Annotated in this window: 50 protein-coding genes and 8 pseudogenes (1 of these 58 cut by a window edge); 18 read left to right on the top strand and 40 right to left on the bottom strand. The window is 61.5% G+C overall.

Annotated features, from left to right (window positions below; genetic code table 11):
* From ccmE to IB248_RS31770, 9 genes and pseudogenes are all read right to left on the bottom strand, one after another.
* A partial coding sequence (gene ccmE / locus IB248_RS15800) for a cytochrome c maturation protein CcmE (protein ID WP_192241197.1) occupies positions 1 to 424 on the bottom strand: 424 nt, incomplete at its 3' end.
* A gap of 323 nt (positions 425 to 747) precedes the next feature.
* Positions 748 to 1,869, bottom strand: a pseudogene (ccmI, locus tag IB248_RS15790) (c-type cytochrome biogenesis protein CcmI); the annotation flags it as partial.
* 109 nt (positions 1,870 to 1,978) lie between these two features.
* Positions 1,979 to 2,404, bottom strand: a complete 426-nt coding sequence (locus tag IB248_RS15785; RefSeq protein ID WP_192241196.1) for a hypothetical protein — start codon at positions 2,402 to 2,404, stop codon at positions 1,979 to 1,981.
* Positions 2,405 to 2,520: 116 nt separating this feature from the next.
* Positions 2,521 to 3,924, bottom strand: a complete 1,404-nt coding sequence (locus tag IB248_RS15780) for a HAMP domain-containing sensor histidine kinase (RefSeq protein ID WP_018860061.1) — start codon at positions 3,922 to 3,924, stop codon at positions 2,521 to 2,523.
* Positions 3,914 to 4,585, bottom strand: coding sequence for a response regulator transcription factor (locus IB248_RS15775; RefSeq protein WP_018860060.1), 672 nt, complete (start codon positions 4,583 to 4,585; stop codon positions 3,914 to 3,916). The genes IB248_RS15780 and IB248_RS15775 overlap by 11 nt, the downstream gene beginning before the upstream one ends.
* Before the next feature lie 52 nt (positions 4,586 to 4,637).
* Entirely contained in the window at positions 4,638 to 4,886 is a 249-nt protein-coding gene (locus tag IB248_RS15770) for a hypothetical protein (protein WP_018860059.1), read from the bottom strand.
* Positions 4,887 to 5,054: 168 nt separating this feature from the next.
* On the bottom strand, positions 5,055 to 5,270 hold the full coding sequence (locus tag IB248_RS15765; protein ID WP_018860058.1) for a hypothetical protein: 216 nt from the start codon (positions 5,268 to 5,270) through the stop codon (positions 5,055 to 5,057).
* A 177-nt stretch (positions 5,271 to 5,447) separates the two neighbouring features.
* Positions 5,448 to 6,728, bottom strand: a complete 1,281-nt coding sequence (locus tag IB248_RS15760; protein WP_246779250.1) for a phage tail protein — start codon at positions 6,726 to 6,728, stop codon at positions 5,448 to 5,450.
* Between the two features lie 48 nt (positions 6,729 to 6,776).
* Entirely contained in the window at positions 6,777 to 7,037 is a 261-nt protein-coding gene (locus tag IB248_RS31770) for a hypothetical protein (RefSeq protein ID WP_246779249.1), read from the bottom strand.
* 89 nt (positions 7,038 to 7,126) lie between these two features.
* On the opposite strand from IB248_RS31770, the pseudogene IB248_RS15755 reads away from it, so the two are divergent.
* Together IB248_RS15755 and IB248_RS15750 are read left to right on the top strand one after the other, a co-directional pair.
* Positions 7,127 to 7,902 (top strand): annotated as a pseudogene (locus IB248_RS15755) (hypothetical protein).
* Positions 7,903 to 7,999: 97 nt separating this feature from the next.
* A complete protein-coding gene (locus IB248_RS15750; protein WP_018860054.1) occupies positions 8,000 to 8,392 on the top strand; it encodes a GFA family protein in 393 nt (130 codons plus the stop codon).
* Here the strand turns inward: IB248_RS15750 and IB248_RS15745 are convergent.
* From IB248_RS15745 to IB248_RS15710, 7 genes and pseudogenes are all read right to left on the bottom strand, one after another.
* Positions 8,389 to 8,811, bottom strand: coding sequence for a DUF3168 domain-containing protein (locus IB248_RS15745; protein ID WP_192241195.1), 423 nt, complete (start codon positions 8,809 to 8,811; stop codon positions 8,389 to 8,391). The genes IB248_RS15750 and IB248_RS15745 overlap by 4 nt on opposite strands.
* A gap of 99 nt (positions 8,812 to 8,910) precedes the next feature.
* Positions 8,911 to 9,245 (bottom strand): annotated as a pseudogene (locus IB248_RS15740) (phage head closure protein).
* Positions 9,245 to 9,813, bottom strand: a pseudogene (locus IB248_RS15735) (phage head-tail connector protein). The pseudogenes IB248_RS15740 and IB248_RS15735 overlap by 1 nt, the downstream one beginning before the upstream one ends.
* A gap of 77 nt (positions 9,814 to 9,890) precedes the next feature.
* Positions 9,891 to 10,962: pseudogene (locus tag IB248_RS31765) on the bottom strand (phage major capsid protein).
* A gap of 63 nt (positions 10,963 to 11,025) precedes the next feature.
* A pseudogene (locus tag IB248_RS15720) lies at positions 11,026 to 11,342 on the bottom strand (DUF6107 family protein); the annotation flags it as partial.
* Positions 11,343 to 11,494: 152 nt separating this feature from the next.
* Positions 11,495 to 12,665, bottom strand: a pseudogene (locus IB248_RS15715) (phage portal protein); the annotation flags it as partial.
* Positions 12,666 to 12,737: 72 nt separating this feature from the next.
* Positions 12,738 to 13,994 (bottom strand): sensor domain-containing diguanylate cyclase, encoded by a 1,257-nt coding sequence (locus IB248_RS15710; protein ID WP_192241194.1) that lies wholly within the window; start codon positions 13,992 to 13,994, stop codon positions 12,738 to 12,740.
* Between the two features lie 237 nt (positions 13,995 to 14,231).
* On the opposite strand from IB248_RS15710, the gene IB248_RS15705 reads away from it, so the two are divergent.
* A complete protein-coding gene (locus IB248_RS15705) occupies positions 14,232 to 15,212 on the top strand; it encodes an SDR family oxidoreductase (RefSeq protein WP_169682828.1) in 981 nt (326 codons plus the stop codon).
* Positions 15,213 to 15,265: 53 nt separating this feature from the next.
* Here IB248_RS15705 and IB248_RS15700 read toward each other — a convergent pair whose 3' ends face one another.
* The 3 genes and pseudogenes from IB248_RS15700 to IB248_RS15690 all read right to left on the bottom strand — a co-directional run.
* Positions 15,266 to 15,574, bottom strand: coding sequence for a Dabb family protein (locus IB248_RS15700; protein ID WP_018860049.1), 309 nt, complete (start codon positions 15,572 to 15,574; stop codon positions 15,266 to 15,268).
* 19 nt (positions 15,575 to 15,593) lie between these two features.
* A complete protein-coding gene (locus IB248_RS15695; protein WP_192241193.1) occupies positions 15,594 to 16,280 on the bottom strand; it encodes a hypothetical protein in 687 nt (228 codons plus the stop codon).
* A 284-nt stretch (positions 16,281 to 16,564) separates the two neighbouring features.
* Positions 16,565 to 16,837 (bottom strand): annotated as a pseudogene (locus IB248_RS15690) (DNA-packaging protein); the annotation flags it as partial.
* A gap of 230 nt (positions 16,838 to 17,067) precedes the next feature.
* On the opposite strand from IB248_RS15690, the gene IB248_RS15685 reads away from it, so the two are divergent.
* A complete protein-coding gene (locus IB248_RS15685; RefSeq protein WP_169682830.1) occupies positions 17,068 to 17,412 on the top strand; it encodes an MmcQ/YjbR family DNA-binding protein in 345 nt (114 codons plus the stop codon).
* Between the two features lie 6 nt (positions 17,413 to 17,418).
* Here IB248_RS15685 and IB248_RS15680 read toward each other — a convergent pair whose 3' ends face one another.
* The gene (locus tag IB248_RS15680) at positions 17,419 to 18,333 is read right to left on the bottom strand and encodes an SDR family oxidoreductase (protein ID WP_062371600.1); all 915 of its coding nucleotides are present in this window, start codon (positions 18,331 to 18,333) and stop codon (positions 17,419 to 17,421) included.
* A gap of 104 nt (positions 18,334 to 18,437) precedes the next feature.
* Here IB248_RS15680 and IB248_RS15675 point away from each other — a divergent pair, with 104 nt between their 5' ends.
* A complete protein-coding gene (locus IB248_RS15675) occupies positions 18,438 to 19,007 on the top strand; it encodes a TetR family transcriptional regulator (RefSeq protein ID WP_169682832.1) in 570 nt (189 codons plus the stop codon).
* On the opposite strand, the gene IB248_RS15670 is transcribed toward IB248_RS15675, so the two are convergent.
* Positions 19,000 to 19,488, bottom strand: coding sequence for a YcgN family cysteine cluster protein (locus tag IB248_RS15670; RefSeq protein WP_169682928.1), 489 nt, complete (start codon positions 19,486 to 19,488; stop codon positions 19,000 to 19,002). The two genes, IB248_RS15675 and IB248_RS15670, sit on opposite strands and share 8 nt — an antisense overlap.
* Positions 19,489 to 19,675: 187 nt before the next feature.
* On the opposite strand from IB248_RS15670, the gene IB248_RS15665 reads away from it, so the two are divergent.
* The 4 genes from IB248_RS15665 (at position 19,676) to IB248_RS15650 (ending at position 24,148) form a co-directional block, all read left to right on the top strand.
* Entirely contained in the window at positions 19,676 to 21,814 is a 2,139-nt protein-coding gene (locus IB248_RS15665) for a transglycosylase domain-containing protein (RefSeq protein WP_018860040.1), read from the top strand.
* Positions 21,815 to 21,857: 43 nt separating this feature from the next.
* The gene (locus tag IB248_RS15660; RefSeq protein ID WP_192241192.1) at positions 21,858 to 22,826 is read left to right on the top strand and encodes an NAD-dependent epimerase/dehydratase family protein; all 969 of its coding nucleotides are present in this window, start codon (positions 21,858 to 21,860) and stop codon (positions 22,824 to 22,826) included.
* A 187-nt stretch (positions 22,827 to 23,013) separates the two neighbouring features.
* A complete protein-coding gene (locus IB248_RS15655) occupies positions 23,014 to 23,601 on the top strand; it encodes a DUF1214 domain-containing protein (protein WP_025661024.1) in 588 nt (195 codons plus the stop codon).
* Entirely contained in the window at positions 23,594 to 24,148 is a 555-nt protein-coding gene (locus tag IB248_RS15650; RefSeq protein ID WP_018860036.1) for a membrane protein, read from the top strand. Before IB248_RS15655 ends, IB248_RS15650 begins: the two co-directional genes overlap by 8 nt.
* Positions 24,149 to 24,158: 10 nt before the next feature.
* Here IB248_RS15650 and IB248_RS15645 read toward each other — a convergent pair whose 3' ends face one another.
* Positions 24,159 to 24,326, bottom strand: coding sequence for a hypothetical protein (locus IB248_RS15645; RefSeq protein WP_018860035.1), 168 nt, complete (start codon positions 24,324 to 24,326; stop codon positions 24,159 to 24,161).
* A 522-nt stretch (positions 24,327 to 24,848) separates the two neighbouring features.
* Between IB248_RS15645 and IB248_RS15640 the strand changes: the two genes are divergently transcribed.
* Entirely contained in the window at positions 24,849 to 25,055 is a 207-nt protein-coding gene (locus IB248_RS15640; protein ID WP_018860034.1) for a hypothetical protein, read from the top strand.
* Positions 25,056 to 25,230: 175 nt separating this feature from the next.
* Positions 25,231 to 26,241: a DUF2336 domain-containing protein gene (locus IB248_RS15635; RefSeq protein ID WP_169682838.1), complete on the top strand. Its 1,011-nt coding sequence runs from the start codon at positions 25,231 to 25,233 to the stop codon at positions 26,239 to 26,241.
* Between the two features lie 6 nt (positions 26,242 to 26,247).
* Here IB248_RS15635 and IB248_RS15630 read toward each other — a convergent pair whose 3' ends face one another.
* Genes IB248_RS15630 through IB248_RS15620 form a run of 3 tightly spaced genes read right to left on the bottom strand, consistent with a single transcriptional unit; the run spans position 26,248 to position 29,094 of the window.
* Positions 26,248 to 26,604, bottom strand: coding sequence for a DUF1491 family protein (locus IB248_RS15630; RefSeq protein WP_026372176.1), 357 nt, complete (start codon positions 26,602 to 26,604; stop codon positions 26,248 to 26,250).
* Positions 26,605 to 26,657: 53 nt separating this feature from the next.
* The gene (locus tag IB248_RS15625; protein ID WP_169682840.1) at positions 26,658 to 27,590 is read right to left on the bottom strand and encodes a peptidoglycan-binding domain-containing protein; all 933 of its coding nucleotides are present in this window, start codon (positions 27,588 to 27,590) and stop codon (positions 26,658 to 26,660) included.
* Positions 27,562 to 29,094 carry a HAMP domain-containing sensor histidine kinase gene (locus IB248_RS15620; protein ID WP_192241191.1) on the bottom strand — a complete coding sequence of 511 codons (1,533 nt, stop codon included), beginning with the start codon at positions 29,092 to 29,094 and terminating at the stop codon, positions 27,562 to 27,564. Before IB248_RS15620 ends, IB248_RS15625 begins: the two co-directional genes overlap by 29 nt.
* Before the next feature lie 460 nt (positions 29,095 to 29,554).
* On the opposite strand from IB248_RS15620, the gene IB248_RS15615 reads away from it, so the two are divergent.
* Complete coding sequence (locus tag IB248_RS15615) at positions 29,555 to 30,049, top strand: DUF5330 domain-containing protein (RefSeq protein WP_112824466.1); 495 nt, start codon at positions 29,555 to 29,557, stop codon at positions 30,047 to 30,049.
* A 203-nt stretch (positions 30,050 to 30,252) separates the two neighbouring features.
* Positions 30,253 to 30,675: a SufE family protein gene (locus IB248_RS15610; protein WP_113471206.1), complete on the top strand. Its 423-nt coding sequence runs from the start codon at positions 30,253 to 30,255 to the stop codon at positions 30,673 to 30,675.
* A 223-nt stretch (positions 30,676 to 30,898) separates the two neighbouring features.
* On the opposite strand, the gene IB248_RS15605 is transcribed toward IB248_RS15610, so the two are convergent.
* The 8 genes from IB248_RS15605 to IB248_RS15570 all read right to left on the bottom strand — a co-directional run bounded on the left by IB248_RS15605 (position 30,899) and on the right by IB248_RS15570 (position 37,673).
* Entirely contained in the window at positions 30,899 to 31,330 is a 432-nt protein-coding gene (locus tag IB248_RS15605; RefSeq protein ID WP_018859452.1) for a MucR family transcriptional regulator, read from the bottom strand.
* 441 nt (positions 31,331 to 31,771) lie between these two features.
* On the bottom strand, positions 31,772 to 32,104 hold the full coding sequence (gene mnhG / locus IB248_RS15600) for a monovalent cation/H(+) antiporter subunit G (protein WP_192241190.1): 333 nt from the start codon (positions 32,102 to 32,104) through the stop codon (positions 31,772 to 31,774).
* Positions 32,101 to 32,478, bottom strand: coding sequence for a cation:proton antiporter (locus IB248_RS15595; RefSeq protein WP_192241189.1), 378 nt, complete (start codon positions 32,476 to 32,478; stop codon positions 32,101 to 32,103). Before IB248_RS15595 ends, mnhG begins: the two co-directional genes overlap by 4 nt.
* Complete coding sequence (locus IB248_RS15590) at positions 32,475 to 32,948, bottom strand: Na+/H+ antiporter subunit E (RefSeq protein WP_025661036.1); 474 nt, start codon at positions 32,946 to 32,948, stop codon at positions 32,475 to 32,477. Before IB248_RS15590 ends, IB248_RS15595 begins: the two co-directional genes overlap by 4 nt.
* A complete protein-coding gene (locus IB248_RS15585; RefSeq protein WP_192241188.1) occupies positions 32,945 to 34,501 on the bottom strand; it encodes a Na+/H+ antiporter subunit D in 1,557 nt (518 codons plus the stop codon). Before IB248_RS15585 ends, IB248_RS15590 begins: the two co-directional genes overlap by 4 nt.
* Complete coding sequence (locus IB248_RS15580) at positions 34,502 to 34,879, bottom strand: Na+/H+ antiporter subunit C (protein ID WP_192241187.1); 378 nt, start codon at positions 34,877 to 34,879, stop codon at positions 34,502 to 34,504.
* A complete protein-coding gene (locus tag IB248_RS15575; protein WP_018859458.1) occupies positions 34,879 to 35,298 on the bottom strand; it encodes a Na(+)/H(+) antiporter subunit B in 420 nt (139 codons plus the stop codon). The genes IB248_RS15580 and IB248_RS15575 overlap by 1 nt, the downstream gene beginning before the upstream one ends.
* A complete protein-coding gene (locus IB248_RS15570) occupies positions 35,295 to 37,673 on the bottom strand; it encodes a putative monovalent cation/H+ antiporter subunit A (RefSeq protein ID WP_192241186.1) in 2,379 nt (792 codons plus the stop codon). Before IB248_RS15570 ends, IB248_RS15575 begins: the two co-directional genes overlap by 4 nt.
* A gap of 386 nt (positions 37,674 to 38,059) precedes the next feature.
* On the opposite strand from IB248_RS15570, the gene msrB reads away from it, so the two are divergent.
* Positions 38,060 to 38,470, top strand: a complete 411-nt coding sequence (gene msrB, locus IB248_RS15565; RefSeq protein ID WP_018116550.1) for a peptide-methionine (R)-S-oxide reductase MsrB — start codon at positions 38,060 to 38,062, stop codon at positions 38,468 to 38,470.
* A gap of 19 nt (positions 38,471 to 38,489) precedes the next feature.
* On the opposite strand, the gene IB248_RS15560 is transcribed toward msrB, so the two are convergent.
* From IB248_RS15560 to IB248_RS15540, 5 genes are all read right to left on the bottom strand, one after another.
* Positions 38,490 to 38,990 carry a hypothetical protein gene (locus IB248_RS15560; RefSeq protein WP_018116551.1) on the bottom strand — a complete coding sequence of 167 codons (501 nt, stop codon included), beginning with the start codon at positions 38,988 to 38,990 and terminating at the stop codon, positions 38,490 to 38,492.
* On the bottom strand, positions 38,987 to 39,493 hold the full coding sequence (locus tag IB248_RS15555) for a GNAT family N-acetyltransferase (RefSeq protein ID WP_192241185.1): 507 nt from the start codon (positions 39,491 to 39,493) through the stop codon (positions 38,987 to 38,989). Before IB248_RS15555 ends, IB248_RS15560 begins: the two co-directional genes overlap by 4 nt.
* A 138-nt stretch (positions 39,494 to 39,631) precedes the next feature.
* On the bottom strand, positions 39,632 to 40,300 hold the full coding sequence (locus IB248_RS15550) for a hemolysin III family protein (protein ID WP_018859461.1): 669 nt from the start codon (positions 40,298 to 40,300) through the stop codon (positions 39,632 to 39,634).
* Positions 40,301 to 40,500: 200 nt separating this feature from the next.
* Complete coding sequence (locus IB248_RS15545; RefSeq protein WP_018116554.1) at positions 40,501 to 40,818, bottom strand: TraR/DksA family transcriptional regulator; 318 nt, start codon at positions 40,816 to 40,818, stop codon at positions 40,501 to 40,503.
* 38 nt (positions 40,819 to 40,856) lie between these two features.
* Positions 40,857 to 41,273, bottom strand: a complete 417-nt coding sequence (locus IB248_RS15540) for a universal stress protein (RefSeq protein ID WP_018116555.1) — start codon at positions 41,271 to 41,273, stop codon at positions 40,857 to 40,859.
* Positions 41,274 to 41,565: 292 nt separating this feature from the next.
* Here IB248_RS15540 and IB248_RS15535 point away from each other — a divergent pair, with 292 nt between their 5' ends.
* The 3 genes from IB248_RS15535 to IB248_RS15525 all read left to right on the top strand — a co-directional run bounded on the left by IB248_RS15535 (position 41,566) and on the right by IB248_RS15525 (position 44,975).
* A complete protein-coding gene (locus IB248_RS15535) occupies positions 41,566 to 42,426 on the top strand; it encodes a VOC family protein (protein ID WP_018859462.1) in 861 nt (286 codons plus the stop codon).
* 70 nt (positions 42,427 to 42,496) lie between these two features.
* Positions 42,497 to 43,663 (top strand): AI-2E family transporter, encoded by a 1,167-nt coding sequence (locus IB248_RS15530; RefSeq protein ID WP_018859463.1) that lies wholly within the window; start codon positions 42,497 to 42,499, stop codon positions 43,661 to 43,663.
* Between the two features lie 19 nt (positions 43,664 to 43,682).
* The gene (locus IB248_RS15525) at positions 43,683 to 44,975 is read left to right on the top strand and encodes an FAD-dependent oxidoreductase (RefSeq protein ID WP_192241184.1); all 1,293 of its coding nucleotides are present in this window, start codon (positions 43,683 to 43,685) and stop codon (positions 44,973 to 44,975) included.
* A 1-nt stretch (position 44,976) separates the two neighbouring features.
* On the opposite strand, the gene IB248_RS15520 is transcribed toward IB248_RS15525, so the two are convergent.
* Together IB248_RS15520 and IB248_RS15515 are read right to left on the bottom strand one after the other, a co-directional pair.
* Complete coding sequence (locus tag IB248_RS15520) at positions 44,977 to 45,789, bottom strand: polysaccharide deacetylase family protein (protein WP_026372088.1); 813 nt, start codon at positions 45,787 to 45,789, stop codon at positions 44,977 to 44,979.
* A 172-nt stretch (positions 45,790 to 45,961) separates the two neighbouring features.
* The gene (locus IB248_RS15515; protein ID WP_018116560.1) at positions 45,962 to 46,351 is read right to left on the bottom strand and encodes a DUF930 domain-containing protein; all 390 of its coding nucleotides are present in this window, start codon (positions 46,349 to 46,351) and stop codon (positions 45,962 to 45,964) included.
* A gap of 236 nt (positions 46,352 to 46,587) precedes the next feature.
* Between IB248_RS15515 and IB248_RS15510 the strand changes: the two genes are divergently transcribed.
* A protein-coding gene (locus IB248_RS15510) for a S9 family peptidase (protein ID WP_192241183.1) crosses the window boundary here: on the top strand, positions 46,588 to 48,313 show its 5' portion. It continues 383 nt past the right edge of the window; only the first 1,726 of its 2,109 coding nucleotides appear in the window; it begins with the start codon at positions 46,588 to 46,590; the stop codon falls past the right edge of the window.

Here is a 48,313-nt window from a genome sequence, read left to right as displayed (position 1 = left end):
GCCCCTGCTCTTTCAACTTGTCGGCAACTTCCTTCGGCATGTATTTCTCGTCGTGCTTGGCGAGTACCGTATCGGCGACGAATTCATGGCTCGCCCCTTCGAACCGGCCTTCGGTCACCACGCCCTGCCCCTCCCGGAACAGATCTGGGAGAATGCCGGCGTACCTGACGCTGACGCTCTCTCCGCTGGGGTCGGTGACCGCGAATCGAACTGTCGATCCTTTCCCGCGCACGATACTGCCCTCGCCCACGAGGCCACCGAGACGTATGCGGGTTTCCGGTGCCACCGGCGTTTTCGCCAGATCGGAAGGCATATAGAAATAGGCCACCGACTGGCTGAAGGCGAACATGACGAGCAGCACCGCCGCAATGATGAAGCTCATGCCGCCGCCGATCACCGCCAGGCGCTTTTGCTTGCGCGTCATTCCGTCATTCCTTCTGTCGCAATGTCGAGCTCTCGCGCCAGCGCCAACAGTTGCTTGCCTTGCTCGCCGGTTGCAGGGAATACCGCGAGTCCACGCTGCAACGCGTCGACCGCGTGCGCCTTTTCGTTCAATACGGCATAAGAACGCACAAGCCGCAGCCAGCCTTCCAGATTGTTCGGGTCCTGGGTAAGCTTGGCATCAAGACTTTCCACCATGCCGCGGATCATCTGTTGCTGGTCACCGGCACTCATGCTCTCGGCTGCGGCAACCTCAGCCTGGGTGGGATTACCGGGCGCGCTCGCGGCGCCGCTCGGCGACACGCCGCCATCCATCGCAATGCCAAGTTCTTGCGCCAGCGCAAGGAGTTGCTTGCCTTGTCCGCTGCTGGCCGGAAACGTTGCCAGTCCGCGCTTCAGAGCCGCAACTGCGCGATCCGTGTCTTTCAATACGACATAAGAGCGGACAAGCCGTAGCCAGCCTTCCAGATTGTTCGGGTCCTGGGTCAGCTTGGCATCAAGGCTCTCCACCATGCCGCGGATCATCTGTTGCTGGTCGCCCGGACTCATGCTCTCCGCAGCGGCAACCTCAGCCTGCGTCGGATTACCCGGCACGCGCGCGGCACCGCTCGGCGGCGCGCCGCCATTCTTCGCAATGTGTTCGGCGACCAGCGGCAACCAGGGCGCGTCGGCCGGCGATTGCTTCGCGAGCGCCTCGAAGGCGACCTTGGCCTCTGCTGCCTGACCAGCCTGCTCCATGCTAAGCGCAATGTAGAACCGGGCCTTCGGATTGTCGGGATCTAGCTGAAGCGACTGCTCCAACACCTTGCGCGCATCTTCGGTGACCACACCGTCCGAGATCGCCATCAGCGTCTCGGCAAGGCCGTCCAGCCGCGCCGGGCTCGGCCCGAGCAGACGGATCGCGCGGCGATAGGCATTCTCGGCATCGGCGACACGCATAGTGTTGAAGTATATCGGTGCCAGGACGTCCCAGCCCTTGCCGTCATCGGGATTTTGCGCCAGGTGCCGCTCGGCCTTGGCGACCAGGATCGCCATATCGTTGCCGGGATTCTCAAGTCTGGCTTGCAGCGGCTGCGACGGCAAATCGGGTCGCCCAACAAAAATGTAAAGACAGAGCCCCACCATCGGCAGGAGCAACAGCACGAACGCCTCGGAAAGACGGTGATGTTTCGAGGCCTTGCGATCGGTGACCGGCGCGGCCGAGACAGTGATCAGGCGCCGGCCAATTTCGGCTCGCGCGTAATCGGCCTCATCCTCTGAAATCAGCCCACCAGAGAGATCGCGATCGAGTTCCCGCAACTGATCGCGATAGACGGCAGCCTCCCCGGCATGCGCGTCATCGACCGCTCTCGTGTCACGCAGAAGCGGGTAAAGCAGAACGGCAGCGACGGCGGCCGTCAGAGCGGCCACAAGAATCCAGAAAAGCATAGATGCCAAATACTCGAAGCGAACATCTATTCCAACAAGCAAAGCCGCAATGACGATTATTTGAGGCGTTTGGCCGCAACATGGCCCGAGCAGTTAATTCTGCCGTCGCTCAGCCGAGGGGCGACCAACTGCCATTATCGTTTCGGCAGGCGGAACCGCGCGCCACCGTTTCCTTGCCGCCGATCGTCACGCTATGGGTATACTGACGGCAGTTCTGCGAGCCGACCTGGTAGGGTGCAGACGCGACGACCCTGCCGCTGACATTGCGCCCGCTCCAGACAACAGGCTGTCCGACTGCAGCACTTTCCAGCGCGCGATACTCGGCTTCAAGGGCGCGCTGGAGGTCGCTGTCGCTGATATCCACGCCGCTGCGACCGATGATGCCGCCCTGCAACGCCGCGATATAGGTAGCCGAAGCAGGAGGTTTCCTCGAGAAAAGACCGCCGGAGCCACCGCTTTTTGTCGATTGGCACGCTGTAAGCGTGATGGCGACAAGAAGCGAGGAAACGATCATGCCTTGCGAACGTAGCATCATTCAGCCGAACCAGAATTAGGTGTCAATTACGCAGCCACACGCTCACCAAGCCGTGTCGGCAATAAGGCAAAGCATGCTATGCAATCGCCTATGTCTATGTGACATCAAGCAAATGCTCACGCAACATCCTTTGTGATGCCAGGCAAAATAAGCCGGGCCTTCAATCCCTGCCATTCGCCGCGGGACAATTCGAGCCGCCCCTGATACTCGTTGGAAATCTCCGTCACGATCGAAAGTCCAAGGCCGGTGCCCGGTTTGCTTTCGTCCAGCCGCTTGCCGCGCTTCAGCGCCTCGCGAACCTGATCCTGCTCAAGTCCTGGCCCATCGTCCTCGACAACGAGCTCGACCCAGTGGCGACGCCCGCTGCCTTCCGTGCCCTTGACCTCCTCCGGTGCTTCCGCGACGGAAACGCGAACCTTGGTCGCCGCGAAACGGGCAGCGTTCTCCAAAAGGTTACCGACGATCTCTTCTAGGTCCTGCTGTTCCATGGCGACCGCAACATGTGGCTGCGCCGCCGTGAGTTCAAACTGCTTGTCGGGGTTCAAGCGTCGCATCACGCGCACCAAGCGCTCAAGAGCGGGTTCGGCGTCGGTGCGGGCAAGCACGGATTCGCGTTGCGCCGCAATGCGGGCACGGTTCAGATACGACTGCACCTGGCCTTGCATCGCCTCCGCCTGGCCGCGCACGAGATCGCCGTGCGTGCGTTCCAGCACGCGCGCCTCGTTGAGCAGCACGGCAATCGGCGTCTTCAGGGAGTGGGCAAGGTTGCCGACCTGCATGCGCGCCCTCTCGACAATGCGGCGATTGCTGTCGATCAGCGCGTTGACCTCGTTGGCGAGCGGCAGGATTTCGCGCGGAAAATCGCCCTTCAACTGCTCGCTCTCGCCGGCGCGAATTCGCTCGAGCGCGGCGCGCGCCTTGTCGAGCGGCTTGAGGCCGTAGAGAATCGCCAGTGCGTTGACGATCAGGCTGCCGACACCGAAGCCGGCTAGCGCCAGGTAAAGGCTATGGGAGAAATTGCGAACGTCGTTCTCGACAACATCGACGTTGCCGGTCACGCGGAAGCGGGCGGCGCGACCGTCAGTATCCAGCACGACCTCGGTCTCGGCAACCTGGATCCGATTCCCCGCAGCATCCGTCACCTGATAGTAGCGCTCATAATTCTTGTCGAAGGGCGCTTCGAGAACAGAGGGTACAGGGATCGACGCGGAACCCAGCGAGGGCGACACGAGCGGCGGCGCCGTGTAGGTGCCGAGTGGTTCGACGACCCAATACCAGCCCGTCTTCGGCTGCGCAAAACGCAGGTCGCCAAGTTGCGGGCTGCCGCTGAGCGCCCCTTGGTCGCCGATCGTAACGGAATTGACGACGTTATAGAGCTGGGCGCGCAAAAGGTCCTGGAAGCCGCGCTCCGCGCTCTTTCGGTAGAGCGTCGAGATCAGCAACCCGATGACGACAAGCGCGACAGTCGACCAGATCGTGGTCAGCAGCAGGACGCGTGCAGTAAGCGATTTAATTCGCATTGTTCGGCGCTTGGATGCGGTAGCCGAGCCCGCGCACCGTTTCGATCAGATCGACGCCCATCTTCTTGCGAAGGCGCCCGACGAAAACCTCGATCGTATTGGAATCGCGGTCGAAATCCTGATCGTACATATGTTCGACCAGCTCGGTACGCGAAACCACTTCCCCCATGTGATGCATGAGATAGGACAGCAGCCGGTACTCATGCGAGGTCAGCTTCAGCGCCACACCATTGACTGTCGCCTTTGAGCTCTTGGTATCGAGCCGCACGGGGCCGCAGATGATCTCGGACGAGGAATGCCCCGCCGCGCGGCGGATCAGGGCGCGGATGCGTGCCAGCACTTCCTCGACATGGAACGGCTTGGTGACGTAGTCATCCGCGCCGGCGTCGATGCCCGCGACCTTGTCGCTCCAGCGGTCGCGCGCCGTCAGGATCAGCACGGGCATGCCGCGACCTGCGCCACGCCACTTTTCGAGCACCGTGACGCCATCCAGTTCCGGCAGTCCGATATCGAGAATGATCGCGTCATAAGGCTCGGTATCGCCGAGGAAGTGGCCCTCCTCGCCGTCAAAGGCCTGATCGACGACGTAACCGGCTTCCTTCAACGTGTCGCTGAGCTGCCGGTTCAGGTTGACATCGTCTTCGACTACCAGAATGCGCATCGGTCCGCTTTGCTCCGCTTGATCTCTTGGCGTCTAGATAGGGCGATTCTGCCTACATCGGAACCTTGACGGTCACTTTACGCGGGCGCTGTCCGTTGCCTTGGACGAGGACGGTGATGATGCAGCTGTCGCCAGCAGGCTGAACGGAAAGGAGCTGACCTCCCGTTTTTTCCACAACCTCACGCGCGGCCTCGCTGCAATCGCCTGCAACACGCACCGTCAAGGTACGCGGATTATCCGGTGAGGGCGACGTTATCGCCAGCCCGGCGGCTAGCGCTGCGACGCTCAAGGGAGAGGCCATGTGCAATGCTTTCAATGGATACTAACTTGGCCCAGACTATGTACTCAAGAGACCTGAATGGCAAATGAATGCCTTGTAATCCTTGATATTTAGAACAATTCCGAATTCACGCCAGGCGTGTTCAAAAGTCCGGTCGGCGAACGAAGCTTTCCGCTCGCCGCGCCGGATTCAAGAAACGGACTTGATGGTCGCCTTGGCGGTGACACGCCCGTAAGCAGCGAGCAGGCCGCCGAGTGCGCCAGCTATGTTGACGACTGTGTCGACCAACTGGCTCTTGTCCGTCGCACCAAGGTCGATACTGACAAAATGCAACACAGATGCGACGATTGAAATCAGCGCGCCCCAAATGGTCTTCGAACTGTACCAATTCTTCAGATCTATCATTTTCTCTCCTTCAAGATGAAATTCACACAACACATGTCGCGTGCGCCGGAATGCCGAGCGACACACGTTCCCCAAGTTGCCGGACACGCAGGCTGAGGCTGTTTTGCGGATGGCCGAAATCGGCGAGTTCGTCAGCGGTGGGATAAACCCACTCCGCCCTGTCGGATTCGCTTACTCTCAGAACCGCGTCACCGTCCATAATCTCGACGCGGTAGCGTTCAAACGGCTCATCCAGCGGAATTTCGGCGGCGAGCCAGTTGTCGGCGCTGTCGCGCCCGCGCCGGATCCAGGGACCTTCACGCCATCGTCGTTGCGCGCGCATCTGATGTGGACGGGGGCAAGCGGCGTCAGTGCCCGCAGGCCTCCCTCGAAGGCAAAGGGGCCGGCCTTCCCAGCCGACGAGGCCGTTTCGGCGATCCAATTCAACCGCAGGTCCATTTCGTCGCTGCCGAGGCCGAGCGGCTTGACCGCTTCGTCGAGCAGCACGACGGCCGAGCCAACTGCTGCCCCGGAAAGCATCGCATCCTCGGTGCCGGCAAGCGCCCGTAACAAGCCATGCAGTGCCCAACGCCCACTCTCTACCTCCTCGGCCTCCCGGAACGCCAGGACTTCCCAGGCACCGTTGACCGACAAGAGCGCCATAAGGTTGGCGCCATTCATAACTGAGGTCGCCGGTGCCGAAGCCAGGCCGCCATATGGCAGATCAAGTTCGAGCGGCAGTGACCAGTCAAAGCGGCCGACAACCCCTGCCGCGAGCGCGCATGTCAATGAGCCAATACGGGCCGGCCGATCGAGTAGCACCCTGCCCTTGTAACCCTCGCTCGTAGCAGACGACGATAGCCCGATTGTTGTCCACGGTTTTGCAAAGGCTGCGCCTCGGGCGAAGCTCGAAGGATCGCTGCCATCGAATCGCGGCAGATCCATCAGCTGAACGACGGGAGAAAACAGGTTCGAGCCGCCCTCGCCGCTCGGCTTTGCACCAGTAACCGTCCCTGCACTCCTATCGACCGAGGCCGCAAATTCGCGCGCCTCGACCCGGCGGGCGTCCCCATCTTCGACGCGGGTGATCAGGAAGCGACCGTGGGGTCCGTCTGGGAGTGTAACGATATCGCCAGTCTGGATACGCATCTCATTCGGCGGCAGTGAGAACCGGATGGAGCGCCAGGCAATGCGATTGTCGCGCAACAACGCCTCGTTAGCGGCAAGCGCCGTCTCCTCAGGTACGACGGCTGTGAGATGCTGCTGAATGATCCGGTTCGTCGATTGCGCCACGCGATGGGAACGGGCGCTCGCCTGCTCATAATCGAGGTCGGGGTTGTAGAAGCTCAGCAAGGCTTCGGCGGCAAAATCGCTGTCATGACCACGCGTCTCCTGCCACAGCGGCTCGTCTTCGCGGTCCACAAGAATTTCGACTGGCAGCGCCGGCAGGCTTGTCCGCATGCGGGACCGGAAACGCAAAAGCCCCGCATCTTCGATCGCATCGATCCGAAACGCTTCCTGGAGTGGCTAGATCAGGCTGCGCGCGGAGTCCCCCTGCACATACCCCGACAGATCGCCGCTGACCTCCGATACGTCGAAATCGTCAAAGCCGTGTTCCCGCAGCACCGCGGCCACGACCTCCGCCGGAGTGCCACCACCGAGCCTGCCGTTCAGCCAATCCCCAATCCTCCAGTTGGCGCCGTCACTCCATGTCGATGTATTCAGCGGAAAGGCCGGAAAAGGCCGCGCGTCCCACGACCAGACGAAAAGGTGCGCCGGATCGACCATTCCGGCCGGAGGACCACCGCTACTTTCAACCAGCCGGCGAAGCTGCTACGACCTTGCCCGCCCCTACCCCGTTCGCGTCAAAGCCCTCCATGTCTCGATCCATCCCCCTGCGCTCGGTGCAGACGATTGCCGTGCCTGCCGTCACCCAGCTGATTGGCTGGGGCAGTACCTTCGACATGCTCGGTGTCATGGGGCGTGTCATCGCGCCGGATCTCGGCTTGCCGAATGAGGTGGTTTTCGGCGGGTTGAGCATCATGATGGTCGTCAGCGCCCTTGTGGGCCCTGCGACGGGCCGCCTGCTCGCCCGGCATGGAGCCGCCCGCGTGCTCGCCGCCGCGTCGATTACCTTCACGATCGGCCTGCTGCTGTTGTCAGCCGCGCACGGCCTCGTCCTCTATGGACTTGCCTGGATTGCGATCGGCGCCGGCGGCGCCTTCGGTCTTTCCGCCCGCATCCTGGATATGCTCCTCGGGCGTCGCGGCAATCCGATCCTCAGCGCCGCAATGGGCGTGAGCCTGATGGTCTCAAGCTTCGTGATGATGCTGCTGATCCCGCCCTCGACGCCACTGCTCGTCACCTTCATCCTGCTCTATGGCTTCGGCTCCGGTGTCATGACCGTTGCGCGCACCCTGCTGCCGCTCGCCCTGTTCTCGCCGCGCGAATTCGGGCTGCAATCAGCCCGCCTGTCGCTGCCGCAGAACCTCGCCAATGCCATCGCACCCGTCGTCTTCACGGCGATCCTCGATCGCGCCGGTGCCGAACCGCAATCGCGACATGCGCCGCGCTCGCCGTCATCTCGCTCGGCTTCGTGCTGACGCTGGCTGCGCAGGTCAAGGCAGCGACCAGGGTATACGAACCGGCCTGAGAGATGCAGGCAGTTGCTGCGATGGGCGGGACATTTCAGGTCACCTTCCCATCTTCTTCATAAGCAGCCCACCGCTTGATCTTGGAGGAGAAACAACATGGACCGGTTCACTGGCGGTTGCCGCTGCGGCAATGTCCGCCTCGTGGCTATTGGACGCCCCTATCGGGTCGGCATTTGTCATTGTCTCGACTGCCGCAAGCATCATGGCGCACTCTTTCACGCATCCGCGATCTTTCCTCAGGATGCGGTGACGGTCGAAGGCGAGACAGGTGAGTACGACGGGCGGTTCTTCTGCCCCCGCTGCGGCTCCCCGGTTTTCGGGCGCTCCGGGGATGAGGTCGAAGTGAACCTCGGATCGCTCGATGCTCCCGACCAGTTACAGCCAACTTACGAACTCTGGACCATCCGCCGCGAGTCGTGGCTGCCGCCGTTTCCGCTGGCGAGACGATACGAAGGCGACCGCGACGCCACGAGCCGCTTCGAGGCCTAGGTTGCGTCGCTATGCAGCGGCGGCTCCGTCACAGCCCGAAAGAGCAACTCGGCGACATAGAGCTTCGTCTTCGGTTCGCGGCGGCTCTGCGTCCTGAGATGCAGCAGGCTGACGAGGTGATACGCTCCAAGATCGAGCGCCACATCCTGCAGCAGGGCGTGGAGACGCGAGGCCACCAGCTGCGCCTGCCTTCGCCCACCCACGTCGAAGCAGATTTCGAGCGACACCAAATGCTCCTCGCCTCTCTCGGTCGAAGTCGAATAGTCGTTGCTGACGAGTTCGCCGATCAGCACGCAAGGAAGCTTTCGCCCGGTCACCAGCCGATCGCGGATACCGTCGTCGCCGATCATGACGAGAAGCTCTGCGTCGCCGGTCAGGCGTGCATGGATAGCCGTCAGCAGTTCATTGGCTGCGCTCATGGCTCTCGCCTCCGTTTGCCGGCGAATTACCTGCGGTATCTCTAGCTAGCCGCGCCAGGATCGCCGCCAGATCGCGGAGCGTGATCGAAAGGGCAGTGCTCATCGTAACTCTTCCTCGCAGAGGCAGCAGAGGTAGCGGCCGGTCTCATCCGGATCGCGCCAGGTGCCGATGGCAAACAGCCGATCGCCCTTGCGCAGCCGCATCCCGGCCCTGATGTCGCTGCGGAACCGCAGCCAGATACGGTGGGTCAGCGTGAAAACATCCGCGCCCGCCCGCTCCTCGCGCACTTCGCTCACCGGCTCGATCCGCGCCCACATGGAAGCAATTGCGGCAAAGGTGACGGTCGCGCCACCCTGCCCGTCCGGCGCTTCTTCCGGCGCCTCCAGGTCGAGCGCGCGGTCATCTGGCCGGGACCGAAGAAGACGGATCGCATCAGAGCCTCCGCATCAGGAACGGCGCCACCAATCGGTCGTAACCAGCGGGTACGTCTGCTGGCTGGTCCTCGACGGCGACGGCGCCCCTGAAGGCGAACATCTGGGCGACATGCATCAGCATCGCCCGCTTCAGTGTGTCGGGCACCTCGGCACCGCTCTCGCCGAAGCCGGCGGAAAAATCGATCTCGATGCCGCTTGCGGCAATGGCAGGGTTCAAGTTTCGAGCCAGCACAGACGCGCCGGCCGGGCAGTACCGTCAAGCACATGGCCGGCCGCGGGCAAGACCACTTCCTCGCCCACCTCATCGTAAATGCTCAGGCTTTCAACCGCTTGCACCGGTCCCTTGGCAATCTGAATCACGCGATCTTCAGGTAACGATTCAAGATGGAGGCGCCAGACCTGGGTGATCAGGCAGAGGCCCGTCGTGCGCTCCGGATGCTCGCGGGCGACGCTGATCAGCGAGGCCAGCAGCGCATCTTCGCTGCCGTCATCAAGCCGCAGATGGGCCTTCACTTCCGCAAGCGTCAGCGCTTCCGCCGAAGGTGGGGTAATCAGTGCAAAAGTCATGGACGATCTTGGATTGGTTTGATGCAGGCATATTCGGCAGGCGGATACGGATAGTGGCCGCACCCGCCTTGCCCCGATCAACTCACGGCGAACTTGATGAGCTTGATCGCCTCGAAATTCTGCACTCCGCCGCCGACTCGCTTGGTTGTGTAGAAGAGCACGTAAGGCCTGGCGGCATAGGGATCGCGCAGCACGCACGCCGGTGCGGTCGACGACGAGATAGCCGGCGCGGAAGTCCCCGAAGGCGATCGACAGCGCGATGGCCGCGATATCGGGCATGTCCTCGGCCTCGACAACAGGGAAGCCGACGAGCGAAGCCGCCTCGCCTGCCGTTGCCGGCGGCTGCCAGAGATAGCGGCCGTCACCATCCTTCAACTTGCGGACCTCGGCCTGCGTCTTGCGGTTCATGACGAAGTTGGCGTTCGGCCGATGCCCCGCCTTCAGCGAATAGATCGTATCGATCAGCGTGTCGGAAGCACCCGTGGTCTTGAAGGCGCCGGCCGCACCCGTCGCGATATAGCCGAGATTGCCCCAGCTCCAGGCGCTGTCGGCGACTGTAGTGTAGGCAAGGAAGCCCTTCGGTTTGCTGGTGCCGTCGCCGTTGACGAAGGCGGTACCCTCCTGCTCGGCAAAGACGGTATCGACCTCGCTGGATATCCAAGCCTCGATATCAACCGCGGCATCGTCAAGCAGCGCTTGCACGCGCGCCGACGGAAGCATCGGGAAGGTCACAACAGAGATCTCCCAGAGGTCGGCTTCAAAAATGCGGCGCACGCCCGACTTCGCATCGGTCTTTGCCCGCACGGTGCGGAAGCCGATCGAAAGCCCGTCGAGCGCGCCTCTCTTCAGGAGCTGGTGCACCTCGCGCGCCCGGGCCACACCCTCGGCAAGCATGCCCTCGACAAAGAGACCGCGGCTATCCTCGCGGATGGTCTTCCAGGCGCCGATCGGCTCTGCCGGGTCATGCTGGAAGAGCATGCGCACGCCGCACGCCCCGCGTTCAGCCAGCGACTTGCGGAAGGCGCCGCGCTCGATGGCATCCTTGCCGGGATCGACTTCGCCAAAGACGCTGGCATAGCCGGAGAAGCTGCCGTCGCGCTTCAGCCCCCTCAGCTCCAGATTGGCGAACTTGCGCGTATCCGCGCCCATGGGTGATCGCACCAGCGCGCGGCTTGCGGTCATGATATTCTCCTCGTTGTAAACTGTTATTCCGGCTAGCGCCCGCGCGCCGTATCGTCCGGCGAGGCGCGACAGGATGCCGAGACCCCACCAGGCACAGATGCCTGCCGCCGCCGACCCGACAGCACGACCTCAGAGGCCGAGAGGCGATCCGCCAGCGCCAGCCTTTCGGCAATCCAGATACCCGTCGGGCCGCCGAAGATCGTCCCGCAGGCAAGGCCGGTGAAGAAACGGCTCGCAGCCTCCCGTTGGCTTTTCGGCAGGAGATAGACGAGCGACACCGCTGCCCCCGCCGACGCGCCGAGCGCCCTGGTCGCCCAGAGCCCGGCATCGTTGGAAAGGTCTGTCATCGCAGGGATCCTTGGTTGGCGAAGAACGGCAGCCGACCGGCGGTCACGACTTCGCGCCGCCGTATTCGGGGTGCCGTCCTCGCACTTCAGCGAATCTTTTGAATCGCTTGGGTGCGTTTGCTCGAACATTGAGTCCAGGCGCTCAGAGTTTGATTCATGCGCCGGCGCAGGCTTTCAATACCCACCGCCTGGCGCTTCTCCTCGTCCGTGAAGAACGCCGCGCTTCCCAACCTTGTCCATAGTTGATCGCGTTCCGCCGCAAGCCCGGCCACCTTGTCGAGATCGGACTCAAGCCGCAGGCGGTCTTCGTAATGTCCGGAGAGCCAGGCGGAAAGCGAGGCCGCGGTGCGGGTCAGCATCGGCAGCACGGTCAGCCGATAGAAGGCGCGGTTCGCCTCCTGGTAATAGGCATAGGTGTTGTCGCCGGGAATGCCGAGCAGCATCGGCGGCACGCCGAAGGCAAGCGCGATGTCGCGGGCAGCGCGCCTCGACGAAATCCATGTCCTTCGGCGACAGCCCCATCGACTTCCAGTCGAGCCCGCCCTCGAGGAGTAGCGGGCGTCCGGCGCGCATCGGGCCGGAATAGCCTTCGTCGAGTTCCTGTTTCAGCCGCTCGTACTGGTCGGGCGAGAGGTTGCCGCCCTCCTTCGGCTGGTAGACCAGCGCGCCTGACGGGCGGGCCGAATTGTCGAGCAGCGCCTTGTTAAAGGTCGCCCCCGCATTGGAGAGATCGAGCGCCACCTGGGCGGCCGCAAGCGGCGGGAAACCGAGATGATGTCGAGTGGATGGAAGAGCTTCAGATGCAGCAGCCCCAACCCCTCCGTCTCCGCCGGAAAGGGGCGCACGGAACCGCCGGCGCGATAGTCGTAAGCCTCGGGCCACCACCCATCCCTGCCCTCGACGATACCGATGCGATCAGGCCGCAGCAGGTGCAGCTCACGCACATTTCCGCCGACCATCAGCGGCTCGACATAGGCATTGCCCGACAGCAGCAGGTGCCCATAGAGCGCCTCGAAGAAATCGGGGACCCATGCGTCCGTTTGGCTGGCCGAGCAGCGAGAGGATGGCATGATCCGGCCGCTCATGATCGCCCTCGTAGAGCAGCCACGGCACCGAGGCTGCGGCTTCCGCCACTAGCCTGACACTGCGGTGTGCGACCGGGTTCTTCATGAAGCCCTCGCGCGACAGTGCCGCATAGGAGCGCCCCGTCCAACTCGCCCGCCCCCCTGCGGCAAGCGACATGAAGCCACCTGCGGCCTTCTTCTCGGGCACGGTCCTGCGACCCGCCGCGGAGCTCCACGGCAGCAATGATCTCAATCTCATGGTTGGTATCCCGGAGTTAGGCGGACTCTCAAGCCTGCGGCGTGGCGACAGCCAATCGCAGGTGGAGCCCGATCAGGCCTTGAAGGCGACTTCTATGGTTTGCCGGTCCTGCGCCACGATCCGGCACTTGGTCTCGAAACCCTCGCCCTTGATGATCAGGACGAATTCCGCAGGTATGCCAGCGGAATTGGAGACGGAGAGCCCGGCGCTGTCGGTACCGAGCGAGCGTATGGTGCAGTCGATCGTCGAGCGGCGGTCGTTGAACATGATGGACCCCGCTTTCAGGACGCGACGGCGCGAACCAGTCGGACCATCAGCGCCGATAGAGTTCCACGACACGCATCGGTTTCGACCGTTGTGCTTGGCGTGGTACATTGCGGCATCGGCCTGAGCCAACAGCGTCTCGATATCCCTGGTGATGATCGAAAGCGCCGAAATGCCGAAACTTGCTGTCACGTTCAAGTCGCCGAAAGCTCCTCGGATCGGCCGGGACGCGATCGCCATCCTTACCTTTTCGGCGACCGCGAACGCCTCTTCGCGATTGATATGCGGAAGGAGAATGGCAAATTCCTCTCCCCCGAGCCGGCCGAACAGATCTCCCGCCCGCAGGTTCGCCTTGCAGGTTTCGGTGACCGCATGGAGCACCTGATCCCCCGCGGCGTGGCCATGGGTGTCGTTGACGCTCTTGAAGCGGTCGATGTCCAGAACAATGCAGGACAGGTCATGCTGGTGTCTCAGGGCAAGCGACAGAAGTTGATCGGCCTCCTGCCGGAAGGCACGGCGGGTAAGCGTGCCCGTCAGGCTATCGGTCGCGGCCGACTGCAGCAGCTCGATCCGGTCCATCGCCACGCCCGCCAGTTCGTGGAGAACAGAAAGATCCCTGGACCCGAACGATCTGGGGCGGCGATCGATCGCACATACCGTTCCGATAACGTGGCCACTCTTGGTTTTCAAAGGCACCCCGGCGTAAAACCGCACGTGGCTTTCTCCCGTTACGGCCGGGTTGTGCGCGAACCGCGGATCGCGGGTCGCATCCTGTACGAAAATCGGTTCCTCATGGTCGACCACGTAACGGCAGAACGTATCTTCGAGCGGAACCTCGTCCGCCGCCAGCCCAGAACATGCCTTGTACCATTGCCGATGCGCGTCGATGAGGGACACAAGGCCGATCTCGACCGCGAAGATCTCCTTGATCAGCCGCACGATGCGATCGAAACCTTCGTCCTTCGGGGTATCGAGGAGGTCAAGCTGCTCCAGCGCCGCGAGACGCTCGATTTCCCGCTTTTTCGGGTCCAAGCACGACGTCCCGAAAGCCCTCACAACCACCATGCAGCATCGCTCCTAGCCCAGCTGAGATAGCATGCGTCTCATACATTCGTGAAGAAATTCAATACCGCTTTCCCCATCACATTATCGATGGCTTGTCAGAGTGGGACGGGAGATGCAGGCCTCCCTGCTTGCCGTCTGGGGGCGCCATAGCCTAGCCAGATTTACGCGAGACGCCCGGGTCCTTTCACGCTATGAAGGGGACCCTAGATCCCGCCTGTCAGATACCGAGGTTTCCAGATGGCTTTGAAAGTCCTTTTCATTGGCGGCACCGGCCAAATCTCTTATCCATGCGTCGAGCGCGCCGTTGCCGAGGGTCATGATGTCAGCGTTTTCAACCGCGGCCTGAGACAAGACCCTTTGCCTGCAGGCGTGACCTCGATCGTGGGTGAACTTGGATCGACCGCCTACGCGGATCTCGCCAGGGCCAACTTTGACGTCGTATGCCAGTTCATCGCCTTCACGCCCGACCAGATTGCGCGCGACATCGAGGTGTTTACGGGGCAATGCGGTCAGTACATTTTCATCTCCTCGGCCTCGGTCTATGAGAAGCCGCCACGTCACTATGTGATTACCGAGAAGACACCGGCGATCAATCCGTACTGGCCCTACAGCCAGGCCAAGATTGCCTGCGAGGAACTGCTCAAGAAATCCGATAACCTGGCCTGGACGATCGTCCGCCCCAGCCACACGGTACGCACCGGTGTGCCGATGATGTTGGGCGATAGCGACATCATGGCAAGGCGCATGCTGGACGGCGAGCCCACCATCGTGGCAGGCGACGGCCACACGCCCTGGACACTGACCCGCTCGGTCGATTTCGCAGTGCCTTTCGTCAGGCTTTTCGGCAAGAAGGCGGCGCTTCGCGATGTTTTCCACATCACCTCCGACCGCGCGCATATCTGGAACGATATCCAAAGGGCGATCGGCAGATTGCTCGGCGTCGAGGCCAAGATCGTTCACGTGCCGACCGACACCCTGATCAAGTATAATCCGGCCTGGGAAGGTCCCTTGATCGGCGACAAGGCCTGGACTGCGATCTTCGACAATTCGAAGGTCAAGCAGGTCGCAGGTGACTTCACCTGTGCTGAAAGCCTGGATGAGATCCTCGCCGAGCCCATCATGCACCTGAAGCAGCGCCTCGCCAAAAATCGTCCACCGAAGGGTGAACTCGATGCTCTGGTCGACAGGATCTGCGCCGCGCAGAGCGCTCTCGGCTAGGCCTGCCGTCCAACCGCATCCCTAACTGGCGCGCTGGAGGGCAGGCTGCAGCATCAGCGCAGCGGCCGCTTCACCGCCGTGTTGCTCTCGTAATCCGCCGCCATCCGCATTTCGCGGATCGGGCGCACGAGGTCGATGGAGCGCTGGTAGTCTGGATGCGCCTTGTAGGCGGCAAGAGCAGCTTCGTCCTCGAATTCGCCGTAGACAACGAGGTCGACATCGGTGCCTAGCTGGTCGGTCTTGATGTTGGTGCCGATCTCCAGCAGGCGGGCGTGCGGGATCGCCGTCAGGATCGACAGGCCGGCGCGCACCTTTTCCAGTTGGTCCGCGGGCGCTGTGAAGAAGACGATGTGGCGGATCACGCGGAACTCCTGTGAGCGTCTAGCCGAAGACCCGCGCGATAGCACGCAGCAGCCAGGCCTTCAACCGCGCAAGCGCACCTGCCGGCCGTTCGCGACGGATGGCCGCAAGGAAGGTCTTGCCGTAGCCGGCGAGCTTTTCCGCCCGGTCCGTACCGTTGACGATGCGGCGCGCATTGACCCAGTCCTCCGTCGTCTCGTTCAGGTGGTCGGCGAGCTTATGAGTGGCGAAAGAGCCCTGGACCATACCTTCGATCAGGATCGAAACGGCGGCGTCCATCTCCATCGCCCGGTCGGGCTCGGCCACGAGATCAATGCCGGTCAGCAAGCTCATCGCCTCGTAATTGCGCTTGTGGGTGAGCTGCACCAGGCCGCGGCCGAGCCAGCACTTGCCGTCCTCGTCTGGCCGCCAGTAAGGCGTCTTCACCCAGGAGAGCTTGCCTGACGCATAGGCATTTTCCAGGATCTCAATCGCCCTTGCGTCGGTCGTCGCCAGCGTCTCGCGCACCGGCTGCATCGTATAGGCCGTCTCGTGGTAGGCGGTCGCCATGATGTAGGCGAGCCAGCGCGGATCGGCCTCAGCCATTCGCGCTTCCCAGAAATCGAGAATCGCGGTCATGCCCTCCACCTGCGGCTGATTAAGCGCTCCCTTAAAGAGCGCATGGCGCACAGTGTTGAAAAAGAAGGGCCTGTCGATGTGGATAACCATAATACCAGCCTCAAAAAGTGGTACGGCGTTCTACGTCTCAATCGATTAAAATTAATTCAATCGTTTAAAGTGTTTAAGCGCCTGATTTACACGTAGTTTAAGCCGTGCCAGTGATTAACTCACCGTTAAATCCAGCCTCGGAGGAGAGCATGCAGCAGCCGGCCAACAGCAATCAGCCGACCATTCCCCAGCATGTCGTCGACCAGCTCGAAAACGAGTGGCGTCAAGTTCGCCCGGAGCCGCAGTCGCCACGCCCAGCACAACAGCAACCTCAACGCTAGTCCTCAGACACCCCTCACCCGGGGTTCTCCGTATCCCTCCAGCATCGGTGCCGTCAGCGCCCAGACCAGCGCATCCAGCCGGTCGGGCGAACGGCCGGATGAAAGCCCGTCCGGGCCGAAGTCGCACATCTGGTCTTCCAGCGCGACGAAGCGCCCGGCATGGGCAACGCGCCCCTGTTCGTAGAGTGCGGCAACCGGTTCGGCCCTGAGGTACTTACCGCGCGTCGCGCGCACGGTCGAGACCGGCAGGCTCTCGTCGATGCTTTTCAGCATCGATGGCGGCCAGAAACACAAAAGCCGGGTCGAACGCCCGGCTTTCAGATCCGAAAAGCTTTGCCTCGGCACTCCGCCGCGCCCGCAACTTTCCGACTATGCCATAACCCTATCAAACGACCGTCACGCCGTCAAGGATTATTTTCCTATCAAGTGAAAATTTTCCAAAGCCACCGGACTGCTTGAGTTTTTCTGATTGGTCCACATCCATCAGCATGTGCTAATTTTATCGCATGAACCAGGAAGAGCTCATTTCCTTTGCGCTCAGCCTGCCGGAGGCGGTCGAGAGCGCGCATCATGGCACGCGCGATTTTCGCGTGCGCAGCAAGATATTCCTGACGGTGCCGGAACAAGACTATTGCGTCGTCCGCCTGACGCCCGACCAGCAACACATGACGCTGGCGGTGGCGCCCGACGACACGGCCGCGGTGCCGGGCGGCTGGGGACTGCGCGGCTCGACCCGGCTTTTCTACGGCAAGGCGAGCGACGAACTCGTGCATGGCCTCGTGCGCAAGTCATGGCAGAACGTCGCGCCAAAAACCCTGCAAAGACAATTCGTTGTCATTCCATCCGGCTAGATCGAATCAACGATAGCCGGTAGCGTCGGCGGCTTTGCCTGCGTCCATGACCTCGTCCATGTAGCGCCAGCAGTCCGGCCGCGAGCCGTCCACATCGTCAAAGCCGTAGATCTTGGCGAGCCCGCCGCTCGACAGCGACTGGCCGCTCCAGCGGACGCGTTCTGGATCGGCGGCAACGGCTGCCACCGCCCGGCCCGTGAAGCGCGGTGTCTCGGAGATGATGAAATGCGGCTGCACGGACGTCGCGTCGCGCCAGTTCTCCTCTCGCACATTGAAGATATCGAGCATCATTTCCGAGCGCATCCAGCCGGGCGTCAGCGCCACAGCCGTCGCGTCATGCGGCGCAAGATCCTTGGCATGCGCCCAGGCCATGCGGATGGCGCCCGTCTTGACGAGGTCGTAATATGGGCAGAGGCGGTAATGCGTGGCGTTGTATTCGGCCGTGCCGTCGGTCAGTTCGACCAGCAGCCCGCCGGGGCGCTCGACCATCAGCGCCAGCGCGAAATGCGCGGTGATCAGATGGGTGTCGATCGCCAGCCGCAGCATGTGCAGCCCCTTGTCGAGCGAGTGCTCCCAGACCGGCTTGTTCCATTCCGTCAGATGTTCGCCGCCCCAGATATCGTTGACCAGGATATCGAGCCGGCCCTGTTCGCGGCGGATCCTTTCGACCAGCACCTCGACTTCCGAAGGCATGGTATGATCGACGCGAACCGCGATCCCCTCGCCGCCCGCAGCGGTTACCATCTCGGCGGTCTCCTCGATCGTCTCCGGGCGGCCATACTCCGATTGCTTCTCCCGCGTCGTGCGGCCGGTAACGTAGACCGTTGCCCCGGCGGCCCCGAGTTCCAAGGCGATCCCGCGACCTGCGCCGCGCGTGCCTCCGGCCACAAGGGCGATCTTTCCTGAAAGCGCTGCTGTCACGTGCTTGTCCTCCACGCTGGACCAGGCGCAATGGGTGTTCGCCATTGCACTTGAATATAAACGAACGTTCGTTCATATTCGTCGCGAACACAAGAGGAATTTTCATGCCGCGACCCCGTACGCTTTCCGACGAACAGCTTCTCGACATGGTGCTCGGCCTCGTCCATTCGGAAGGTCCTGACGCGGCAAGCTTCGGCGCGGTGGCGAAGATCAGCGGCCTTTCCGGCTCGACGCTGGTACAGCGCTTCGGGACCAAGGCTGCAATGCTGCGGGCCTGCCTGCTGCGCGCCTGGGACCGGCTGGACATGGAGACGGCCCGGCAGATCCAGTCTCTTCCCGAGACACCCGAAGGCGCCATCAACTTGCTCGCCGGCCTTTCCAGGGATTACGGCGACGATGCCGCGTCCTACGCTGAAGGCCTGCTGGTACTGCGGGAAGATCTGCGCGACCCGGCCTTGCGTGCTCGTGGGGCTGCCTGGGGAAAGACACTGGCGGCAGCGCTCGACCGATCCCTCGGCGCCCAAGGCAAAACGCCGCTCGGACGGCTGATTCTGTCGCAGTGGCAGGGCTGCCTGCTCTGGTGGGGCTTCGAGCCGCAAGGCTCGATCGAAGACTATGTTCGCGCTGAGCTGAGAGAATTCCTTGAGACGGTCGCTCAGCCAGCGACTACTTAGCCGCCTCCGGCTGCTGGGCCTGCGCCTCGTCGCCCACTGTCAGCGGCCAATCCACCACATAATCCTCAAAGTCGTCGACCTTGACCTCGGTTTCGTCGATCGTCCGGCCGCGCGCCGAAATGCCGGCGGCATGCACAGTCTCGGGATCGCCAGAAACCAGGGGATGCCACCAGTAAAGATCGCGCCCCTCGTTGATCAGCCGGTAGCCGCAGGTCGGCGGCAGCCAAGCGATCTCGTCGACGTTTTCCTTGGAGAGCTGGACGCAATCGGGCACGAAATCCCAGCGGTTCTCGTAGGAGGAACAGCGACAGCTGTGGTCGTCGAGCAGCTTGCAGCGGATCGAGGTGAAGTAGATGTCGCCGCTATCCCACTCCTCGAGCTTGTTGAGACAACAGAGGCCGCAGCCGTCGCATACGCTCTCCCATTCGGTCGTCGTCATCTCGGCGAGCGTCTTCGTCTTCCAGAAGGGTACTTCTTCCATCATTCCGTTCTTGCAACAGCTCCGCGCAAAATCGCGTGAGAGCTTCCATTTCTCTTGTTCTTGTCAGCCAAATCAACCAATGATTCACCAAGCTCCGGTTACTCCGGGGCACTGTCGGCAGATTTGCCATAGTCCGGCGTCAGGTTCCTCCGACGTCGAAGTGACTGATCGGGCGGGAATATAAGACGTGACGGATCCGGACAATCCAGAAAAACGGCCGCGCAAGCAACGCCACCTGCTTTTGAAGATCGACTCGTGGATCGATTCGACCATCTGGAATGCCGGTTTTCGCTCGGCCGAAATCTGGGAAGACATCACCATCTTCTTCCGCCGCTTCCGCGTTCGCGGCTGGAAGCGCATTGTCTTCGAACTGGCCGGCGAAGGCCTGACATGGGGTTCCGTCGGCGCCGTCCTGATGCTCGCCCTCGCCCAGCCTGCCTTTGAAGCTACCAAGGAAGATTGGCGCAATCGCGGCGACTACGCCGTCACCTTCCTGGATCGCTATGGCAACGTCATCGGCCATCGCGGCGTCATTCACCAGAACTCCGTGCCTATCGACGAACTGCCCGACGCGCTGATCAAATCAGTGCTTGCGACCGAGGACCGGCGCTTCTTCGATCACTTCGGCATCGACGTCATCGGTCTCTTCCGCGCGCTTGTTACCAACGCCCAGGCCGGCGAAGTTGTACAGGGCGGCTCGACATTGACGCAGCAGCTCGCCAAGAACCTGTTCCTTTCCAACGAACGCTCGATCGACCGAAAAATTACCGAAGCCTTCCTGGCGCTGTGGCTCGAAGCCAACCTCTCCAAGAAGGAAATCCTCTCCACCTATCTCGACCGCGCCTACATGGGCGGTGGCACCTTCGGCGCTGCCGCAGCGGCGCAGTTCTACTTCGGCAAGAGCATCACCGACGTCAATCTGGCTGAATCCGCAATGCTCGCCGGCCTGTTCAAGGCGCCGGCGAAATATGCGCCGCACGTCAACCTGCCGGCGGCGCGCGGTCGCGCCAACGAGGTGCTGACCAACCTTGTGCAAAGCGGCCTGATGACCGAGGGCCAGGTGATCGCCGCCCGGCGTAATCCGGCGACGGTCGTCGACCGCAACCAGGTGGAATCACCCGATTTCTTCCTCGACTGGGCTTTTGACGAGGTCATGCGCCTGTCGCCGCGCTTCCCCCAGCATTCGCTCGTCGTCAGGACCACGATCGACATGGGGCTGCAGAGCGCGGCCGACGATTCAGTGGAAACGTCGCTGCGCGAATATGGCGAGCGCTATCACGCCAAACAGGGCGCGATGGTGGTGATCGAAAACGGCGGCGCGGTGCGGGCCATGGTCGGCGGCCGGGATTACGGCGAAAGCCAGTTCAACCGTGCCACCAAGGCGCTGCGGCAGCCGGGTTCATCCTTCAAGGTCTACACCTATTCGGTGGCGATGGAGAGCGGCATGACGCCCGATACCATCGTCGTCGACGCGCCGATCTACTGGGGCAACTGGGCCCCTCGCAACTACGCCAATAAGTACGCCGGCCGCGTCACCATTGCGACTGCCATCGCCCAGTCGATCAACACCATTCCAGTGCGCCTTGCCAAGGAAAAGCTCGGCATCCAGCCGATCCGGGCCATGGCGAAGAACCTCGGCGTCGAGTCGCCCGTGCGCGACGACGTGACGATCCCGATCGGCACCTCCGAGGTGACGGTGCTCGACCAGGCGACCGCCTATGCCGTCTTCCCGGCAGGTGGCTACCAGTCGCGCCGTCACGGCATCACGCAGGTCCTCGATTACGGCGGCGACGTCCTCTACGACTTCGACCGTGACGAGCCGCCCGCCAAGCGGGTGCTCTCCGAGAAGGCCGACACCTACATGAACCAGATGCTGTCCCGCGTCCCCTATGTCGGAACGGCGCGAAAGGCAGCGCTCGACAACGGCATTCTGACAGCCGGCAAGACGGGCACGACGCAGGCGTACCGCGACGCCTGGTTCATCGGCTACACCGGCAACTACACGTGCGCCGTCTGGTTTGGCAACGACGACTATACTTCGACCAACGAGATGACCGGCGGCTCGCTGCCGGCCATGACCTTCAAGCGTGCCATGGACTATGCGCACCAGGGCATCACGCTTCGACAGATCCCCGGCACGCAGCCGCTGCCGCCCGACAAGACGGCAAAAACGGTCGCCGCCGCCAAGCCGGCGGAGGGCAGCCCGCCGCCCCTCGTCCGCCCCCGGATGCTCTCGGTCGAGTCCACGCACATTCTCAAGGACCTTGGCCAGGCGCTGAAGGCGGCGCCCCCGCTTGCCGCGCAAAAGGTGGCGAGCGCCGACTAAGGGCATCAGCAGCAACTGCTTCGTAGAGCGAGGGAGGCCGATCATGTCACGCATCGTCATCATCGGAGGGAGTGGCCACGTCGGAAGCTATCTGGTGCCAGCGCTTGTCGAGCGAGGCCATCAGGTCGTCAATGTGAGCCGTGGCACAGCAAAACCGTATCGCCCCCACTACGCATGGGGTGAGATCGAGAACGTCGCGCTCGATCGCGCGGCCGAGGAGAAAGCCGGCCGGTTCGGCGCCAAGATCGCAGATCTAAGGCCTGATATCGTCGTCGATATGATATCGTTCGACCTATCCAGTACACGGCACGTGGTGGAGGCCCTCCGAGGAAAGGTTGGCCATTACCTGTTCTGTAGCTCGATCTGGGTCTATGGCCGCCTTTTTGCGATCCCCTCGACCGAGACCGATCCGCCCAATCCGATAGACGCCTACGGGAGGGGCAAGGCCGAGTGCGAAGCCTGGCTGACGCGGGAGGCGCACGTCACCGGCTTTCCCGCGACCTGTTTCCGTCCTGGCCATATCGGCGGCGAAGGCTGGAATCCGATCAACCCGATCGGAAACGCGGATCCGGAAGTCTTTTCGCTGATTGCCCGTGGCGATGAACTCGTCTTGCCGAACCTCGGACTTGAAATGGTCCATCACGTCCATGCTGATGACGTGGCTCGCTGGATCATGTGTGCGATCGAGAACCGGTCGGCTTCAATCGGCGAAGTCTTCAACACGGTATCGGAACAAGCGGTGACCCTGCGGGGCTACGCGGAAACGGCATATCGCTGGTTCGGAAAGGAGCCGCGCATCGCTTACAAGCCCTTTGAAGAATGGCTTGCCGATCTCGGCGAGTATGCCGAAAGCAGTCGTGGGCACGTGATCCGAAGCTCGTGCCACTCAATTGAAAAGAGCCGAAACCGCCTGGGCTACAAACCGCGGTACACGAGCTTGGAGGCAGTGCACGAATCTGTGCGGGCGCTGATAGCTTCCGGAAAAGTCGTCGCGGCGGGCGCCGATCTTTGAAAATCGCTTGATGCCAAAAGTCTGGACGCTGATCCAGCTATCGAAAATCGACAATCAGTCGGCCTTTCGAATGGTCCAGCGTTGATCCGTTTTGGCCGGGATATGCCGCCGATACCGCCCTGCACCATTCCGCCTAGCTAGAATCAGTGGTAACCCTTTCAACTGATTTGTTTCTCAAGGGCGCATAGTGTTTCGGTTTCCTCTCTTCATAGCGATGACTCTGATTATCGCCTTTGGTGGCGGGATCATGATTTCGCTCTACGCGCTGGATGCGACGGCCGGCTTCGGCGCGATCAAGCTCGGCGCCTGGGAAGCCTTCCCCGAGCTACAAACCGAAAGCGCCGACCCCTATGCGAAATCGCACCGGGCGCGTGCCGGACGCCTGCTTTACGGAAACGCCGAAGGCCTGATGTTTACCGCCAAGGTCGATGACGCCGGCGACCGGCTGAATGCCGGCTGCAGCTACCGTATCACGGGGCAGACGCCGCCCGCCCGCATCTGGACGCTGTTTACCGCAGACAACAGCGGCAATCCTGCCTCGCTGCGACCGGGGCTTCCCGGCGCGCTGAATTCCTGGACGGTGCTGCGGCAGCCCGACAGCAGCTTCACGATCGACATTTCCGCGCACGCCCGACCGGGAAACTGGCTAGCGCTGCCGGCGGCGGGTACCTTCCAACTCGTCCTGACCCTCTTCGATACCCCGACAGCCGGCAGCTCCGGCGTTATCGACCTTGCGATGCCGAAGCTTCAGAAAACCGGATGCGGCAATGCTTAGGATCCTGTTTGCCATCCTCGCGGGACTTTTCGGGGCGGCACTCTTGCACCTCGTCATCATTCTTTCGCTGCCGCACTTTACCGGCAAGGACGCCGCCACCCGCGTCGCCTCCGAGGGCGATCTCGACAAGTTCTACCTGCTTGGGTCGACGGACGATGCCGCGGGACTTTCCAACGATGACCCTTTTGTCCGCACTGCTGTCTGCTCGTTCGACATTGAGGAAAATCCAATCCGCCTGACGGCCAAGGGCAATGTGCCGTTCTGGTCTGTCGCGCTCTATGACGAGGCTTCGAACGAGGTCTTCAGCATGAACGACAGAACGTCTGTGGGGGGAGCGCTCGACATTCTGGTCGGAACGCCGATCCAGTTGACAGAGCTTCGCAAGGCTTTGCCGCCTGACCTGCAGAAAACCATTCTCGTGGAAAGTACGCGTTCGGAAGGCTATGTGGTGTTGAGGACATTGGCGCCCCAGGCGAGCTTCGACGCAGCCGCGCGGAACTTCCTCGCGGAGGCCGGCTGCGACGAATATGCCGGCCCCTCGGATTGAAGCAATAAGTCTATTTCTTTGCCCGCGAAATGCGAGGCGCCGGGGAACGCTTCGAGCTTTCCGTCAGGCGCTCGTAACGCACGCCCGTGAAAAGGAGGATCTGTGCCTCGACTGGTTTCCTGCCCTTGCGGCGTTGCGTCTGAGACAGACGGTCCGCCAATGCGACGACTATTGCCATTCTCGTCTCCATGCACGGCCCGAGACGGATGAACTGCGGAATCTCACCCTGCCCGCCTATGCGAGCCAGCGCGTCCTGTAGAACCCGAAACCGGGCTCCGAGGCATTCGCGCCTTTCTCACGGCACCTGTTTGAAATACCGTGATGTGAAACCGGACGACCGAAGCACTCGATCGCCGTTCATACCCGAATTGAGACATATGACAGTTAACAGATCGTTAATTTCATGCCTGGACGTTAGCTATTTGCACGACGTCTTATAAACGCGCTGAGTCCCCATTTGGTTTCAAACTTCTCATAAGAAGTTTCAATCGACAATGTCGCAACGATATTAGCATTAATTCATATACTTAACGGAGGTTGTGTCGGCGATGGCGGCCCCATCACAGCTCCGTGGTTTCTCGTCACAAAAATATCAATTGCGATCCTCACCAATACCGGTAAAGTTGTGTCATCGGCCACGGGTCCGTGGCCAGGCGGCGGGGCGCCGTCTTCCGCTTATTGCGGACAGGGAGGGGTTAAAATGTCTTTGTTTATCGGTTCGACATTCTCTCCTGAGGACCTTGACGTGCTGCGCGATGCCCTCGATGCGTGGTGTGCGGAAAAGCGGATCGACATCAAGAGCGCCGAAGCCCAGATGGCAGCGTCCGCTGCGCTTGACCTCTATCAGTCCGGGAACAATAGCGCCGAGAGGCTTTTGACGGCGCTGCGCGGACACAAAGGGCTTTAGTCACTCCGTCCCGCGGTCGTCATACGGTGAAGCCTTTCGGTACAAATTGAATAAAGTCTTTAGCAAGCGTTAACCCTGCCCATGTAGGATTTGTTCATAACCTATGTGGGGTAAGGGGCGTCCCTTCACGTCCAGTCCTGCGACATCCCTTTTTGCGTTTCCAGGGTGTGTTCTTGTGCGTGACCGGTTCCGAGACCTAGAGGCCCCATCCGCCAGCCGGAAGAAGGACGTGGTTCTCATGGCGACCGTCAGCAGCTTCGAGGGATTGCAGCCGCCAACCCGCTCCGAACTGCGCCAATTCGCCGAACTCTTCACGCCGCTGTTCCAGGCCTCCTCTCTCGAGGCAAAGCGTCAGGCCGTGGCAGCCCTTTCCCAATGCCCGCAGATTCCACCCGCCGTCGCGCTTTTCGTCGGCTGCCAGTCGATCGACATTGCAGCGCCGTTCCTCACCTCCTCGCCGGCGATCGACGACGAGACCTTGATCACCATTGCGCGCACCCAGGGCAGCGCACACATGAAGGCGATCGTCAGCCGGGATGCGCTTTCCCCGCGGGTCATCGACGCGCTGGTCGGCCTGCGTCAGGCGGAACAGCGGCTGGCAGCTCCGGCTGAGGTCGAAACCGGCATCGTACCATCCGAACCGCCGGTTCCGGCTTCCCTCGAGGAAGCCGAGGCTGCAGCGCGCCGCGCGAGTGAAGAGGAGATACGCAATAGAATCAGGGAGTTGGCACGTCATGTCAGCCGCCCGGAAGGCGATCGCCTCGGGCTGCGTAACCTGTCGCCGATCCAGGCCGCACTCCTGGTCCGCTTTGCCCGCAATCGCGAAGCGGCGCTCTTTGCAAAGGCGCTTGCCAGCGGGCTTTCGGCAAGCCGCTGGCTTGCAGAGCGCATTATGCTCGATATCTCCGGTCAGCAACTGGCGACCACGCTCATCAGTCTCGGCCTGGACTTCCGCGACGCCGTCTTTGTGCTCGAAAAGCTCTACCCGCACCTCGCGGAACCGCAGCATGGCGTCACGCGCGCATGGATGGTGCTGGACAGTCTCGATCTGGAAGAGTGCAACGCCCGCGTCGACGCCTGGCGCCGCGCCGACAGCTATACCTACCTGCCCGAAAAAACAGAAACGGCGCAAGCCACCCATGAGGAACCGCCCGCCCAGGACAGGCGCATCATCCGTACACGCTGACTTTGACTAGAGCGGGTTCTCGCGCCCGTCGCCAAGCGGAACGATATCCCCGAGCTCATCGGCTTCAAGCTCGACGATCCAGAGGTCCGGGTCGAACTTCCGCTCACGCTCGAGCATTTCCCTGACCCGATCAGGCTCTTCGCGCGTCAGCCGTTGCTCGAATAGGCGCTCCCCGCTCGTCTCGTCGTCGAAGAGGCTTTGCGGCGCTGGGCCGTAGAGCGTCTCAAGACCATCGCGGAAGTGCTGGCGAATGAAGATGGCGCCCGCCTCGTCGGCACCCTTTGCCTCGACAGCGGCAAAGTCACCTTTGGCAAAAACCCGGCGCAGCAGGGCGGAGACGAAAATATCGGTGCGTAATCTCATCGGCGAGCTATAGCAGACAAACGGCAAGCGGCAATGCTTGGCATTGCCGGGCTTCAGAGCGCGCCGATCTCCTTGAGCTTCTTCAAGACCACTTCGCTCGGCTCGCCATTCTCGGGAAGGTTGTAGTGCTTCTGGAAGTGGCGAATGGCGGTGCGGGTCTGTTCTCCCGGCACACCGTCAACGCCGACATTGGCGTAGGCCATGTTGCTGAGGCCCTTCTGGATCTTCAGGACGAGATCCACAGTCGACAACTCCGCGGATGGTGCGGCTTTCTTTGCAAGTGTCGGCGCGGTCTTCACACTCTTTTCGGCGCTGCGGATGGCGGCGGCGACAGGATCCTCGGCGGATGCCTTCGAGGTGATGTCTTCGCGCGGCTTTTCCAGCGGGATCGCCGAGGGGCCGACCGAGTCGGTTCTGAGCGCTGCCAGCACATCTGGCGTTGCGTCGCCCGTCTGCGGCATGCCCACGGTTTCTTCGAAGAAGAGGATCGCCGCACTGGTGCGCGGGCCGATGACCCCATCCGGAGTGCCGTTGTAAAGGCCACGCCGGACCAGTTCGGTCTGGATGTCCATGACGATCTGGCTCGGCTGCTGCCCGCCGGGAGCGACTGGCGGCGTCGCATTGGTCTGCGTGACGTCGGCCTCGTCCTGCCGCTGGATCTTGAAGGTGGTGACATTCCCGCTTTGCTCCTCGATGACCGGGCGACCGCCGAGCACGTTCGGAAAGAGCGGATCGCGGGTGCGCAGGAACGGGTGCGGATGCGCCCCTGGCTGATACCAGAGCGCGTTTGCGGCGACGAAGCTGAAGATGACAAGGAAGGCTGCCGTACCGCCGGCAACCGACGGGTTGCGGCCGATCACGCCGCCGAGCACGCTTGCGCCCTGCAGCCCGATACCGCCGACCATGGTTGCCCCTGTGAGAAGGAGGCTCGGCCGTTTCTGTCGGCCTCTCCGTCCCTTAGGCGATTTTCGCTTGCTCGCGGCCATCGAAAAGCCCCTCTTCCAAAACGCCCGCTAGCGCCGGCACAGCCTTCAGTCGCGGCGGAAACTCGACAAGATCGTTGCGGGCAGTACCCACAGCCGGAATGCCAGAGCCATCCGCTGCAATGGAAATCGTAATGATCGTACCGGCGCCCGGCGTGCTGGCGATTGCGAAGTCGCCGCCATGCAGCGCCACCAAGCCCTTCACCAACGACAGGCCGAGTCCCGTTCCCTCGAATCGGCGGCTATAGTCGTTCTGGATCTGGACAAAAGGTTGGCCGAGCGTTTCCAGCTTGTCGCCGGGAATGCCGATGCCGGTGTCGCTCACGCAGAGGTTCAGAACGCCGTCGCGCATCGACGCGTCGATCGAGATCGCACCGCCCGCATCGGTGAATTTCACGGCATTGCCAACCAGATTGATCAGGATCTGCTGGATCGCGCGCTGATCGGCCACGACCTCGTCGAGACCGCGCTGCACTCGGCTTGTCAGCGATACACCCTTGGACTTCGCCTGCAGCGCCAGCATGGCCTCGCAGGAACGAACGACGGATGCAATGTCGAAGGGTTCGAGGCAAAGCTCGTAGCGCCCCGCTTCGATCTTGCTCATGTCGAGCATGGTGTTGACGACGGAGAGCAGGTGCGCGCCGGATTCCCTGACAAGGCCGACATATTCCCGCTGGCGGTCGTTTTCGAGCTTGCCGAAATACTCGCCGAGCAGGATGTCGGAGAAGCCGAGGATGGCGTTGAGCGGCGTGCGCAATTCGTGGCTGACCGCGGCAAGGAACCGCGATTTTGCATCGTTTGCCGAGCGGGCGTCGGCGGCGCGGTTCTGCGCCTCCTGCCGTAACTGCTGCTCCACCGAGACATCGCGTAGCTGGGCAATCACGCTGAAGAGCGTGCCGTCGCCGTCCTGCCGCGCGGTCATATCCATACGCAGGTAGGCAAACTGCCTGTTGTCACGCGAAACCGAAGGGCGCTCCAGCCGCAGATCGACCGCGGCAGTCGCCTCACCCTGGCGAAGCTGATCCAGCGCCTGCAGGAAAAGGATGCGGTCAGAGACATGTATCTGATCGACAAAGCCCTTGCCGATCGGATCACGCATCCAGGCGAGATATTCGCGCTTGTCACGACCGCCGACGGCAGTGACGTTGCCCTGCGGATCCAGGAAGAAGGCGAGACCGGCGGTTGCTTCCATGAAAAAGTCTTCGGCGACAGGCGCGGCAATCGGCGCTGTTGCCGAACCCTGACGCGACAGGGCAATGCTGCCCACCGCAGAAAACAGGAAGGCCGCGCAGACGGTTGCGACACCGACGGGTAGCGCAATGGCAGGACTGGTCACAGAAGAGAGCCCAACGGGGACCGCGACGAGAGCCGCCGACGAAAGCAGCGCCAAGCGGCGCAGGATCATCAATTCACGCTGGCGCACCGCTGTGCCCCCTCCTGTCCGGGAGAGCCAGCTTTCCACCGCCCGGTCCACGAGGGCTGCCGCCCGCTCTGCGATCTTACTCATTACACGCACGCAATACCCGCCCAAAAAAGGCTTTTTACCAGGGCCGACAATAGGCCTTGGGCGCTTAAGGAAAGGATAAGGGAAAAGCCGCCTCCACACCGCAGAAGAGCGAAATGTCCCGTTTTTGGACATATGGAAGCGGCTTTGTTTTTTACGGTTAACGGGCGGTAAGCGACGGATTTCGCTCACATTTCAGCTTGCTGTTAACCTTTGTGGCAGCTCTGCCGCAAGGTTTGCCTGCAATTACAGGAGGAGGCCGATGACATGCTTAACAGTGGTCGCTACAATTTGACCGAAATGCGGTGCAAATCCCGTTCATTAAAATTCGAACTAAATTTGAGGCAAATGCCGACGAGTTTTGAAAACTGGCATTCGCAACTCTGCTCTAAGGTCAAAGCACACCGGAAGACCGGACCGATTCGGCGGTAAGACCGAACGGGAAAACAGGATGGCAACGACGATGTGGTTTCTGATCAAAGGATCATTCTGGTTCGGGCTTGTGCTCGTGTTGCTGTCGTTCTTCAGCGGCGAGAGCTCGACCAGCTCGCAGCCGACATTGCAGTTTTCCGACGCCTTTGTCGCGGCGACAGGCGCCTATGACTACGTGACAGGCATGTGCGGCGAGAAGCCGGAGGTCTGCGTCAAGGGTGCGGAGACCATGGCCGCGCTCGGCCACCGGGCCCGCGAAGGCGCCCGTGTCGCCTATGAGCTGCTGGACAGCCGTTTCGGTGACGACAACGCCGCCAAGCCTGCTGTCGCACCCAATGCGCCGATCGCTCCCGTCGCGGCACTTGCGCCCTCCCATGCCGAGGCTCAGGCCGAGGCACAGGAGCGCACCGCAGCGCTGAACCAGCCGATGCCCTATCGCCCGCCGGTTGACGACGGCGATGAAAGCCTTTCCGACACCGTGACGACGGGCACCATTCCGCTGCCGACGCCGCGTCCGGCCACCTGAGAATTCCGCGGGATTTCCCGCAACCAAGCTTGCACCGGCGATCCGCAAGCCGCGGAATGTCCCATGCCTGACGTGCCTGCCCTGTTTATTTCCAGCTTTTGCTGCGCCGCGAGGATGCCCATCCTCCGCGGCGTTTCTTTTTAATGGTTCAAATCTGGCCGTGTTTCACCTATATGAAACCTGATAACGAAAGGCCACAATACATGACGTCCCTCGAGCAGATCATTGACGACTTCTCCTTCCTCGACGACTGGGAAGATCGCTATCGCTATGTGATCGAGCTCGGAAAGGCGCTTCCGGACCTTCCCGACGACAAGAAGACATCGGCCAACAAGGTGATGGGCTGCGCCAGCCAGGTCTGGCTCGTAACGCACACCGCGGGGGATCCAGACAATCCCGTCATGACCTTCGAGGGCGACTCCGACGCGCATATCGTGCGCGGGCTCGTGGCCATCGTTCTTGCAACCTATTCCGGCAAGACGGCATCGGATATCGCGGCCCTCGACGCCTTCGACGTATTCTCGAAGATCGGCCTCGTCGAGCATCTCTCCTCGCAGCGCGCCAACGGCCTGCGCTCGATGGTCAACCGCATCCGCGAGGAAGCCCGCGTACGCGCGGTGGCCTAAGCAACCACCCGCCTCATCACGAATAGAGTTCGGGCCTGTAGCCCTGCGCACCCCAATGCTCCACGCGCGATCGGCGCGCGGGCGCCGGCGGATTGTAATGCCGGGAGAGCGCCATCAGGGCCGTGCGCAGCATCAGTTTGGCCGCTTCCCCCTTTCTTCCCCGGCCAAAAACACAAAAGCCGGGCTTCCGCCCGGCTCTACAGGATCAAATCCTTGGCAACGATCAGCCGCGTCCGCGCTTGCGACGCTGGCCGAGCCCCATTTCCTTTGCGAGGCGCGAGCGCGCTTCGGCATAGGCCGGCGCTACCATCGGGTAGTCGACGGGGAGCTCCCATTTCTCGCGGTATTCTTCCGGCGAGAGATTGTGGTGGGTCATCAGGTGACGCTTGAGCGACTTGAAGTTGCCGCCGCACTCCAGGCATGTGATCTGTTCATCCTGAACGGATTTACGCACCGATACAGCCGGCTTCTGCTTCTCGACAACCGCCGTTGCAGCTTGCGGCGTCGACGTATTGCTAAGTGCCGAATGCACGTCAGAAATCAGGTTAGCGAGATCGCCAACCGGGACCACGTGGTTGCTGACATAGGCGGCAACAATATCTGCGGTGAGCTCGACCAGCAACTCCGGCCCGCTACCGGCTGCAGTATCCGTCATAATACGTTTCTCCTGTTTCAATGCTCCAAAGGTCTAAGCCTCGTCAGCCAAGACCGTCATCGTAGAGCCAACAGCAAAAAACCCAGGCTACGGCAACCTGTTTCGAAAAACTGAAATCCACCCCTAGATTCCTGAGGCCGAAACCCGTTCTTATACTGCCCGATTTCGAATTAGTACGCTACCACGCAGCTTACTTCCTCAATTAAACACTGAAATCCAAAGCCAACGAGGAAATAAGCAACGTGATTCTAATTCAATATCAGAACTCTACTTGATCACCAATTATCACCGTTTTACGAAAACGCCAATTATTATTTCATATATATCTACCGAAAAATGTCTATTTCGCAAGAATTGCCTGCCATAAACCCAAACATTAACCATTAAGAAATCTGCAAAAGGGTGCAAAAATCAACTTAAAATACTGAATCGGAAGCGCTCTCATCTTTTGGCGAGGTCATCGCGCACCGATTGGGGGCCGAGGCGATATCCAGACTGGTGCGCGGCCTTGGCAAGGAGGTGCGCCGCGACCGGCGCCGTCAGCAGGAAGAAGACGAAACCGGCGAGCGCCCGCGCAAAGACCGAAACCTCGCCCGCGGCGACACCGGCGGCAAAAAGCAGCATGCCGGAACCGACCGTTCCAGCCTTGGAAGCGGCGTGCATGCGCGTGTAGAGATCCGGCAACCGCACGACGCCGAGTGCGGCAACGAGCGCAAACAACGAACCGACCAGCAAAAGGAAAGCGACGACGAGCGCTATCGCATAGTCTATCATTTCTTGCCCTTCCTGCCATTCTTGTCGCTGCGTTTGGCCGCGACTTTGGGCTTTTTCGGGGCACGCGCCTTTTTTTCGCTGTGCCGTTCCGCGACAGGAGCGCGCGACATCACGAAACGCGCGAAGGCGACCGTTGCCAGAAAGGCGACGAGTCCCAGCGAAATGGCGATGTCGATATAGAGGCTGAAGCCCGTCTTGACCGCCAATACGGCGATGAAGCCGATTGCCGTGCCTGACAGTGTATCGAGCGCCAGGATCCTGTCGGGCGGCGTCGGCCCGACGAGGACCCGCCATCCCGCCAGGAGAAAGGCAATCCCAAGGATGACCAGGGCAACCGCGGCGGCCGTGGACATGATGGCAAGCGGGGAGATCATCGAAATGCCTCCATGATCCGGCGCTCGAAACCGTTGGCGATATCGCGCTTGGTCGCCTCGGGATCGGCGCAATCCAGCGCATGCACGTAAAGCGTCTTGCGATCGTCGGAGACATCGACCGACAGTGTGCCCGGCGTCAGGGTGATCATGTTGGCTAGAAGCGTGATCTCGAAATCGCGGTCGACGGTCAGCGGAAAGGCGAAGATGCCGGGTTGCAGCCGCATGTTGGGCGTCAGCACCGTGACGGCGACCTTCCAGGCCGAGATCGCCAACTCCTTGAGAAACAGAAGGGCAAGCCGCACGATCGCGAAGGACCGGCGAAGATATCCCCGGCTGCCATAGGGTTCGCGGATGATGGACAAGCACAGGGCGCCGATCGCAAAGCCGAAGAGGAGGTTGTGCGGCGACGCGCTGCCGGTAACGGTCGCCCAGGCAATGGCGAGCAGCACGTTCAGCAGCAGGGCGATCATGGCATCCCTCCATCCGGGAAGACCGACTGCAGATAAGCTGTCGGATCGATGAGGCCGGTCGCCGCAGCCTGTGCCATGTCCAGCAGCTGTTCGGGCAGGATGCCGAAAGCAACGACAAGAGCTGTCAGGATGAAAAGCGGCAGCCCCGCCTGCCAGCTGATTGACACTGCCGCCTGCGGTGCCGTTGCCGGTCGCCAGTAGGCGAGCAGGAAGACGCGTCCGAATACGACCGTCAGCAGGAAGCCGCCGATCAGGATCGCGGCGGCCAGCCACCAGGCGCCGACGTCGATCGATGCTCTGACCAAAATCACCTTCGGCCAGAAGCCGGAAAAGGGCGGCAACCCACACGCGGCGACGAAGAGGATGAAAGAGAACGCGGCAAAACCGCCGCTCTTGCGATAGAGGCCGCCGAGCGCGGTCAGCGAGAAACCGCCGGCAAGGGCGGCAGCCTGCCCGGCGAGAAGATAGAGCGCCGTCATCAGCACCATCGAATGCAGCGCGTAGAAGATCGCGCCGGACAGGCCGCCGGGCGTGCCTAGCGCTATGCCGACCAGCATGTTGCCGATGCCCGAGATCACGACATAGCCGAGGAGCTTGCGGATATCGTCCTGCGCCAGCGCCCCAAGCGCGCCGACGACGATGGTCGCTGCCCCCACCGCCGCAATCAGAAGGCTCAATTGTTCGCGCTCGATCGGCAGCAGCATGACCATGACGCGAATGAGGGCGTAGACGCCGACCTTGGTCAGCAGACCGGCAAACAGTGCCGACACGACGATGCGCGGCGTATGATAGGAGGCCGGCAGCCAGAAATTGACAGGAAAGGCAGCGGCCTTCATGGCAAAGGCCAGCAGCAAGAGGGCGGACAGGGTCATCAGCGGCGCGGTGTCGCGCACACTCTCCACCTTGCCAGCGATATCGGCCATGTTGAGCGTGCCGAAGACAGCGTAGACGATGCCGACCGAGATCAGGAACAGCGTCGTGCCGATCAGGTTCAGCACCGCATATTTCATGGCCCCGTCGATCTGCCCGCGCTCGGAGCCGAGGATCAACATCCCGAAGGACGAAATGAGAAGCACCTCGAACCAGACATAGAGGTTGAAGACGTCGCCTGTCAGGAACGCGCCGGAAACGCCTGCCATCAGAAGCAAAAGGAAGGGAAAGAAACCGTATCGGCGGCCGCTTTCGGTGACGTCCTTCAACGCATAAAGGCCGCCGGCGAGCGCTGCGATGGCAGCGGTCAGGGCCATCATCGCGCCGAAGAGATCGACGGTGAAGGCGATGCCGAACGGCGGAAGCCAGCGCCCCATGACCATGGTCAGCGGGCCATGCGCCACCACCTTCGCCAACAGCGCGGCATCCAGCAGGACCAGACCGGCAAGGCCCGGAATGGCGACCTGCGCCTGCAGTCGCAGCGAGCCGCGCATCATCAAGAGCACGGCGCCGAGCGTGATGCAGAGCGCCACGGGTGCGATGACGAGCCAGTTGGCGAGCGGCACAGACGCCGTGACCATCGCAGCCGAGAGATCGGTGATCGTGCTTACCGGAGCCGCCATCTAGTACCCCATCGGCGGCAGCGGTGGATCGACGGGCTCGGCGACACGCATTTCGTCGGTGTTGTCGGTGCCGATGTCCTGATAGGCGCGATAGGTCAGCACCAGCAGGAAGGCGAGGAAGGAAAAGGAGATGACGATCGCCGTCAGGATCAGCGCCTGCGGCAGCGGATTGGCGGCGCCGTTAGGGAGCGTATCGAGGTTTGCCGCGATGATCGGCGGCACCTCGCGCGTCAAACGTCCTGCGGTAAGCAGCAACAGGTTCACCGCGTTGCCGAGGACGGCGATCCCGAGCATGATCCGGATCGAGAATTTCGACAGCATCAGATAGATCGCGGCGGCGAAGAACAGGCCGACGAGGATCGCAAACAGCGGCTCCATCACTCGATCTCCCTTTCCTCAAGCGCCAGCGCGATCGAGGTGATGGCACCGACGACCACCAGGTAGACCCCGATATCGAAGAGCATGACGGTCGAGAGCGGCACCTCGACACTGGCTATCTCAGGATAGATCCACAGCCCGGTCATGAACGGCACGGCAAAGACGACCGACAGCAGACCGGCGGAGCAGGACATCAACAGTCCGGCCCCTGATATCGCCAGGGGATGGAAGACGATGGCGCGGCGCACGGCGCCGACGCCGCGGGCAATGCCGAAGATCGCCAGCGCCGAGGCGGCAATCAACCCGCCGATGAAGCCGCCGCCCGGCTCGTTGTGGCCGCGCAGGAGCACAAAGACGGAAAAGAGCAGCATCAGAGCCGTCAACACCGGCGTGATCGTGCGGAAGATCAGTGTGTTCATGGGCGCTCGATCCCCAGATCCTCAGGCGCGTCAGGATCGTTTTCGGCAAGCTTGCGCTCGGTCTGCGCGCGGATTCGAATGAGGGCGAGGATCGCAAGGCCGGTGATGGCGACGACCGCGATCTCACCCAGCGTGTCGGTGCCGCGGAAATCGACGATGATGACGTTCACGACGTTGGCGCCGTGCGCGATGGTCTTTGAGTAAGTGTTGAAGAACTCCGTCAGCGCATTGTTGAACGGCCCCTGCGTGGCCTTCATCAGAAGCAGCGCGAAGCCAGAGCCGCAGGCGATCGCGATGCAGCCGTCGAATATCTTCTGGCTGAGCGGCCGCCGATCGGTCGGCGACAATTGAAGGCGGGTCATGACAAGCGCCAGGATGACGACCGACAGGGTCTCCACCATGAACTGCGTGAAGGACAGGTCGGGCGCGCCGAACAGCAGGAATATGATGGCGACGGAGAAGCCCTGGATGCCGAGCGAGACGATCGCCGTCAGCCGGTCGCGCGCGATGACAACGCTCAACAGACCAAGAACGGCGAGCAGGAAGATCGCCCATTCGTGGACCTGGACCTGCCGTGGCCAGACAGGCAGCATCGGCATTTCGCCATAGAGCCAGAGGGGGACGAGCAGGATTGCGGCAAGGCAGAGGAAGGTGCAGGTGATGTAGAGTTCAAGTCGCCCCGGCTGGACGAACCGCGTTACGCGCATCGATAATCTAATCAGACCTACGATGAAGTAATCGAAGCCACGATCCGGTCCGGGTCCTAGCTTGCACAGTACCGTCGCCATGGCCAGACGCGCCTGGTCTATCCGCCAATAAACGAGCGTGCCGAGCGCGATCGTAAGACCAGACAGAAGCAGCGGCACGCCGACATGCGGGATAAGGGAAATCTCGATCACGCTCGCCGATCCACGGATGGCGGATGCCGTTGGAGACGAGATGTAATGGTGCGCCGTTGCGGAGAAAACCGCAGTCATCAGGCCCAATAGCGCCAGCAAGACAGGACCGACCCAAAGCAATGGCGGTGCCTCGTGTGGGTGCTTGGGCGTTGCACGGACCGGCCCGAGAAACGGCTTCAGCGCCACGGCGAAGCCAATCGCGAACATCAACGCGTTGCCCGCGACCGCAACCATTGTGAAGACGATCGATCGTGGGTCCGCATGTGCCAGCGCGGCGTAAATCTCTTCCTTGGCGAGGAATCCGAAGAACGGCGGCAGACCGCCCATGGAAATAGCCGCGGCGAGTGCTGCCGCAAAGGTCAGCGGCATCGCCGCTTTCAAGCCGCGCAGACTGGTGATGTCGCGCGTGCCGGTCTCATGGTCGATGATGCCCGCAACCATGAACAGCGCACCCTTGAAGAGCGAATGCGCCATGAGGTAGAGCGCCGCGGCCTCGGTGGCATAGGGCGCGCCGAAGCCGGTCAACAGCACGAGCAGGCCAAGCGAGGAAACGGTCGTATAGGCGAGTTGCAGCTTGAGATCGGTCTGGCGGATCGCAAGCAGCGTGCCGACGATCAGCGTCACGCCACCGAAGAGCGGCAGCAAGGTCTCCCAGGCCGGTGTCCCGCCGATGACGGGATTGAGGCGCATCAGGAGATAGACGCCCGCCTTCACCATCGTTGCCGAATGCAGGTAGGCCGAGACCGGCGTCGGCGCCTCCATCGCGTTCGGCAGCCAGAAGTGAAACGGAAACTGCGCCGATTTGGTAAAGGCGCCACAGAGGATGAGGATCAGGATCGCCAGATAATATGGATTGCCACGCAGCAGATCGCCGGATTGCAGCAGCGTCGACAAATCAGTCGCGTTTGTCGTGCTCCAGATCAGGAGCAGGCCCGCCAGCAGCAGCAGGCCGCCACCGCCGGTAACGACGAGCGCCTGCAGGGCGGCGCGACGCGCTGCCTCGCGCTCGTGGTCGAACCCGATCAAGAGGAAGGAGGTAATCGACGTCAGTTCCCAGAAGATGAAGAGCATCAGCAGGCTGTCCGAGACGACGAGGCCGAGCATGGCGCCCATGAACAGGAAAATAAAGGAGAAGAAGCGCCCCTGATCCAGATGCCCCTTCAGGTATCCGCCCGAATAGAGGACGATCAGCGTGCCGATCCCGGTAATCAGCAGCGCGAAGGTCAGCGAAAGACCGTCGAGCAGCCAGGAAAAGCGGAGGTCGAAGCTCGGCACCCAGGCATAGCCGCCTGTTATCACCTCGCCGCCCGCTATGACCGGCAGCAGGCTGGCGAAGTGCGCAAAGGCCAAAAGCGGCGCAAGCGCCAAGAGCCAAGCGGCGTTCGCCCCAAGGACGCGAACGAGAAAGGGAGCGAGAACTGCGCCGAGAAGTGGCAGACACAAGGCCGCAAATGTCAAAGCCGTGACACCGGCCATGTGCCCTCCTCTGCTGGCAGTGCTTCGTGGAGCCGGCGAAAGCCGGAAGTCCGTCAGGTTTACGAGAACAGGAGCGCGGTCACAAGTCTTGTTCGACCGGGAGCAACCGGCAGCGGCAGGATACTCACAGGGAACGGATCATCTCGGGTCGGTCAGCCCCTTGCAGTATCTTCGAAGCGTCTATTGAAGCGATAGTCACAGACTCTGTCCAGGGCGCCTCAAACCTCCGGGGCGATCGGTTTATCGACGAAATATCAACGGCATCGCCGTTTTCGCCGGAACGGGATGACGCTTTGACGAGCTCGGCATCCCTTGATCCATGCGACCTTTCGCACCACATTGCTGTCGAAAATCAAAGCTGCCCCCCGGCGCGAAAGGAACAAGCCATGGCCGATACGACAATCGCCAAAGTTCACAAGACCGACGCGGAGTGGAAGGAACAGCTGACTCCCGAGCAATACCGGATCACCCGCCAGCATGGCACCGAGCGTGCCTTTACCGGCCCCTATTGGGATTCGTTCGAAACCGGGCTCTATCGTTGCGTCGGCTGCAATGCACCGCTGTTCCGCTCAGACACGAAGTTTGATGCCGGTTGCGGATGGCCGAGCTATTTCGAAGCTGTCTCACCCGACGCGGTGACCGAACTCCGCGATACGACCTACGGCATGGTCCGCACGGAGATCCGCTGCGGCACTTGCGATGCCCATCTGGGGCATGTCTTCCCCGATGGTCCGCCGCCGACCGGCCTGCGCTACTGCATCAACGGCCACGCGATGGTGTTCGAGCCGGAGAAATAAAAGCTCGCGTCCGAGCTGCTTAGAAGCGTTCGACGACCGCCTGGACGCTTTCATCCAGCGACAAGCGGGACGTATCCAATATCGCGCATTTCTTTGCCACGGCCTCGCGGCGGAGGAAGGATGCCCAGATCATCATTTCGGTGTTGGCAAGCTCTGGCTGCCGGCGTTCGACCGCCAGGCGATGCGTTCGTGTTTCGTCATCGCAGTCGGCCAGCAGCGGCAAATAGGCAATGCCTGTTGCTGTTGCCGCTTCTTCTAGAAATGCAAGGCGCATCTGGCCTTCGAGCAACTGATTTCGGCCGGAGTGCTGTGCCTCCGCGAGGCTCTCAAACCACTTGAAGGTCATGGCCCGCTGCCATCCGGCTGGCGAGCCGTAGTCCGCCGCCATCCGCGAGAGCGGGGGAACGCCGATGTCATCGAAATGGTAGACGTCGATTTCACCAGCGAACCGAGCGGCGATCGCCTTGGAAATCGCCGTCTTGCCCGATCCGGAAGCGCCAGTGAGAACGATGAGGCTCACTTCGTGACCCTAAGCTCCATGCAAGTCAGATCGAGCCAGCGGCCGAACTTCGTGCCGACCTCCGAGAAGGTGCCGGCAACGCGGAAACCAAGCTTTTCGTGCAGTTTGATGGACGCAGCGTTTGCCGCCTCGATGCCGGCGATCATCACGTGGATGTTGGCCTCGGCCGCACGCTCGATCAGCGCCCGCATCAGCAATTCGCCGATCCCCGCGCCGCGGCAATCCTTGTCGACATAGACTGAGTGTTCGACCGTGTGGCGGTAGCCGTCGAAGGCTCGCCAGTTACCATAGGAGGCATAGCCTGTGACCTTGCCATCCTTCTCCGCAACGATGACCGGGAAGCCCTTTGCCTTGCGGGCCTTGAACCACTCGATGCGGTTGTCGAGATCAACCAGCGTTTCGTTCCAGATGGCGGTCGTATGCTCGACAGCGTGATTATAAATATCGCGGATTGCCGGGAGGTCGGCTTCGGTGGCATCGCGCACGAGAACGGCGTGGTTCATATCAAGTCCAATTTCAGTTCGGTTCCGGCAAGCGGCATACGCCCGGCATTCAGCGTTGTAAACCAACGAAATGACGGGACGAAAGCGATCATTCGCGATAGCAGAGAATTGATCGAAATGGACACGCAGGCCGGCTGATCAGACCCCGGAGCCTGCCATGCTGAAGCAGGTGAGCACCGCCGAGTAGTGCACGGCCGCCGCGGCGACCACGAAGCCGTGCCAGATGGCGTTCTGGAAGCGCAGCTTCTCCCAGACGTGGAAGATGACACCGAGGGAATAGATGATCCCGCCGATGAGGATCAGGAGCATCGATACAAAGGGGATGCGCTCCGCCACCGGCCCGGCCACGAAGATGCCGCTCCACCCCATGCCGAGGTAGAGAAGGATGGCAACCTTGTCGAAGCGGCCTGGAAGGGCGCACTTCAGGAAGATGCCGAGCCCCGCGATCGCCCAGATGCCGATGAGCATCCCGAACAGCAGCGGACTGTCGGCGCCACGCTCCAGGAAGGGTGTGTAGGTGGCGGCGATCAGGATGAAAATCGAGGAATGATCGAGCCGGCGAAGGAACCACTTCGTCCGCGAAACCGGCCAGGCGTTATAGGAGAAGGAGATGCCGATCGTCAGCACGAGGCCTACGCTGTAGATCCATGCCGCCGCGAGTTCGCCATTGGAACTCCAGAGAGTGGCGTAAAAGATCAGAACGGTCGCGCCGATGAGCGCGAAAGCAAGCCCAATGCCATGGACGACCCCATCGGCGATCAGCTCATATTTGTCGTAAGCCCAGCGGATGCCGTTGAACTCTGTCATGCCGGGAAACCCCTCACCTTTCCAACCGATCGTCGCACCGAAACGGTGTGCAGGCAACACAACAGCGATGGCACGCCGTTACATCTTCGTGAGCCTTGGACGCTCTGGCTTCGGCGTGGAGATACACAGGTGGAAGGCAGAAGGGTAGCCTGAAAATGGGCCACCCTTGATGACATGCCACCTTAATGACTTAGAGCCTTTCAGCTCATGCAGTCTTCGCAGAGCGGGGCATAGGGTACGGCGCCGAGACGCTTCTTCGAAATCGGCTCGCCGCAGCGGACGCAGGTGCCATACGTGCCTTTCGTGATCCGATCGAGGGCTGCGTCGATGGCGCGCAGCTCTTCCTGGCCGGCCTGGCCAAGCCCCTCCAGCACTTCGTCGTTCTCGCTCTCGATCGCGCGGTCGTCGCTGTCCTGCTCCTTGGTGCGCCCGAGATCAACGTCGATGCGACTCAGCCGCGATAGAAGCTCGCGCTGGCGGTTGCGTAGGATCTGCTCGTAGGTCTGCGTGTCGGTCATGGATATTCCTCCATCGGTCTTTTGCCGTTGTTTTCTTCTCAGCGCTGCCTATCGACCAGCACCGAGCATTTGGCATGCCTGACGACGCGGTCGGCGGTGGCACCGATGAAGTAGTTGCTGAAGTCGGGAATGTGCGAGGCGACGATGATCAGATCCGCATCATGCGCTTCGGCGGCAGCGAGGATACTGTGGGCGGGGCGGCCGTGACCGATCTCGATCATTGCCGGTATGCCGCTCGTGCGGATCAGCATGCCGAGTTTCTGTTCGGCATCGTCGATCGCGTTTTGCCGCAGCTCGGGCGGCAGATCGATCGCGACATAGGTGGGAACGTCCTCGACAACGTTGAGCAAAATGATCTCGCCACCTTTTTCAAGGAGCGTGGATGCCTTGCGGAGCGCCTTTTCGCCCCTGTCCAACCCGCCTATTTCTATCGGAACGATGATTCTCTTGTACATTCAGGCCCTCCAGCGCTGCCGTTTCTTCCGGCCACATCCTCTCAAGAGATAAATAAGGCGCTTTGATCAAGATCAAGATCAGGATGGATTCTTGTCAACAAGCATCGAACGCTGAATCGTCAAAATCGGATCTTCTGTGAACAATCAGAATGCGCCATATAGGGATCAAGTACAGCGACCAAGGGAACCTCTGAGGCACATGAACCGGCGCAAATTCCTTGGTATTGCTACGGGCGGCGCTTTCGCCGCTACCGCCGGTATGCCTCCCCCATCCAAGGCAGGAGATACACCCATGACCACTGAAACGTCCTACGCCCTGACGCGTCCTGCCTATGTCGATCAGTCGCATCTCGTCGTCACCGACCTGCCGCTGGTTTCCAATTTCTATCAATCGATGCTTGGCCTTAATGTCATCGAGAAAAGCGCGAGCGGCGAAATCCTCGGTGTCGACGGCACGCCGCTTCTGACGCTGACGACAGGCAAGGATGTGCGTGTCGCACCGCGCAACGCAGCCGGCCTTTTCCATACGGCCTTCCTGATGCCCAGCCGCACCGAGCTCGCCCGCTGGCTGCGCCACGCGGCGCACAACAATGTCGTCCTGGACGGCGCATCCGATCACCTCGTCAGCGAGGCCATCTATCTCTCCGATCCGGAAGGCAACGGCATCGAGATTTATGCCGACCGTTCCCACGACCAATGGAAATTCCAGCCGGACGGTCAGGTGGAAATGGCGACGCTTCGCCTTGATCTGCAACCGCTCTACAACAGCGCACCCAACGATGCCTGGAACGGAATGGCCGACGGAACGGCAATCGGCCACATCCACCTGCAGGTCGGCAACATTCCGGAAGCAGACACCTTCTACCGCGATATTCTTGGCCTGAAGCTGATGGCGCGCTATCCCGGCGCCAGCTTCTTTGCGACCGGCGACTACCATCACCATGTCGCCGCCAACATCTGGAACAGCCGCGGCGCCGGCACCCGCGCCGAGGGCATGACGGGCCTTTCCGACTACACGCTACGCTTCAACGACAAGGAAGCGCTCAAAAAAGCTGTCACCAAGCTCGACGAACTGGAGATCAAGAGTGAAACGCGCAATGGCGGTGTCTTCCTGCATGATCCCTGGGGCATCGGCCTGACCCTGTCTGCCTGACCTTAGGAACCTGAAGGGGTTCCGCGCGTTTCCGTCGCGAAGCAACTGGGCTTCCGGGGATCGTCTATCGATGGGAATTGCCAACGGCATCCGCAAGCAGGCCAGCAAAATGACAGTGGGCACGACTCCCGTCAGCGCCTGGGCAGAAAAACTGACCCAGGACACGGAGGAGATGCCACAAGCGCCGATGCGTCGCCTGGAGAAGGACGGGCTTGATGTCAGCATGGCCTGGGCCATCATCGGTATCTTTGGAGTGCTTGCACTATCGGCCATCTACATGATGTCGTTGATCCTCATTCCGGTGACGCTCGCCGTCGTCGTCGGCATGATCCTTGGGCTGCTGGCGGAAAAGCTCAGCAAGCTCGGCGTGCCGCGCATCACCAATGCGGTCATCCTGTCTACTGCGGTTGCGCTTGTGATCGCGCTTCTCGCCAATTCGCTTGCCGGACCGGTGACAAGGCTCGTCAACGAGGGCCCGGCCTTCGTCGAGAAGACCTTCAACCGCCTCATGCCCTATCTCGAGCGCATCAAGTGGCTGCACATTACGCCGGAGACTTTCCAGACCGGGCCAATGTCGAGTGAGAAGCTTCTGGAGAACACTGGCAACGTCGTGCATCTCGTCAGCACCAACCTCACCCCTGCCCTCGTGCAGGCGTTGATCTTCTTCGCCGCGTTGCTGCTTTTCCTTGCCGGACGGGTGACGTTGCGCAAATCCATCATTATGGTGTTCCGGTCGCGCTCGCAGCGGCTTGCCGCCATCCGCGTGATCAACGGCGTGGAACAGGTTCTCGGATTTTATTTTGCGACGGCGTCGCTGATCTACGTCTGCCTTGGCCTCGTGATGATGGTGATCGCCTATGTAGGGGGCCTGTCGGCGCCGGTGCTCTGGGGCTTTTTCGCGTTCCTGTCGAGCTTCATCCCCTATCTCGGCATTACGATGATGACGCTGGCGGTCGCCATCGCGGGGATCATCACGCATGACGGCATCGTGGTGGGCCTTATGCCAGCGGCGGCATTCTTCATCGTCCACCTCGTCATGGAAAACCTGATCTTCCCGGCGGTCATGGGAAAGCGCCTGGAAATCAATCCCTTCGTGGTGTTTCTGGCGATCTTGTTCTGGACTTGGATGTGGGGCGCAGTTGGTGCTATGCTGGCACTACCACTATCGCTGATTGTCATGACCATCGTCGATGAACTTTTCATCGAAGAGAGACTGCAACCGCAATTGCCGAAATAATTGAGGTAAGAAGCGTCAGATGGCAGAAATCGATCTTGCAGATTCCAGCCAGAACCGGCTGAAGAGCGGCACCTCCCCTTGGAGCCACGCAGGAACAAAGCCCAATTACCAGCCACTTCAGGACAATCTCAAAGTCGACGCCATGGTGATCGGCGGCGGGATTACCGGCGCGCTGATGGGCCAGCACCTCGCGGAACGAGGTCTTTCCGTGGTCATCGTCGATCGCGAGACGCCGGGTCTCGGCAGCACGGCAGTGAGCACCGCCATGCTGCAGTGGGAGATAGACCGAACGCTGAGCGAACTCGAGCGTTTCCATGGCTTCGAACGCGCCGCCGGCATCTACAGGCGGAGCGCAGCCTCGGTCGCCGGTCTCTCCAAGCTGATCGTCGCCCACCGGATCGCCTGCAACCTGCTTCCCCGGCAATCGCTGTTCCTCGCCAATAACCAGGAGGGCGCGGGCGATCTTCGCAGGGAGGTCGAGCTGCGTCGTCGTGCCGGACTGCCAAGCCGGTATCTGGAACATTGCGATCTCTTTACCGAGTTCGAAATCGACCGCGATGGGGGCATCCTGTCGCGCGGCTCGGCGGAGGCCGATCCGCTGCTCCTGACCTGGGCCCTGCTGGACATTGCCGTGAAGCAAGGCGCGCGCCTGGTCAGCGCCTCGGTCACCAAGCTACATAGCGAAGGCGGGCGGGTCAGCTCCGAAACAGACGGTGCGTTCGTCATCGAGGCGAAAACGGCGGTGCTCGCCACCGGCTACGCCATGCCGGGCATCGATATGCCGAAACAGCACCGGATGACATCGAGCTGGGCGCTGGCGACGATACCGCAGGATCCGGCAGCGCTCTGGCGCGATCAGGTGCTGATCTGGGAAGACAGCCACCCCTATCTCTACATGCGCACGACGCCTGATGGGCGGATCATCGCTGGCGGCGAGGATGACGACACCGTCGACCCCGCGGCCCGCGACGCCAAGCTGGCCGAAAAGATCATGACGATCCGGGAGAAGATGAAGCGGCTCTGGTCCAGCGCCGACACCCGCGTCGCGACGGCATGGTGCGGCACGTTCGGGGCGACGTCGGACGGGCTACCGCTGATCGGTCCGGTTCCCTCGATGCCACAAGTCTATGCCGCCTATGGCTATGGCGGCAACGGCATCACCTTCTCCTATCTTGCGACACAGGTTATCGGCGCACTGATCGGCGGAGGGTACCGCGACTGGTTTGATGATTTCGCGCTGGATCGCGACGCGCCCGACGTGCCTCGACCCTCGAACGTGAGTGAGGAAACGCTACAGAGCGCCCTTGGCTAGCTCACTGCGTCGTCCGGTCGTCGCCGGTGTCCTCGACATCCTGCAGCCGGACGAATTCGACACCCTTGGCCATGAGATCGACGATCGCCTTGGCGACGCCCTCGCCGGCGGCGTGGGTCGGCTGGTTGATGTGGGAGATCACGACGTCGCCGTCTTTGGCCGATGCAATGCGCTTTTCCGTGACAACGGCGCCGAGCAGCGAGCCGCCGTCTCCATTCACCGAGTAACCGGCGATGCGGTACCCCATGTCGCGAATCTGGGCGATGGCGGAGAGGTCGTATTTGGCGGTCGAGCCGCGGAACCAGTGCGGCGGGGCAATACCGGCTGCGAGCATCGCATCGGCACCGCCCTGCACTTCCTGCCGCACGGCCTCGGGCGAGCCCGCGGACGCGATGCCATAGATCGAGACCGGCTTGTCGACGGCTGGAACGTGATTCTGACCGTGGTTCTCGAGTTCGAACAGATCGGGATTCTCAAGGAAGACCTGCAGCGCCTGCGGATTGTGCTTCAGCCAGCGCGCAGTGACGAAAATGGTCGCGGGAATGCGCTCCTGGACCAGCACCGAGAGGATGCGGTCGTCGGCCTGACCCATGCAAGCGTCAAAGGTCAGCGCCACCCGCGCGTGACCCTTGATGCCCGACCGGGCAATGCGCAGATGCGGCTCAACCAGCTTCGGCCCTGCTGCCATCTTGGGGGCCTGCACGACCTTCGAGGGCGCGGTGACGACCGGCGCTTCCTCCGGCGGAGGAGCGGCAGCGGACACAATCGAGGCGGATGCGATCAGCAACGCCGAAACGAGAAGAATACGATTCATGCCAAAGAGAAGCCGTTCGTGGTTCAAGCGCTGCATAATGCACATCGCGGTCAGGCGCCATGTGGTTTGATGCCGCCTGCGGTCGCTGCTGCGATTCGCCGCCGGCTTCAGCGGCAATTCTGATGCCTGAGGACTAAGGCTTCAGAAAGGCAACTCACGGCGCGCGCCGCGATCAATCATAGAGGTAATATTTTTCCCACTTCTCGCGCGGGACCTTTTCGCCAATCTTGTATTGCAGATCGCGGACATTGATGTGCTGCGGGCCGGTGATGCAGGTGTAGGAGAGATGATACCAGTCGCCCTTGCTGCGGAAGACCGCGCCTGGCGCCTCCAGCCTGTCGTCGCTCGGAACGGGATCCTTGAACGTGTAGGCGATGACCTTGTCGGGCTTGTAGCCGGTCTCGTCCTTGTTGATTCGGCTCATCGCCTCCGTGTCACAGCTCTGTTCGAGGCGGGTCGCGGGATCGAGCTTTTCGAGTTGCTTCTTGATGGCGGGATCGACTGCGAAGGCTGGAAAAGCAAGGCTAAATGCGGACAGAAGCAACACGAGACGTTTTGGCATTACGGTGGGATTCCTTTGCATTCTCATTCCGGAATCGCCTGTGGAGAACCGTGGTTTTGACGGTCGTACGAGGGGCGAATTCCGGGTGGCATAGCGGACTTTCTTAAACAATGTGGTGACATCAAGGCAACGTGAGCATTCCTTCGCTTTTGCCACAGGTCCGTCTTGGGCGCTTGATCCCAGGCATCCGCCTCTCTATCTCTTGCCCACCTGACATCACGTTTCCGGAGCTTTCCTTGACCGTCTTCAAGAACCTGCCGAACCCACCCGTCGCCACCAAGAAGCCGATCTCCGATACGCGCCACGGCATCACCCGCACCGACGACTATGCCTGGCTGCGCGCCGACAACTGGCAGGCGATGTTCAAGGATCCCGCGATCCTCGATCCCGCGATCCGCCAACATCTGGAAGCCGAAAACGTCTACATGAACGCGGCCATGGAAGACACAAAGGTGCTGCAGAAGACGCTGTTTTCGGAGATGCGCGGCCGCATCAAGGAAGACGACAGCTCCGTGCCGATGAAGGACGGCGACTACGCCTACGGTACCTTCTTCGTGACCGGCGGCGAACAGCCTCGCTATTTCCGGATTCCGCGTAACGGCGCCGTCAAGGACGAGGCTATCCGCACCGTTCTGCTCGACGGCGACAAGGAGGCCGCGGGCAAGGCCTATTTCAGGCTCGCCGGCCTCGATCACTCGACCGACCACAGCCGCGGCATCTGGGGTTACGACGACAAGGGTTCTGAGTTCTATACGCTGCGCGTGCGTGACCTTGCGACTGGCGAGGACCTGGCCGACGTGATCGGGAACACCGGCGGCGGCGGCGTCTGGGCGCCCGATGGCAAGAGCTTCTTCTATTCTGCGCTCGATGAGAACCACCGCCCGTCGAAGGTGTTTCACCACATTATTGGCACGCCTCAATCTGAAGACCGGCTGGTTTATGAGGAAAAGGATGCGGGCTTTTTCATGGGCGTCGGCGGTTCGCTGCTCGACGACTTCATCTACATCGACATCCACGATCACGAGACCTCGGAATACCGCCTGCTGTCCACCAAGGACCTGACGGCCGAGCCGAAGCTGGTCGCCGAGCGCGAGGAAGGCATCGAATATTCGATGACGGAAGGCGGCGACGTCTTCTACATCCTGACCAATGACGGCGACGCCAAGGATTTCAAGATCATGGAAGCGCCGGTTGAAAACCCGGGCAAGGCGAACTGGCGCGAGGTCGTGCCGCACAAGCCGGGAACCTTGATCATCAGCCACATGGCCTATGCCCGCCACCTGCTCTGGCTGGAGCGCAAGGATGGCCTGCCGCAGATAATCATCCGTGACCGTCGCACCGGCGAGGAACACGCGATCGCCTTTGCCGAAGAGGCCTATTCGCTCGGGCTGCAGGGGGCCGCGGAATACGACACCGACGTCATCCGCTTCTCCTATTCCTCGATGACGACGCCGTCGCAGCTATACGACTACAACATGGTGACGCGCGAGCGCACGCTGTTGAAGACCCAGGAGGTGCCCTCGGGCCACAATCCGGACGATTACGTCACCCGCCGCGTGTTCGCGCCCGCCTTGGATGGCGAACAGGTGCCCGTCACCCTGCTCTATCGCAAGGACACGCCGCTCGACGGTTCGGCACCCTGCCTGCTCTACGGCTACGGCGCCTACGGCATCACCATTCCGGCCGGCTTCAACACCAACTGCCTGTCGCTCGCCGATCGCGGCTTCGTCTATGCCATCGCCCATATCCGCGGCGGCAAGGACAAGGGCTTTGCCTGGTACGAAGACGGCAAGATGGAAAAGAAGACCAACACCTTCAAGGACTTCATTGCCGCCGCTGACTATCTGAATCAGGAGAAGTTCACCTCCTATGCCAACATCATCGCCGAGGGCGGCTCGGCCGGTGGCATGCTGATGGGCGCCGTTGCCAACATGGCGCCGGAAAAGTTCGCCGGCCTGATCG

Source organism: Rhizobium sp. RHZ01 (genome assembly GCF_014851595.1).
Taxonomy (GTDB): domain Bacteria; phylum Pseudomonadota; class Alphaproteobacteria; order Rhizobiales; family Rhizobiaceae; genus Rhizobium; species Rhizobium altiplani.
The sequence above is the reverse complement of the archived record's forward strand: the minus strand, read 5'-3'. Positions and strand labels throughout refer to the sequence as shown.

Excerpts from the sequence above, each read along its gene's own strand:
- IB248_RS15585 (WP_192241188.1), bottom strand. The coding sequence starts at position 34,501 with ATGGCGGCTCCGGTAAGCACGATCACCGATCTCTCGGCTGCGATGGTC.
- IB248_RS15660 (WP_192241192.1), top strand. The coding sequence starts at position 21,858 with ATGTCACGCATCGTCATCATCGGAGGGAGTGGCCACGTCGGAAGCTAT.
- IB248_RS15780 (WP_018860061.1), bottom strand. The coding sequence starts at position 3,924 with ATGCGAATTAAATCGCTTACTGCACGCGTCCTGCTGCTGACCACGATC.
- IB248_RS15525 (WP_192241184.1), top strand. The coding sequence starts at position 43,683 with ATGGCAGAAATCGATCTTGCAGATTCCAGCCAGAACCGGCTGAAGAGC.
- IB248_RS15550 (WP_018859461.1), bottom strand. The coding sequence starts at position 40,300 with ATGACAGAGTTCAACGGCATCCGCTGGGCTTACGACAAATATGAGCTG.
- IB248_RS15620 (WP_192241191.1), bottom strand. The coding sequence starts at position 29,094 with ATGAGTAAGATCGCAGAGCGGGCGGCAGCCCTCGTGGACCGGGCGGTG.
- IB248_RS15705 (WP_169682828.1), top strand. The coding sequence starts at position 14,232 with ATGGCTTTGAAAGTCCTTTTCATTGGCGGCACCGGCCAAATCTCTTAT.
- IB248_RS15595 (WP_192241189.1), bottom strand. The coding sequence starts at position 32,478 with ATGATCTCCCCGCTTGCCATCATGTCCACGGCCGCCGCGGTTGCCCTG.
- IB248_RS15775 (WP_018860060.1), bottom strand. The coding sequence starts at position 4,585 with ATGCGCATTCTGGTAGTCGAAGACGATGTCAACCTGAACCGGCAGCTC.
- IB248_RS15630 (WP_026372176.1), bottom strand. The coding sequence starts at position 26,604 with ATGAGATTACGCACCGATATTTTCGTCTCCGCCCTGCTGCGCCGGGTT.
- IB248_RS15695 (WP_192241193.1), bottom strand. The coding sequence starts at position 16,280 with ATGGTTATCCACATCGACAGGCCCTTCTTTTTCAACACTGTGCGCCAT.
- IB248_RS15685 (WP_169682830.1), top strand. The coding sequence starts at position 17,068 with ATGAACCAGGAAGAGCTCATTTCCTTTGCGCTCAGCCTGCCGGAGGCG.
- IB248_RS15520 (WP_026372088.1), bottom strand. The coding sequence starts at position 45,789 with ATGAATCGTATTCTTCTCGTTTCGGCGTTGCTGATCGCATCCGCCTCG.
- IB248_RS15530 (WP_018859463.1), top strand. The coding sequence starts at position 42,497 with ATGGGAATTGCCAACGGCATCCGCAAGCAGGCCAGCAAAATGACAGTG.
- IB248_RS15575 (WP_018859458.1), bottom strand. The coding sequence starts at position 35,298 with ATGAACACACTGATCTTCCGCACGATCACGCCGGTGTTGACGGCTCTG.
- mnhG (WP_192241190.1), bottom strand. The coding sequence starts at position 32,104 with ATGATAGACTATGCGATAGCGCTCGTCGTCGCTTTCCTTTTGCTGGTC.
- IB248_RS15650 (WP_018860036.1), top strand. The coding sequence starts at position 23,594 with ATGCTTAGGATCCTGTTTGCCATCCTCGCGGGACTTTTCGGGGCGGCA.
- IB248_RS15570 (WP_192241186.1), bottom strand. The coding sequence starts at position 37,673 with ATGGCCGGTGTCACGGCTTTGACATTTGCGGCCTTGTGTCTGCCACTT.
- IB248_RS15770 (WP_018860059.1), bottom strand. The coding sequence starts at position 4,886 with ATGGCCTCTCCCTTGAGCGTCGCAGCGCTAGCCGCCGGGCTGGCGATA.
- IB248_RS15610 (WP_113471206.1), top strand. The coding sequence starts at position 30,253 with ATGACGTCCCTCGAGCAGATCATTGACGACTTCTCCTTCCTCGACGAC.
- IB248_RS15605 (WP_018859452.1), bottom strand. The coding sequence starts at position 31,330 with ATGACGGATACTGCAGCCGGTAGCGGGCCGGAGTTGCTGGTCGAGCTC.
- IB248_RS15675 (WP_169682832.1), top strand. The coding sequence starts at position 18,438 with ATGCCGCGACCCCGTACGCTTTCCGACGAACAGCTTCTCGACATGGTG.
- IB248_RS15580 (WP_192241187.1), bottom strand. The coding sequence starts at position 34,879 with ATGGAGCCGCTGTTTGCGATCCTCGTCGGCCTGTTCTTCGCCGCCGCG.
- IB248_RS15535 (WP_018859462.1), top strand. The coding sequence starts at position 41,566 with ATGACCACTGAAACGTCCTACGCCCTGACGCGTCCTGCCTATGTCGAT.
- IB248_RS15670 (WP_169682928.1), bottom strand. The coding sequence starts at position 19,488 with ATGGAAGAAGTACCCTTCTGGAAGACGAAGACGCTCGCCGAGATGACG.
- IB248_RS15785 (WP_192241196.1), bottom strand. The coding sequence starts at position 2,404 with ATGATGCTACGTTCGCAAGGCATGATCGTTTCCTCGCTTCTTGTCGCC.
- IB248_RS15745 (WP_192241195.1), bottom strand. The coding sequence starts at position 8,811 with ATGAGCGCAGCCAATGAACTGCTGACGGCTATCCATGCACGCCTGACC.
- IB248_RS15750 (WP_018860054.1), top strand. The coding sequence starts at position 8,000 with ATGGACCGGTTCACTGGCGGTTGCCGCTGCGGCAATGTCCGCCTCGTG.
- IB248_RS15710 (WP_192241194.1), bottom strand. The coding sequence starts at position 13,994 with ATGGTGGTTGTGAGGGCTTTCGGGACGTCGTGCTTGGACCCGAAAAAG.
- IB248_RS31770 (WP_246779249.1), bottom strand. The coding sequence starts at position 7,037 with ATGGTCGATCCGGCGCACCTTTTCGTCTGGTCGTGGGACGCGCGGCCT.
- IB248_RS15615 (WP_112824466.1), top strand. The coding sequence starts at position 29,555 with ATGTGGTTTCTGATCAAAGGATCATTCTGGTTCGGGCTTGTGCTCGTG.
- IB248_RS15765 (WP_018860058.1), bottom strand. The coding sequence starts at position 5,270 with ATGATAGATCTGAAGAATTGGTACAGTTCGAAGACCATTTGGGGCGCG.
- IB248_RS15555 (WP_192241185.1), bottom strand. The coding sequence starts at position 39,493 with ATGAACCACGCCGTTCTCGTGCGCGATGCCACCGAAGCCGACCTCCCG.
- IB248_RS15540 (WP_018116555.1), bottom strand. The coding sequence starts at position 41,273 with ATGTACAAGAGAATCATCGTTCCGATAGAAATAGGCGGGTTGGACAGG.
- IB248_RS15645 (WP_018860035.1), bottom strand. The coding sequence starts at position 24,326 with ATGGCAATAGTCGTCGCATTGGCGGACCGTCTGTCTCAGACGCAACGC.
- IB248_RS15640 (WP_018860034.1), top strand. The coding sequence starts at position 24,849 with ATGTCTTTGTTTATCGGTTCGACATTCTCTCCTGAGGACCTTGACGTG.
- IB248_RS15515 (WP_018116560.1), bottom strand. The coding sequence starts at position 46,351 with ATGCCAAAACGTCTCGTGTTGCTTCTGTCCGCATTTAGCCTTGCTTTT.
- IB248_RS15590 (WP_025661036.1), bottom strand. The coding sequence starts at position 32,948 with ATGATCGCCCTGCTGCTGAACGTGCTGCTCGCCATTGCCTGGGCGACC.
- IB248_RS15545 (WP_018116554.1), bottom strand. The coding sequence starts at position 40,818 with ATGACCGACACGCAGACCTACGAGCAGATCCTACGCAACCGCCAGCGC.
- IB248_RS15625 (WP_169682840.1), bottom strand. The coding sequence starts at position 27,590 with ATGGCCGCGAGCAAGCGAAAATCGCCTAAGGGACGGAGAGGCCGACAG.
- msrB (WP_018116550.1), top strand. The coding sequence starts at position 38,060 with ATGGCCGATACGACAATCGCCAAAGTTCACAAGACCGACGCGGAGTGG.